At 43.0% G+C, this 56,186-nt stretch carries 59 protein-coding genes, 2 tRNA genes, 3 pseudogenes, 2 riboswitches and 1 other annotated feature (1 of these 67 only partly in view); of the genes and pseudogenes, 37 read left to right on the forward strand and 27 right to left on the reverse strand.

What is annotated here, in order from left to right; translation table 11 throughout:
- Together AC2JF7_RS06000 and cls are read left to right on the forward strand one after the other, a co-directional pair.
- On the forward strand, positions 1–637 hold the 3' portion of the coding sequence (locus tag AC2JF7_RS06000; RefSeq protein WP_500727844.1) for an alpha/beta hydrolase. 296 nt of this gene lie to the left of the window's left edge; only the last 637 of its 933 coding nucleotides appear in the window; its start codon lies off the left edge, out of view; the stop codon is at positions 635–637.
- A gap of 25 nt (positions 638–662) precedes the next feature.
- Complete coding sequence (gene cls / locus AC2JF7_RS06005) at positions 663–2,120, forward strand: cardiolipin synthase (protein ID WP_500727785.1); 1,458 nt, start codon at positions 663–665, stop codon at positions 2,118–2,120.
- A 47-nt stretch (positions 2,121–2,167) separates the two neighbouring features.
- Here the strand turns inward: cls and AC2JF7_RS06010 are convergent.
- Together AC2JF7_RS06010 and AC2JF7_RS06015 are read right to left on the reverse strand one after the other, a co-directional pair.
- A pseudogene (locus AC2JF7_RS06010) lies at positions 2,168–2,741 on the reverse strand (nitroreductase family protein).
- Positions 2,742–2,831: 90 nt separating this feature from the next.
- Positions 2,832–3,308, reverse strand: coding sequence for a hypothetical protein (locus AC2JF7_RS06015; protein ID WP_500727786.1), 477 nt, complete (start codon positions 3,306–3,308; stop codon positions 2,832–2,834).
- A gap of 121 nt (positions 3,309–3,429) precedes the next feature.
- Positions 3,430–3,670, forward strand: a binding site (T-box leader).
- Positions 3,671–3,721: 51 nt separating this feature from the next.
- Between AC2JF7_RS06015 and asnA the strand changes: the two genes are divergently transcribed.
- The 6 genes from asnA to AC2JF7_RS06045 all read left to right on the forward strand — a co-directional run bounded on the left by asnA (position 3,722) and on the right by AC2JF7_RS06045 (position 9,819).
- Positions 3,722–4,732 carry an aspartate--ammonia ligase gene (gene asnA / locus AC2JF7_RS06020; RefSeq protein ID WP_500727787.1) on the forward strand — a complete coding sequence of 337 codons (1,011 nt, stop codon included), beginning with the start codon at positions 3,722–3,724 and terminating at the stop codon, positions 4,730–4,732.
- A 125-nt stretch (positions 4,733–4,857) separates the two neighbouring features.
- Positions 4,858–5,562, forward strand: a complete 705-nt coding sequence (locus AC2JF7_RS06025) for an NAD-dependent protein deacylase (protein ID WP_500727788.1) — start codon at positions 4,858–4,860, stop codon at positions 5,560–5,562.
- A 41-nt stretch (positions 5,563–5,603) separates the two neighbouring features.
- Positions 5,604–6,374, forward strand: a complete 771-nt coding sequence (locus AC2JF7_RS06030) for a TerC family protein (protein WP_500727789.1) — start codon at positions 5,604–5,606, stop codon at positions 6,372–6,374.
- 36 nt (positions 6,375–6,410) lie between these two features.
- Positions 6,411–7,049: a DNA-3-methyladenine glycosylase gene (locus tag AC2JF7_RS06035; RefSeq protein ID WP_500727790.1), complete on the forward strand. Its 639-nt coding sequence runs from the start codon at positions 6,411–6,413 to the stop codon at positions 7,047–7,049.
- A 114-nt stretch (positions 7,050–7,163) separates the two neighbouring features.
- A riboswitch (Lysine riboswitch) is annotated at positions 7,164–7,341 on the forward strand.
- Between the two features lie 112 nt (positions 7,342–7,453).
- Positions 7,454–9,070: an ABC transporter substrate-binding protein/permease gene (locus AC2JF7_RS06040; protein WP_500727791.1), complete on the forward strand. Its 1,617-nt coding sequence runs from the start codon at positions 7,454–7,456 to the stop codon at positions 9,068–9,070.
- On the forward strand, positions 9,070–9,819 hold the full coding sequence (locus AC2JF7_RS06045; RefSeq protein WP_500727792.1) for an amino acid ABC transporter ATP-binding protein: 750 nt from the start codon (positions 9,070–9,072) through the stop codon (positions 9,817–9,819). The genes AC2JF7_RS06040 and AC2JF7_RS06045 overlap by 1 nt, the downstream gene beginning before the upstream one ends.
- Before the next feature lie 98 nt (positions 9,820–9,917).
- Here AC2JF7_RS06045 and AC2JF7_RS06050 read toward each other — a convergent pair whose 3' ends face one another.
- From AC2JF7_RS06050 to AC2JF7_RS06060, 3 genes are all read right to left on the reverse strand, one after another.
- Positions 9,918–10,310: a hypothetical protein gene (locus AC2JF7_RS06050; RefSeq protein ID WP_500727793.1), complete on the reverse strand. Its 393-nt coding sequence runs from the start codon at positions 10,308–10,310 to the stop codon at positions 9,918–9,920.
- A 127-nt stretch (positions 10,311–10,437) separates the two neighbouring features.
- Positions 10,438–11,760, reverse strand: a complete 1,323-nt coding sequence (locus AC2JF7_RS06055; RefSeq protein WP_500727845.1) for a replication-associated recombination protein A — start codon at positions 11,758–11,760, stop codon at positions 10,438–10,440.
- Between the two features lie 123 nt (positions 11,761–11,883).
- Positions 11,884–12,357, reverse strand: a complete 474-nt coding sequence (locus AC2JF7_RS06060; RefSeq protein WP_500727794.1) for a DUF6568 family protein — start codon at positions 12,355–12,357, stop codon at positions 11,884–11,886.
- Positions 12,358–12,455: 98 nt separating this feature from the next.
- Here AC2JF7_RS06060 and AC2JF7_RS06065 point away from each other — a divergent pair, with 98 nt between their 5' ends.
- From AC2JF7_RS06065 to AC2JF7_RS06075, 3 genes are all read left to right on the forward strand, one after another.
- Entirely contained in the window at positions 12,456–13,310 is an 855-nt protein-coding gene (locus AC2JF7_RS06065; protein ID WP_500727795.1) for an Rgg family transcriptional regulator, read from the forward strand.
- 212 nt (positions 13,311–13,522) lie between these two features.
- Complete coding sequence (locus AC2JF7_RS06070; protein WP_500727796.1) at positions 13,523–14,047, forward strand: hypothetical protein; 525 nt, start codon at positions 13,523–13,525, stop codon at positions 14,045–14,047.
- Between the two features lie 125 nt (positions 14,048–14,172).
- Positions 14,173–14,454: a hypothetical protein gene (locus tag AC2JF7_RS06075; RefSeq protein ID WP_500727797.1), complete on the forward strand. Its 282-nt coding sequence runs from the start codon at positions 14,173–14,175 to the stop codon at positions 14,452–14,454.
- A 137-nt stretch (positions 14,455–14,591) separates the two neighbouring features.
- Here the strand turns inward: AC2JF7_RS06075 and AC2JF7_RS06080 are convergent, their stop codons facing one another.
- Complete coding sequence (locus AC2JF7_RS06080; protein WP_500727798.1) at positions 14,592–14,825, reverse strand: hypothetical protein; 234 nt, start codon at positions 14,823–14,825, stop codon at positions 14,592–14,594.
- 260 nt (positions 14,826–15,085) lie between these two features.
- Positions 15,086–15,667 carry a BspA family leucine-rich repeat surface protein gene (locus tag AC2JF7_RS06085; RefSeq protein ID WP_500727799.1) on the reverse strand — a complete coding sequence of 194 codons (582 nt, stop codon included), beginning with the start codon at positions 15,665–15,667 and terminating at the stop codon, positions 15,086–15,088.
- A 267-nt stretch (positions 15,668–15,934) separates the two neighbouring features.
- Between AC2JF7_RS06085 and AC2JF7_RS06090 the strand changes: the two genes are divergently transcribed.
- From AC2JF7_RS06090 to AC2JF7_RS06105, 4 genes are all read left to right on the forward strand, one after another.
- Positions 15,935–16,240 carry a lactococcin 972 family bacteriocin gene (locus AC2JF7_RS06090; protein ID WP_500727800.1) on the forward strand — a complete coding sequence of 102 codons (306 nt, stop codon included), beginning with the start codon at positions 15,935–15,937 and terminating at the stop codon, positions 16,238–16,240.
- 79 nt (positions 16,241–16,319) lie between these two features.
- Positions 16,320–17,336 (forward strand): hypothetical protein, encoded by a 1,017-nt coding sequence (locus tag AC2JF7_RS06095; protein WP_500727801.1) that lies wholly within the window; start codon positions 16,320–16,322, stop codon positions 17,334–17,336.
- Positions 17,272–18,402: a bacteriocin-associated integral membrane family protein gene (locus tag AC2JF7_RS06100; RefSeq protein WP_500727802.1), complete on the forward strand. Its 1,131-nt coding sequence runs from the start codon at positions 17,272–17,274 to the stop codon at positions 18,400–18,402. Before AC2JF7_RS06095 ends, AC2JF7_RS06100 begins: the two co-directional genes overlap by 65 nt.
- The gene (locus AC2JF7_RS06105; protein WP_500727803.1) at positions 18,399–19,031 is read left to right on the forward strand and encodes an ABC transporter ATP-binding protein; all 633 of its coding nucleotides are present in this window, start codon (positions 18,399–18,401) and stop codon (positions 19,029–19,031) included. The genes AC2JF7_RS06100 and AC2JF7_RS06105 overlap by 4 nt, the downstream gene beginning before the upstream one ends.
- Here AC2JF7_RS06105 and AC2JF7_RS06110 read toward each other — a convergent pair.
- Positions 19,018–19,344 (reverse strand): BspA family leucine-rich repeat surface protein, encoded by a 327-nt coding sequence (locus tag AC2JF7_RS06110; protein ID WP_500727804.1) that lies wholly within the window; start codon positions 19,342–19,344, stop codon positions 19,018–19,020. The two genes, AC2JF7_RS06105 and AC2JF7_RS06110, sit on opposite strands and share 14 nt — an antisense overlap.
- A 487-nt stretch (positions 19,345–19,831) precedes the next feature.
- On the opposite strand from AC2JF7_RS06110, the gene AC2JF7_RS06115 reads away from it, so the two are divergent.
- Positions 19,832–20,116 carry a DUF3862 domain-containing protein gene (locus AC2JF7_RS06115; RefSeq protein ID WP_500727846.1) on the forward strand — a complete coding sequence of 95 codons (285 nt, stop codon included), beginning with the start codon at positions 19,832–19,834 and terminating at the stop codon, positions 20,114–20,116.
- 163 nt (positions 20,117–20,279) lie between these two features.
- Here AC2JF7_RS06115 and AC2JF7_RS06120 read toward each other — a convergent pair whose 3' ends face one another.
- The 3 genes from AC2JF7_RS06120 to AC2JF7_RS06130 all read right to left on the reverse strand — a co-directional run bounded on the left by AC2JF7_RS06120 (position 20,280) and on the right by AC2JF7_RS06130 (position 22,040).
- Positions 20,280–21,194 carry an HNH endonuclease gene (locus AC2JF7_RS06120; RefSeq protein ID WP_500727805.1) on the reverse strand — a complete coding sequence of 305 codons (915 nt, stop codon included), beginning with the start codon at positions 21,192–21,194 and terminating at the stop codon, positions 20,280–20,282.
- A 121-nt stretch (positions 21,195–21,315) separates the two neighbouring features.
- Positions 21,316–21,456 carry a hypothetical protein gene (locus AC2JF7_RS06125; RefSeq protein ID WP_500727806.1) on the reverse strand — a complete coding sequence of 47 codons (141 nt, stop codon included), beginning with the start codon at positions 21,454–21,456 and terminating at the stop codon, positions 21,316–21,318.
- 218 nt (positions 21,457–21,674) lie between these two features.
- Positions 21,675–22,040 carry an iron-sulfur cluster biosynthesis family protein gene (locus AC2JF7_RS06130; RefSeq protein WP_500727807.1) on the reverse strand — a complete coding sequence of 122 codons (366 nt, stop codon included), beginning with the start codon at positions 22,038–22,040 and terminating at the stop codon, positions 21,675–21,677.
- Positions 22,041–22,226: 186 nt separating this feature from the next.
- On the opposite strand from AC2JF7_RS06130, the gene AC2JF7_RS06135 reads away from it, so the two are divergent.
- From AC2JF7_RS06135 to htpX, 3 genes are all read left to right on the forward strand, one after another.
- Positions 22,227–23,327: an SLC13 family permease gene (locus tag AC2JF7_RS06135; protein ID WP_500727808.1), complete on the forward strand. Its 1,101-nt coding sequence runs from the start codon at positions 22,227–22,229 to the stop codon at positions 23,325–23,327.
- Positions 23,328–23,439: 112 nt separating this feature from the next.
- The gene (locus AC2JF7_RS06140) at positions 23,440–24,000 is read left to right on the forward strand and encodes a LemA family protein (RefSeq protein WP_500727809.1); all 561 of its coding nucleotides are present in this window, start codon (positions 23,440–23,442) and stop codon (positions 23,998–24,000) included.
- A gap of 13 nt (positions 24,001–24,013) precedes the next feature.
- Positions 24,014–24,910 (forward strand): zinc metalloprotease HtpX, encoded by an 897-nt coding sequence (gene htpX, locus AC2JF7_RS06145; RefSeq protein ID WP_500727810.1) that lies wholly within the window; start codon positions 24,014–24,016, stop codon positions 24,908–24,910.
- A gap of 73 nt (positions 24,911–24,983) precedes the next feature.
- On the opposite strand, the gene AC2JF7_RS06150 is transcribed toward htpX, so the two are convergent.
- Positions 24,984–25,916, reverse strand: coding sequence for an AraC family transcriptional regulator (locus AC2JF7_RS06150; RefSeq protein ID WP_500727811.1), 933 nt, complete (start codon positions 25,914–25,916; stop codon positions 24,984–24,986).
- A 133-nt stretch (positions 25,917–26,049) separates the two neighbouring features.
- A riboswitch (TPP riboswitch) is annotated at positions 26,050–26,139 on the forward strand.
- Positions 26,140–26,183: 44 nt separating this feature from the next.
- Here AC2JF7_RS06150 and AC2JF7_RS06155 point away from each other — a divergent pair.
- Entirely contained in the window at positions 26,184–27,542 is a 1,359-nt protein-coding gene (locus AC2JF7_RS06155) for an ATP-binding cassette domain-containing protein (protein ID WP_500727812.1), read from the forward strand.
- Positions 27,543–27,552: 10 nt separating this feature from the next.
- Entirely contained in the window at positions 27,553–28,206 is a 654-nt protein-coding gene (locus AC2JF7_RS06160; protein ID WP_500727813.1) for an energy-coupling factor transporter transmembrane component T family protein, read from the forward strand.
- 971 nt (positions 28,207–29,177) lie between these two features.
- On the opposite strand, the gene AC2JF7_RS06165 is transcribed toward AC2JF7_RS06160, so the two are convergent.
- The 12 genes and pseudogenes from AC2JF7_RS06165 to yycF form a co-directional block, all read right to left on the reverse strand.
- Entirely contained in the window at positions 29,178–30,593 is a 1,416-nt protein-coding gene (locus tag AC2JF7_RS06165) for a glycoside hydrolase family 32 protein (RefSeq protein WP_500727814.1), read from the reverse strand.
- 83 nt (positions 30,594–30,676) lie between these two features.
- Complete coding sequence (locus AC2JF7_RS06170; protein ID WP_500727847.1) at positions 30,677–31,144, reverse strand: PTS sugar transporter subunit IIA; 468 nt, start codon at positions 31,142–31,144, stop codon at positions 30,677–30,679.
- A 21-nt stretch (positions 31,145–31,165) separates the two neighbouring features.
- A pseudogene (locus AC2JF7_RS06175) lies at positions 31,166–32,584 on the reverse strand (PTS transporter subunit EIIC); the annotation flags it as partial.
- A gap of 19 nt (positions 32,585–32,603) precedes the next feature.
- Complete coding sequence (locus AC2JF7_RS06180) at positions 32,604–34,016, reverse strand: family 43 glycosylhydrolase (RefSeq protein ID WP_500727815.1); 1,413 nt, start codon at positions 34,014–34,016, stop codon at positions 32,604–32,606.
- A gap of 117 nt (positions 34,017–34,133) precedes the next feature.
- Entirely contained in the window at positions 34,134–35,114 is a 981-nt protein-coding gene (locus AC2JF7_RS06185; RefSeq protein ID WP_500727816.1) for a LacI family DNA-binding transcriptional regulator, read from the reverse strand.
- A gap of 131 nt (positions 35,115–35,245) precedes the next feature.
- Positions 35,246–35,725: a 23S rRNA (pseudouridine(1915)-N(3))-methyltransferase RlmH gene (gene rlmH / locus AC2JF7_RS06190; protein ID WP_500727817.1), complete on the reverse strand. Its 480-nt coding sequence runs from the start codon at positions 35,723–35,725 to the stop codon at positions 35,246–35,248.
- 490 nt (positions 35,726–36,215) lie between these two features.
- Positions 36,216–37,403 (reverse strand): S1C family serine protease, encoded by a 1,188-nt coding sequence (locus tag AC2JF7_RS06195; RefSeq protein ID WP_500727818.1) that lies wholly within the window; start codon positions 37,401–37,403, stop codon positions 36,216–36,218.
- A 55-nt stretch (positions 37,404–37,458) separates the two neighbouring features.
- Positions 37,459–38,256, reverse strand: coding sequence for an MBL fold metallo-hydrolase (locus AC2JF7_RS06200; RefSeq protein ID WP_500727819.1), 798 nt, complete (start codon positions 38,254–38,256; stop codon positions 37,459–37,461).
- A 14-nt stretch (positions 38,257–38,270) separates the two neighbouring features.
- A complete protein-coding gene (locus tag AC2JF7_RS06205; protein WP_500727820.1) occupies positions 38,271–39,092 on the reverse strand; it encodes a two-component system regulatory protein YycI in 822 nt (273 codons plus the stop codon).
- A 1-nt stretch (position 39,093) separates the two neighbouring features.
- Positions 39,094–40,428 carry a YycH family regulatory protein gene (locus tag AC2JF7_RS06210; RefSeq protein WP_500727821.1) on the reverse strand — a complete coding sequence of 445 codons (1,335 nt, stop codon included), beginning with the start codon at positions 40,426–40,428 and terminating at the stop codon, positions 39,094–39,096.
- Positions 40,409–42,265, reverse strand: coding sequence for a cell wall metabolism sensor histidine kinase WalK (walK, locus tag AC2JF7_RS06215; RefSeq protein ID WP_500727822.1), 1,857 nt, complete (start codon positions 42,263–42,265; stop codon positions 40,409–40,411). The genes AC2JF7_RS06210 and walK overlap by 20 nt, the downstream gene beginning before the upstream one ends.
- A gap of 59 nt (positions 42,266–42,324) precedes the next feature.
- A complete protein-coding gene (gene yycF, locus AC2JF7_RS06220; RefSeq protein WP_500727823.1) occupies positions 42,325–43,041 on the reverse strand; it encodes a response regulator YycF in 717 nt (238 codons plus the stop codon).
- Between the two features lie 140 nt (positions 43,042–43,181).
- Between yycF and AC2JF7_RS06225 the strand changes: the two genes are divergently transcribed.
- Positions 43,182–43,254, forward strand: a tRNA-Lys gene (locus AC2JF7_RS06225).
- A gap of 88 nt (positions 43,255–43,342) precedes the next feature.
- Here AC2JF7_RS06225 and AC2JF7_RS06230 read toward each other — a convergent pair.
- Positions 43,343–43,705, reverse strand: a complete 363-nt coding sequence (locus AC2JF7_RS06230) for a TIGR02328 family protein (RefSeq protein ID WP_500727824.1) — start codon at positions 43,703–43,705, stop codon at positions 43,343–43,345.
- Between the two features lie 396 nt (positions 43,706–44,101).
- On the opposite strand from AC2JF7_RS06230, the gene AC2JF7_RS06235 reads away from it, so the two are divergent.
- The 10 genes and pseudogenes from AC2JF7_RS06235 (at position 44,102) to AC2JF7_RS06280 (ending at position 50,414) form a co-directional block, all read left to right on the forward strand.
- Positions 44,102–44,174 (forward strand) — tRNA-Lys (locus AC2JF7_RS06235).
- Positions 44,175–44,436: 262 nt separating this feature from the next.
- Positions 44,437–44,760: a PadR family transcriptional regulator gene (locus tag AC2JF7_RS06240; protein WP_500727825.1), complete on the forward strand. Its 324-nt coding sequence runs from the start codon at positions 44,437–44,439 to the stop codon at positions 44,758–44,760.
- A complete protein-coding gene (locus tag AC2JF7_RS06245; RefSeq protein WP_500727826.1) occupies positions 44,744–45,388 on the forward strand; it encodes a DUF1700 domain-containing protein in 645 nt (214 codons plus the stop codon). The genes AC2JF7_RS06240 and AC2JF7_RS06245 overlap by 17 nt, the downstream gene beginning before the upstream one ends.
- Positions 45,385–46,260, forward strand: a complete 876-nt coding sequence (locus AC2JF7_RS06250) for a DUF4097 family beta strand repeat-containing protein (protein ID WP_500727827.1) — start codon at positions 45,385–45,387, stop codon at positions 46,258–46,260. The genes AC2JF7_RS06245 and AC2JF7_RS06250 overlap by 4 nt, the downstream gene beginning before the upstream one ends.
- A gap of 17 nt (positions 46,261–46,277) precedes the next feature.
- The gene (locus AC2JF7_RS06255) at positions 46,278–46,673 is read left to right on the forward strand and encodes a hypothetical protein (RefSeq protein WP_500727828.1); all 396 of its coding nucleotides are present in this window, start codon (positions 46,278–46,280) and stop codon (positions 46,671–46,673) included.
- Positions 46,610–47,056: a DUF4097 family beta strand repeat-containing protein gene (locus AC2JF7_RS06260; protein ID WP_500727829.1), complete on the forward strand. Its 447-nt coding sequence runs from the start codon at positions 46,610–46,612 to the stop codon at positions 47,054–47,056. Before AC2JF7_RS06255 ends, AC2JF7_RS06260 begins: the two co-directional genes overlap by 64 nt.
- A 156-nt stretch (positions 47,057–47,212) precedes the next feature.
- A pseudogene (locus tag AC2JF7_RS06265) lies at positions 47,213–47,983 on the forward strand (ATP-binding cassette domain-containing protein); the annotation flags it as partial.
- A 2-nt stretch (positions 47,984–47,985) separates the two neighbouring features.
- On the forward strand, positions 47,986–48,915 hold the full coding sequence (locus AC2JF7_RS06270; RefSeq protein ID WP_500727830.1) for a hypothetical protein: 930 nt from the start codon (positions 47,986–47,988) through the stop codon (positions 48,913–48,915).
- Entirely contained in the window at positions 48,915–49,469 is a 555-nt protein-coding gene (locus AC2JF7_RS06275) for a hypothetical protein (RefSeq protein ID WP_500727831.1), read from the forward strand. The genes AC2JF7_RS06270 and AC2JF7_RS06275 overlap by 1 nt, the downstream gene beginning before the upstream one ends.
- A gap of 189 nt (positions 49,470–49,658) precedes the next feature.
- Positions 49,659–50,414: a DUF4097 family beta strand repeat-containing protein gene (locus AC2JF7_RS06280; protein ID WP_500727832.1), complete on the forward strand. Its 756-nt coding sequence runs from the start codon at positions 49,659–49,661 to the stop codon at positions 50,412–50,414.
- A 99-nt stretch (positions 50,415–50,513) separates the two neighbouring features.
- On the opposite strand, the gene AC2JF7_RS06285 is transcribed toward AC2JF7_RS06280, so the two are convergent.
- On the reverse strand, positions 50,514–51,233 hold the full coding sequence (locus AC2JF7_RS06285; protein ID WP_500727833.1) for a GntR family transcriptional regulator: 720 nt from the start codon (positions 51,231–51,233) through the stop codon (positions 50,514–50,516).
- 24 nt (positions 51,234–51,257) lie between these two features.
- Entirely contained in the window at positions 51,258–51,965 is a 708-nt protein-coding gene (deoC, locus tag AC2JF7_RS06290) for a deoxyribose-phosphate aldolase (protein WP_500727834.1), read from the reverse strand.
- A gap of 255 nt (positions 51,966–52,220) precedes the next feature.
- On the opposite strand from deoC, the gene AC2JF7_RS06295 reads away from it, so the two are divergent.
- The 5 genes from AC2JF7_RS06295 (at position 52,221) to AC2JF7_RS06315 (ending at position 55,998) form a co-directional block, all read left to right on the forward strand.
- On the forward strand, positions 52,221–52,985 hold the full coding sequence (locus AC2JF7_RS06295) for a lysophospholipid acyltransferase family protein (protein WP_500727835.1): 765 nt from the start codon (positions 52,221–52,223) through the stop codon (positions 52,983–52,985).
- Between the two features lie 10 nt (positions 52,986–52,995).
- Entirely contained in the window at positions 52,996–53,835 is an 840-nt protein-coding gene (locus AC2JF7_RS06300) for a glycosyltransferase (protein ID WP_500727836.1), read from the forward strand.
- A 21-nt stretch (positions 53,836–53,856) separates the two neighbouring features.
- On the forward strand, positions 53,857–54,804 hold the full coding sequence (locus AC2JF7_RS06305; RefSeq protein ID WP_500727837.1) for a glycosyltransferase family 8 protein: 948 nt from the start codon (positions 53,857–53,859) through the stop codon (positions 54,802–54,804).
- On the forward strand, positions 54,801–55,667 hold the full coding sequence (locus AC2JF7_RS06310; RefSeq protein WP_500727838.1) for a lysophospholipid acyltransferase family protein: 867 nt from the start codon (positions 54,801–54,803) through the stop codon (positions 55,665–55,667). Before AC2JF7_RS06305 ends, AC2JF7_RS06310 begins: the two co-directional genes overlap by 4 nt.
- Positions 55,668–55,764: 97 nt before the next feature.
- Positions 55,765–55,998, forward strand: coding sequence for a cytochrome b5 domain-containing protein (locus AC2JF7_RS06315; protein ID WP_500727839.1), 234 nt, complete (start codon positions 55,765–55,767; stop codon positions 55,996–55,998).
- The last annotated feature ends 188 nt before the right edge of the window (positions 55,999–56,186 follow it).

Below are 56,186 nucleotides of genomic sequence, written 5' to 3' on the forward strand. Positions count from 1 at the left end.
TCTCAAGGTTACCGTGGACTTGCTGGGCAACTTTAAGCTCGAAGGCACTTGGACTGGCGACCAAAAGCCAGTCGTGCAAGTCATTTTTCGCCAGCGTTTGGTAGGAGTGTATGCAATTGACTACTATCTGCGCTTAGTCTTGCCTTTTTTAAGCCAGCGATACCATTTTAAGCGTTACACAGCAGTCGCCCACTCGCTAGCATGCCCCTGTATTGTACGAACAGAAATGCGCACTGCGCACAAGAAGAACTTTCCCCGCCTGACCAGGTGCGTCTTTATTGCCGGACCCTTTGATGGCGTTACCTATATGGGAGACATCCCCAACGTTAATGGTTTTAACTACAAGGGCCGACCTAACGTGATCAACTTGCACTACCTGTACTTGCTCTTTCACCGCAAACGGTTCAATCCCAATATTTCCGTTTTGAATATTTATGGCAATGTCTTGGACAACACCAACAGTGACAAGTTCATTTCTGTTATTTCTGCTAAAAGCATTCGCTATATTCTAGCACCCAATGCCAAATCCTACCACGAAGTCGAGATCCGCGGCCGCAAGTACGCTGAACACAGCTGGATGCATGACAATCCATTCGTGATTGACATTATTGATAAATTTATTAGGCTTAAAAAGTAACTTATTTTAATTATGGAGGAACTACGTGATTTTAGTTCGCGACATTATTCGCATCATTATCATTACCAACGCTATCTTAGCCTTTTATATCGTCTTTCATAGGCGGCGGTCTGTCTCAACAACATGGGCGTGGCTAATCATATTACTGGTGCTGCCCGTGCTCGGCCTTGTGCTTTATGGCTTTTTTGGGCGGGGAATTTCCCAAGAAAATATCTTTGCAATTAATAAACAGCACCACATCGGTCTGCGTAATGTGCAAAAGTCAATTACCAAGGCACCCAAGAAAGTCAGCCCTTCTGACACCTCGAACAAGGCCCAAATGGTGGTCCACTTTTTTGACCATAATGGCGAATCACCCTTAAGCAAAAACAACCACGTCAAACTTTATACTGATGGTGGCCCCATGTTTAAGGATATGATGCGTGACATCAAGCAAGCCCGCCAAACAGTCAACGTTGAATTCTATACCTTCTATAACGACCAAATTGGCAATGACTTGCTCGACTTACTAATCAAAAAGGCCAAGGAAGGCGTGCAGGTGCGCTTGCTCTACGACGCTTGGGGTTCAATGGGGGCCACTAAAGCCTGGTTCGACCAGCTAAGTGCGGTTGGCGGGCAGGTTCTGCCCTTTGTCACTTCACGCAACATGATTACCAGGTACCGGATTAACTACCACCTGCACCGCAAAATTGTTGTGGTAGATGGCAAGATTTCATGGACTGGGGGATTTAATGTAGGTGACCAATACCTTAGCCGCAAGAAAAAGTTTGGCTACTGGCGCGACAGTCATGTTCGGATTGTCGGATCAGCCTCTCTTCTATTGCAAGAACGCTTTGTCATGGACTGGAACGCTTCAATCCAAAAAGAAGAACAAGTTATCACCTTCAATACCCTGCTCTTCCCAGACTTAGACGAAAATGAAATCCGCCCTGGCGATGTTGCTACCCAGATCGTGTCCGATGGCCCAGACCAATATAACGCCAACATGCGTAATGGCGTAATGCGCTTGATGTCCCTGGCCAAGAAGCGCGTCTGGATCCAAACGCCCTACTTGATTCCTGATGACGCCATGTTTGCCACTCTGTTGACGATTGCTATGTCTGGCGTCGATCTCAGAATCATGATTCCCTGCAAGCCAGACCACCCCTTCATCTACCGGGCAACCCAGTGGTATGCAAATGAACTCTCGCGCTACGGCGTCAAGATTTACATGTATGAGAACGGCTTTATTCATGCCAAAACGATTGTCATCGACAACAGCTTTTCCACGGTTGGCTCAATGAACCAGGATTATCGCTCCTACGACTTGAATTTTGAAGACATTGCGGTCTTTTATGATAAGAACTTTACCCAAGAAGTAGCGCAATCTTTTGAAAAAGATATGGAAAAGTCAACTTTGCTAACGCCGCAAATGATTGCCAAGCAGAGCCGCTGGCTCCGAACCTTGCAAAGTTTTTCACGCATGCTGTCACCAATCTTATAAAAAAGACTTCCGTCAGGAAGCCTTTTTATTTTTAGTTGGACTTGACCTTAATCTGCAAAATGGCAGACCTGGTCAACAGGATAGCGCACCGTCTTAACAGCACTAGCAGCTTTCTTGCTCTTGCCAATTGCAATTGCCATGACTGGAACATAAAGTTTAGGATCTAGGTCAAAAGCTTCAGGCACCTGCTTGGCATCATAACCAGCAATTGGGTTGGTATCATAGCCATGGTTGCGTGCAACCAACATAAATTGCATGGCAGCAAGAGAACTATCAATAATTGCATCAGTTGTTCGCATCTGCATTGAACCATTTTCATAAAGTGGCAAAAAGGTGCTTAAAACCTCATCTAACTTCTCCTTAGTAATATTGCCTTCTTCATATGTCTTAGTCCACATCTTGCGGTAAGACTTATATGCATCGCTATAGCCAAAGATCTGCAACTTCAAAGTGCCACGCTTGCAAGTTGCAAGCCGATGGTGCGGTGATTGTTTCTTCAAGCATCTGCTTGAATTCAGACCGCGAAATTTTAACTTCCGGATCAAACTCACGAACAGAATGACGATTTTGTACAATATCAGTAAAGTCATTGTTAGACATAACTTTCACACTTTCTTTAATTAAATTTTTCTTTCTGCCTTCATTTTACTATGCTTTGATAATTATTTCACATATAGCTAAAAAAAAGAGCTCGCACACCGGCGACCCCTTTTACAAAATATTTTGTATTTCAATCCTGATATCATGGTGCACATGCTTTTTAATTGCTTCAACAATTTGGGCAATTCCGCGAGAAAAACGCAGGTAATACTGGTGGTTGTTCTTGGTTGTAAGAATGCAAATGACCATTTCTTTCTTAGGATTAGGTACCTTGATTAAAGTTGCCAGCACGATGTCAGTATAAGGCACAGTGCGGCGGAAGTATCCTGATACTACTGCCCGCTTAGGTGCAAAGCCAGTGAAGCCATCAAGAAGGCCAACCATTAAAACGATTGCCAAAAAAATACCAAGCCCAGGATCGCCCTTTTCAATTAATTGCCAGGCAAAAGTGATCCAAATAAAAATCACTGACCAGACAAACGAAGAAGTACGATACTGCCCCTTCAAGTCAATATTCGCCTGCCAGTACCAACTGTAACACGTATAACCAACCAGCAAAGCATCCACAATAAGATAAAAACCTGCCATATTATTCTCCTTACATTTGTTCTTACTCATTATAACAGACTGGCCTCTTTTAGTCGGGTAAAGTAGTTAAGTGTAATTTATGCTTGTGTTTTTGCTAAAAATATTGTTAAATTAAGATTAAACAAATGCGATGAAAAAGACGAGTAGGTAATTTAATTCTCAAAGTGAACCAGCGCTAGTGGGAAGCTGGTAGTTCCTAAATTACTGAAAAACCCTTTTTAGCAGCACACTGAACTGATGATTAAAGTAGGTGGTGCCGTCCCCAGTACGTTATCAAACTGGTAAAGCATGTTTGTGCTTTATAGAGTTGGCCCTTAGGGGCAATCTAGGTGGTACCGCGGAAAAAGCCTTTCGTCCTAATTTTATTAGGAGCGAAGGGCTTTTTCTTTGACTCAAAATTGGAGGAGGATATTATGACCTTAATCTTACCTAAAAGTTACCAACCAACCCTAACTATCCGCGACACGGAAGCCGCTATTGTCTTTATCCGCGAACGCTTCCACGCAATTCTAGCAGAAAAGCTTAACTTGCAGCGGATGTCTGCACCCCTCTTTGTCGAGCGCAGCACCGGCTTAAATGACAACTTAAATGGTACCGAGCGTCCCGTTGCTTTTGATGCCAAAGACATTCCTGCTGATGACTTGGAAATTGTTCACTCTCTTGCCAAGTGGAAACGGCTTGCCCTAAAGAAATATGGCTTTGGCCTGCACGAGGGGCTTTACACCAACATGAACGCTATTCGCCGTGATGAAGACCTAGACAACTTCCACTCAATTTACGTGGACCAATGGGACTGGGAAAAGGTCATTGCCCAAGAAGAACGCACAGAAGAAACCCTTAAGCACACAGTCAGACTGATTTTTGCTGCCATCAAGCAGATTGAAAAAGAATGTGCCGAGCGCTACCCTGCTTCCACCTACCGCCTGCCCGATGAGTTGTACTTTATCAATACCCAGGAGCTAGAAGACCGCTGGCCAAGCCTTAGTCCAGAAGAGCGGGAAAACAAAATTGCCCAAGAACAAAAAGCGGTTTTCATTATGAAAATTGGTGACCGACTCGCTAAAAGCGGCCAGGCTCATGATGGGCGTGCCCCTGACTATGACGACTGGCAACTAAATGGCGACCTCTTGTTTTGGTATGAACCGCTCAAGCAGAAGATGGAAATATCTTCCATGGGCATCCGGGTTAGTCCCCAAAGCCTGCAGGACCAACTCAAAAAGGCAGGCTGCCTAGAGCGCGAAGAGTTACCTTTCCACCGCATGCTCTTAAACGAACAACTACCCTATTCAATTGGCGGAGGCATTGGTCAATCTCGCCTTTGCATGCTTTTGCTAGGCAAGGCCCATATCGGCGAAGTGCAAGCCAGCACTTGGCCAGACGACATGATCAAGCAGTGCCAAGACCACCATATGCAAATCTTATAAAATAAAAAAGTTCACACGGAAAAAGGCCGGGTGGCTTTTTTTATTAGTGGCAAATTTAGGTTAGGCTAGAATCTTGTAGTAAACTATCAAATAGAAATATTTAGTTTTCAGAAAGGTCCTAAATTATGATTGATTCTAAACAATTAGATGAATTAAAGACGGATATCGATCAGGCCCGCCACGTTACATTTTTGACTGGAGCTGGCGTATCAACCCACTCCGGCATTCCTGACTACCGCTCCAAAAACGGCATCTATGATGGCGTATCTGAAAGTCCCGAAACTATTTTGAGTGCTGAGACGCTCCTTAATCGACCGGACTTTTTCTACCAGTTTGTCATGGACAATATGTACTTCCCTGATGCCCAACCCAATGAGATCCATTCCAAAATTGCCCAAATTTGCAACGCTAAGGGTGACCTAATTACCCAAAACGTTGATAGTCTGGACAAAAAAGCAGGCAACCAGCACGTGACCGAATTTCACGGCAGCCTCTATGATATCTATTGCAGCAAGTGTCACAAGTCTGTTGACTATAGTGACTATACCCAATCATACCAGCATACAGAATGTGGCGGCATCATTCGGCCAGGTATTGTCCTGTATGGCGAAGCTATTAATGCAGACAAGCTATCTAAATCCATCAATGCAATGCAGAATTCCGACTTGGTCATCATCTCAGGGACCAGTTTCGTCGTATACCCCTTTGCCCAACTTTTGTCTTACCGGCAAAATGATGCCAAGGTCTGGGCCATCAACAAGACGGCCATTCCGGCTGCCGGAGTGTCTGCCATCATCGGCGACGCCCTGGATGTTTTTCAACAATTATAAGGCTGGTAACCTTTATTTAATAAGCTAGAAAAGAGTTTTTAATGTCAATTATTAAGTTGTACGCACCCTTCTTTGATCTTAACAACTGGGTCCACGTCTTGACCAGCGGCAATGATTGGTTGATCATCCTGACTTTGATTCTCATGGAGTGCCTCTTGTCCGTTGATAATGCGGTTGTGCTAGCGGCCCAGACCAGGGTGCTGCCTGACAAAAGCCAGCAAGAAAAGTCCCTATTCTACGGGCTCTGGGGTGCATATATTTTTCGCTTCATTGTAATTGGAATCGGTACCTACTTAATTAACTTTTGGGAAATTAAGCTGGCTGGGGGCCTTTACCTCCTCTATCTTGCCTTTAAATTTTTCTATGACCAGCGCCACCCACAAAGTGCAGCCCAAGTCAAAAAGCAAAAAGCTCATCAGCAAGACCACCAGAAGTCCAAACATGTCCTGTCCCTCTTTTGGCGCACTGTCATTTCCATTGAAGCCATGGACATTGTGTTTTCAATTGATTCTGTCTTGGCCGCACTTGCCGTTTCCAGCAATCCAGTGGTTGTGCTAATTGGCGGCATGATTGGCATCTTGTGCATGCGGGGCGTGGCCGAGGTGATTATCCGATTGATGGACATCATTCCTGAACTGCAGCCAATGGCCTACCTCTTGATTGGTCTTATTGCCTTAAAGCTGCTAGCTTCGCTACCTCCGCTATACTTTGAATTGCCCAATACGGTCTTTGCTCTTATCGTTTTCGCTATTTTGCTACTCACGATTGCCTTCCACTTTTGGCGGATTAAAAGGCACGGCCGTAAACTATAACCATTTATTACCGTGCTTTTGAGAATTGGAAGAAAAATGGATTATGCAAACTACTTTACTAATAGATCTACTACTGCGATTGCTTATGACTTAATTGGGCGGCCCCTGACCTTTAACGATGGCAGCCAAACAATGGGCGGCTACATTGTTGAAACTGAGGCCTATTTGGGAGTAAAGGACCGCGCAGCCCACTCTTATGGTGGGAATCGCAGTCCCGCAAACGAAGGCCTGTACCGCAGCGGCGGCACTATCTACATCTTTGCCCAACGGCAGTATTTCTTTTTTAACGTGGCTACGCAAGAAGCTGGCCAGCCCCAGGGGATCCTAATTCGGGCCATTGAACCCAGTTGGGGAATTGATCAAATGCAGGCTAACCGCAACGGCAGGGATGGCATCTTATTGACCAACGGTCCTGCCAAATTGATGCAGGCTTTCGGCATCCACAATAAAGATTGGAACCTGCATTTTTTGCCAGATTCGCCCTTTGTCATTGACCTAAACGACCACCACCAAAAATGTGCCCGCCGCATTGCTCGCAGTCCCCGCATTGGGGTCAACCAATCTGAATTGGAATGGGCCAATAAGCCCCTGCGCTTTTACGTTGCCGGCAATCCTTATGTGTCCCGCATGAAGAAGCGCGACTGGCGCAACGACCATGGCTGGCTGACAGATTAAGTGAGCCTTCACAAATAATGATAAGCACTTGATGAAATAATTCTAAAAATATTTTAATAAATTGTTGACAAGGAACAAGTTTTAGCCTATCATTTGCTTCAATTAAATAATTTCCAATGCAATAGAGGTTGCGGTGATTACGAACATAGCCTGAGTGAACGAACACTTGGAAGGCTACGCGGAAGAATTACCGCCGAAATCAGAGTATTATTCGTTTTAATATCCTGGTTGGGCTGCAAGAGAAGATCTTGCAGACTGTCCTAGTTACCAACTAGGGAGCGCTATCTGTTTGTCTAACTAAATTAGATTTTCACACCTCGTTGTCTTGAAGAACAACGAGGTTTTTATTTACGCTTTTTATTGTATTGGCTTTATTTGAAAAATATTTTTCGGAGGTTTTCAAAATGAAGTCAAGATACAGGTGGATGGCGGCTCTTACCGCCTTCCTAGTCAGCTTAGTCCTCGGGGCCAGCTTTAACTATAATCCGGTTGCTGCTAAAACGGACGATGGTACTCTCAAGGTGGCCATGGAGGCCAACTACCAGCCCTACAATTGGACCCAGACCAATAACGCAAACGGAGCCGTACCAATTGAAGGCTCACACGCCTTTGCCAACGGTTACGACGTGGCAATTGCTAAGCTGATTGGCAAAAAGCTGCACAAAAAAGTAGTGGTCGTTAAGACTGAATGGGATGGCCTCTTGCCCGCCTTGACTAGTGGCAAGGCTGACCTCATTATCGCTGGTATGAGCCCAACGCCTGAGCGGGAAAAGGCCATCAACTTTTCTAAACCATACCGGCACGGCACCTTCGTTGTTATTACCAAGATTAACAGCAAGTATGCCAATGCCAAAAGCTTACGTGACTTCAAAGGCGCGCGGTTAACTGCCCAGCAGGGAACTTCCCACTACGCCATGATCAAGCAGCTGCCAGGAGCCAAGCGGCAAACCGCCATGCGTGACTTTGCGGCCATGCGCCAAAGTCTAATTTCAGGTACGATTGATGGCTACTTGGCTGAAGACACCGAATCAACCTCCTTCAAGATGGTTGACCCTGACATCAAGGCCATTCCTATCAGCAAAATGCCCGGTTTCCATGTCACTAAGGAAGAATCTGTGACCTCAATCGGAATTGCTAAGCCTAACAAGGACCTGCTCAAGAAGGTCAACAATGCCCTGGCAAGCATCCCAGAATCTGAGCGCGCTAAGCTCATGACCAATGCTATTAAGGTTCAGCCTAAGACTGATAATAACAAGAAGGGCAAACAAGAGAACTGGCTGGTGTCAATGTGGAAAGAATATGGCAACATGATTATGAGTGGGATCGGCATGACCCTGCTGCTCGCCTTTGTCGGCACCATTGCCGGCTTCTTCATTGGCCTAGTGGTTGGGATTGTACGGACTATTCCTACACCCACAACTACGGGCAAGAAGTGGCTGCTAAAGATCATCAACTGGCTCTTGTCAGTCTATATTGAAGTCTTCCGGGGTACCCCAATGATGGTACAAGCAGCTGTAATCTACTACGGGATTGCACAGTTCTGGCACATTAACATCGACCGAACGGCGGCAGCTTTAATTATCGTTTCCATCAACACGGGCGCTTACCTAGCTGAAATTATCCGCGGCGGAATCTTGTCAACACCAGAAGGACAGTTTGAAGCAGCCAGTGCCTTGGGCATGACTCACAACCAACGGATGTGGCATATCATCCTGCCCCAAGCAATTAAAAACTGCCTACCGTCAATTACCAACGAATTCATCGTCAACATCAAGGATACTTCTGTTTTAAGCATCATTTCTGTATCTGAATTGTTCTTTGTCGGGACTACGGTTGCCAGCCAAACCTTCAAATTCTTCCCAACTTACTTGACTATTTCGGCGATTTACCTGATCTTGACCTTTACTACTACGAGAATTTTCAACCTAATTGAAAAGCGTCTCGAAGGCAGCAAGAATTACAATCTGATGGCCAATCAAGTACAAGTCGGCACATCTACAAAACAAGGAGGAAACAAGTAATGACCACCGCAAATGAAGCTATTTTAAGCTTAAAGCATGTGCAAAAATCCTTTGGCAACCACCAAGTGCTGCGTGATATTTCCCTAGACATCAACAAGGGCGAGATTGCCACGATTATCGGTCCTTCCGGTGGCGGCAAGTCAACGACATTGCGCTGCATCAACCTTTTAGAAGAGCCTACTGCTGGCGAAGTGGACTTCCACGGTCAGAATGTGCTAGATCCTAGCTACAACCGCAATATCTACCGGGCCAAGGTCGGCATGGTCTTCCAGCAATTTGACCTGTTTGAAAACAAGAATGTCCTAGCCAACTGCATGGTGGGACAAGAATTGGTCTTAAAGCGGTCTAAGGAAGAAGCACGCCAAGTAGCCTTGGCCAACTTGGAAAAAGTTGGCATGGCCGAATACGTCAACGCCCGGCCCCGGCAATTGTCTGGTGGTCAACAACAGCGAGTGGCCATTGCCCGCGCAATCTGTATGGATCCCGAGATCCTACTCTTTGACGAACCGACCAGTGCACTTGACCCTGAAATGGTTGGTGAAGTTTTGGGCGTTATGCAAAACTTGGCCACAACTGGTCTGACCATGATCATTGTGACCCACGAGATGGCCTTCGCCCGTGACATTTCTGACCAGATTTTCTTCATTAGTGGCGGTATTATCGCTGAACAGGGCTCTCCCGACCAGCTCTTCAACCACCCGCAAAATGAACTAACGGAGAAGTTCCTCAGCAACTTCCAAAACAATTAAGTACACTAACAGGTGCCCTGAGAGCAAGGGGCGCCTGTTTTTATGCACAAAAATACCCTGATGCTAAGCGTGCCAGGGTATTTGAATAGAAAGCCGTGCTAGTCGCCGCCGTACTTCTTGCGCATCTTGAGGTCGTGGCGGTATACCAGCAGCAGGATCGCCGTCCAGACCACGCACAGGACAATCAAGAACCAGACGTCCACCACGCGCTTGACGTAGACCGCGGGGCTGGCCGCAAGCGGAAAGATAAAGTACCAGAACAGGCCGGCCCACGGAAGAAGGATGATGAAGGCCATCAACGCACGTTCATAAAACTTGGAATACAGCCGCGGCTGGCCGTAGACCTCGACCTTGTGCCTCTGCGTGTAGACCAACAGCACCACGCACAAAAGCAGAATCAAAATTGTCGCAATATCCTTAATGCGGTTTATCAATTGCGGATTCGCGTCCGCAGCCAGCGCCAGGTATGAACCTATTTTCACTGTCAGCATTTTTCTCAACCTCCTGCGGTTACATAACTATTTGTACTGTAATTATACGCCTATTTTCATTCAATTTAAGCAAACGCTTACTTTTTTTGTGACGAAGATAATGATTAATCACTGCAATTTCAGCCTGTTATTCCGGGTGGTTTTCGTGCCACTGCTTGATCTGTTCTAGTCTCTTCTTAAAGCGATCCTCGTGCCCCTGGGTCGTGGGCAAATAGTATTCGTGCCCCTCAAGGCTAGGCGGCATAGTCTTCATCGTTGTTAATTTGTCTTTAGCAGCGTGCGCCAGCTGATAGTCATTGCCATAACCCAGGTTCTCCATTAATTTAGTTGGTGCGTTGCGAATCTTGAGCGGCACCTGTTCGTCAATCGTTTCTTTCACATCCTTAGCAGCAGCCAGGCGTGCCTTATAAATGGCGTTTGACTTAGGCGCAAGGGCCAAATAGGTCACGGCCTCAACCAGGTGGACGTCGCACTCAGGCATCCCCAAAAACTGGCAGGCCTGAAAAACATTAACAGCTATGTTCAAAGCGTTCGTGTCAGCCAAGCCTATGTCCTCGCTGGCAAAGCGTACTAGGCGGCGGGAGATGTAGAGTGGATCTTCCCCACCTTCGAGCATCCGCGCAAGCCAGTAGATCGCAGCATTGACATCACTGTTGCGCATCGATTTATGGAGCGCCGAGATGATGTTGTAGTGCTCCTCGCCGTTTTTGTCGTACAAAACAGACTTTTGCGTAATTAATTGACTTAAACTGGCCATAGTAACCGCGACTTGGTCACCCTTTTTATCCCCATTTAAGACGGCCATCTCTAACGTGTTGAGGGCGGTGCGGGCGTCGCCGTTGGCAAACTTGGCAATCGCCTTAACTTCCTGGTCGCTGATCGCAACGTGCAGCTGGCCAAAGCCCTGGGGATTTTCAAGCGCGTTTTGGAGCAGCTGGACGATATCGGCAACCTCGAGCGGCTTTAAAACGAAGACCTTGCAGCGCGAAAGCAAGGCCGAGTTGACCTCAAAGGACGGGTTCTCCGTGGTTGCACCAATCAGGGTAATCGTGCCGCGTTCAACGTAGGGCAAAAAGGCATCTTGTTGGGCCTTGTTGAAGCGGTGAATCTCATCGATAAAGACTAATGTCTTCTGCCCCAGGTCGTGCGCCGCTTCTGCCTCCTTCATAACCTTGCGAATCTTGGTAATGCTGCTGTCAACCGCGCTAAAGCGATAAAAGACCGACTGTGACTGGCGCGCAATGAGTTCTGCTAGTGTGGTCTTGCCTACGCCTGGTGGTCCCCAGAAGATCATCGAACTCACCTGGTCGTGGTCAATCATGTCCCGTAAAATTTTCCCTTGACCTAGCAGGTGACTTTGGCCAACAAATTCAGCTAGTGTGCGTGGCCGCACACGGCTAGCCAGTGGCGTATTTTGACTATTTCCTGCAAACAATGATTCTTGCTTCATCATGATATCTTCTTTGCTAGTCCATAAACTGTTTTTCCTTTATTATACAGGCACAGAAGAATAAAGCATATGAAAATTGCTGGCGGCCGTAATTGGGCTGTCACCTATAACCATTCCAGACAACTAAAATTTTTTTGTTAAAAACTGGGAAATATCCGGCTTAGTAGAATCCATTACTTTAAATAATTTATAGCTTTTTATTTTTGTCAAGCTAGGTACGCCTATTATTTTAAAATGCTTACGGGCTTTTTTAAGAGCTAGATTACTATCTGTTTTTGTAGTATCGACGTAATAAATTTTGATATGTCGCTGTTGACTGACCTTGGCAAGGCTGGGAACAAATGCACGACAGTAGGGGCATGTTTTCCTTCCCCAAAAAACATATATCATTTTGCTACCAATCAGCTTGTGCAACTTTTTGATTGAAATTTTCTTAAAACCCTTAACCGCATCAGCATATATGTTCTCCTGATATCTTATCAATTCAGTAGTTATTTGGTCTTCATTTGCAGCAGCACTTACTGTAATTGGCTGATTAAAAACTGATATCGAACATAATTGGACTAATATGACTAGTAATATTAATTTACGTTTCATTTCTATTCTCTCCTGATAATCTACTTGACGATTATTATAAATTGGATAGACAATAATCTTGTAAAAGTGGCAGATATATTTCTAGGTAGGATTGAAACATGGAGATTAGAGAATTGCTGAAGAGCTACCGGCTCAAGCAGAAAAAAACTAAAAAAGCATGGGCGGGCCCAATAATTAGTTCTTCCTTCTATGCTCGAGTTGAAAAGGGTATTTCGCGAATTTCAGCCGAAGACCTGCTTAACTTGCTTGATTATAACCAAATTTCCGCACTGGAATTTTTTGGTAAACTCAAAAATGAAAAGCCGCTGGTAAAAGATGGTGACCATAAATTCACCAAATTAATAATTCATGCCTATTACAATGATTCCAAGGAAGATTTGCAAAAAATACGGCAGCAGATCCTGAAAAGCAGTTTGTCGAATAAAAATAAAGAAGATAGTTTACTATTAGCAGATATATCAATTGCATTAGTAAACAATGAATTGGCTAGTTTAGATCCTAAAAAGATCCAACTTTTAAAAAATAGATTTTTTGATATTGAAAATATTAATGAAGAAAGCATTTATTTATATGGAAATTGCATGGTGTGGTTTGACTTTACAAGCAATCTGATGATTTCAAAAAAAGTCATTAAGCGCTTTATCAACACCGATAATATCCAGACACAAATTCATGTATTAGGGATAATTATCAATATGCTAGTTTTATGTATCAAAGAAAGTCATTACGACGATTCTACTTTTTTCATTAGCAACGCTTCGAAAATAATAATAATTCCAGAAAATTATTATTACCATAATGTTCTTAATTTTTTCACTAGCCTAATTGAGGACCATTACGACCACCACGAAGAGCATCTGTCTGTGTGCCACACCATAATTGCGAACTTTAAGATAAACGGGTTGACCAAGTATAGTCAGGAGCTGGCAGGATTCTTGGCCGCAAACAAATAATAAAAATATTTCCCTTAAAAATGGCAAATACGTCATTTCATACTTATACAGATTTCAGCGTAATATACTAAATTTGTAAACAATACTAAGTTAATGAAGGAGGTATTTCAAATGAATAGTCTTTTAAGAGGAATATTTATAATACTCAATAATCTTTTAAAATAATGATATATTAGTAAGTTGATTTTTTGTTTTATTTAGAGGTATACATCATGAAAAAAATAGTTACATTAGCATCAGCAGCTGTTCTAGGTTTAACAATGTTTGCAGCACCAGCTACTCAAGTATCTGCAGCAACAACTACCCCTGCTCAATCAACAACGACTAATCAATTGTCACAAGCTGAAATGGAGACTATTAATGCTGCTATTAAAGGTTCTCTGATTACTTATCCAGATTCATCAGGTGTTGCTCAGGTTAAAATCGTAGATAAAAATTATTTAGCACAATCCTTAAAGCAAACCAATCTTAAAGTGACTGTAGAAGATGTACAATCTGCATTAGATAAGGTCAATTCATTTGCTAAGAATCATCCAAGCGAATTTACTTATGAAAATCCTCTTTTGAGAAAGAAAAAGAAAAATACTGCATTGTGTAAGAATGTCATGCACACAACAGGATCTGCTCTTCAAACTGCTTGGACAGCTGGTTCAATGGTTGTTGGTGCAGGAGTACCTGGATATTTAATTGGGGCAGGATTTAATGCAATTTTTAACGTTGCTTCATGGGCTTGCTAAGGTTGAATAAGATTAAAGAAGAAAGCTTTATGATATTATAAAGCTTTCTTAGTAGTTATAAGAAATCAATTGATTGAAAAACTCCTTTCTTAATATTGATAGATATAGGATTAGAGAATGAAAAAATGAACAACTTCTATAACAAATATGAATCAACGTGTAATTCTACACTGATCATCATCTCTGCATTACTCAACACAATTTTCACCTATTCACGTTTTGGCCTCATTTTAATCATAATATGGAGCCTGATTAGTCTTTTAGCCAATCTTCTGGTCGACAATTATGCTAATCGCGCTGAAACGCCTGCAATGACCAGAAAAAGAAGAGTCTGGGGCTATATTTTGGTTGCCCTCCTCATGCTGACCAGCTTGGGAATAATTTGGTGGTACTTATCTCAGAGGTAAATAAGAATGAGTTTTCGGTTTTTCAATTGCTGGTGTAGTTTTTGGATGGGGATATAGGACAATTATGCATACGGCAGGCAATGCAGTTTGTTAATGCTAGTTAAACATTTATAAGGCTTTATAATATTAAAGGGGAATTATATGGAACTATGGCACCTCTTGTACTCGCCGCCGGACAGCTGACACCAACAGTCACTAACGCCTGCACGCGGCCAGGTCAGGACCTCTGCACCATCGACAAAAAGCTGCACAGCAACTACCACAACGCGCTGGTCAACGCCTCCTTCGTGCTCAGGTAAAACACAAGGGGCTGGGTGGCTAATTAGAGAAATAAGCAAAAAGCGTCCCGTTGCGAGCTTTGATACAGCCATTAGGAACGCTTTTTGAGTTTTCAATTATTTTAATATAATCGGATTATCCGAACTCTTTTTAACAATTTACCATTTTATTAAATTAAATAAATACGGTGATGACTCATAAAATTTACCAAAGTGTACCATCCATGATTTAAAGCATTCCATAACAGGTAAATATTAATCGACCAGCAGAACGATTAGAAGCTTAAACAAAAAGCAGGACTAGCTCTACTAAGTGCTAATCCTACTTTTAACTTGCTATTATGTTGGCAATTCTATCCAAGGTCAAAGCCCTTCGGGAAATGCTGCTTCTTCCCGTTGTACATCACGTAGGTCTCTAGTGAGCTCCTCTTGGCCGAATGATCGTACAGCCTAAAAAGTTGCTTGGTTGTATACTTTTTACCCCGTGGGTGCCTAATCGTTACCCGACCCACAGCCTGGATATGCTTGAAGCCCACACTAACACCTGAATGCTTCCGCAGTTTGTAGTGTCCCAGTTTCACGACTAGCCCTTGGGGATTGCCCGCCTCGGCCAGAATCTCCTTGTTATGAATATTGAAGTGGCTCAAATCGACACCGGCAAGATTATGGTCATGATAGAACATCCTGGTTGAATCCTTCAGTTTAGGCACTTTCCAGCCGCACAGGTTCACGTAGACAAGGCTAGGACCGTCCATAAACATGTCCGGGGTCTCCTGCATCTTGCGCGTATCCCAATTGTGTAGGTCCACGGTGCGCAATTGGGAATCATTTTGGAACATGCCGCGCGTTCCGACTAGGCTCCTCGTGTTAAAGTGGCTCAGGTCCACGTCAACCAAATTCTTGTCATTCCTAAACATGTAGCCCATCTTGGTCACCTTGCTCGATTACATTCCGCCAATTTAACTCAAATTAACACTAAATTAATTTTTAACAAGATTGACAGTCAGCTAATAGTGGCTTTTAATTATTATTAACAGCAATAAAGTAATAGTTAATAATCAATATGAAAAATTAACCACCATTATTATCAGTATTTTCAGTGCACTTGTTTTTACCACAGCCATTTTTGTAATCGCTTGCAAAAATACTCATATATCTATATAATATAAGTATAACAAAGTCCCATAAGTCAACCAAAAATCGTGAGCTTCAATGAATTTTTATTGATGGAAACGCTCTCTGCTGTAATTATTTCTGCCTCGTTACTAACAGTTGGTCCGGTTTCTACTGTATTAGCAGGAAAAAATGTTGGTGGTGGCGATTGGGATTACGGTTTTAGCTGGAATTATGGCTGGTCTCAATATTATCATGGCACCAAAAAGCATAGTGCATCGGTTGCTTATAATGGTGATGAACATCGTAATACCGTGAAAAAAGGCAAAACTGCATATGCAGAATATCATAAGATACCACCAACAGGATTGACTTATTGGTGGAACGTATACTAGTTTAGTTGCGTAACATAATTTTGGGGTGTAGTTAGTGAATATTGACTACACCCTTTTTATTAATAATGGAGGCTTAATCATGAAGAAGGCGGTCACGGCCTGCTTGGCCATTATTACCTGCTTAGCCTATTTGCTGACTGTCAATTTTTACCAATCAAAGGACTATGATCAGGTAGCGCAAATGGGACAAACCGATAATTCGTTCCAAGTATACCTGCAAAACAGTGGGGTTGCCCCCAGCAGCCAGCTAGCCTTTTTTCGGCACTTGGCACGCCAGGATGGCTTGTCGATTATCCTGACAAGCAAGGGTGAAGATAATACCGTAGAAAAGTCTGTGGTCGCCGGAAGTGCAACTTTTCCTGCCCGCTCCTTTCGTCTCAAGCACCTGAATTTTGCTAACCGGTTAGAATTCTATGCCAGCTACGATGCCCATGATGCACATCAAAGAGGACGTATTCCGGTATTTGCAAAAAATAATCGAGTAATCGTACAGGACATGGAGCGCTACTTCAAGGGCAAGCAAGTTGTTGATGGAGTTTATACGATTATCCCGGGAAGGTCGTCTAAGGCCGCGATAATCAAGAAGCTGGCCCGCTTTTATGGGGTGGCGCGCTCCAAGCTGCTCACGCCGACAGCAGGAATGAAGATTGAGTATTTGACCAGAGGACTCATGCTCATGGGCATACTCCTTATCCTGGCTGTGCTAATTTTCATTTTGGTCAATTCCCATTACCCGGTGGCCCAGGCAGGTACAATCAGCATTAAAAAACTGAACGGATGGAAAAATGGCGATATTTTGGCAGATTTGGTTAGACCAGGGTTAGTTACGATTGGGGTTACTGCTATCCTCTTAGACCTTGCCAGCATGATGATCTTTTCCTACTGGCCGCGAGGCTTCTTAGCCAGCTGTATTGTTTCGCAGGCTATTATTGCGGTTTTATATTTAGCCATCAATATTTTTACATATGTCATAATTAAACGCATGTCAATCACAGACCTCTTGAAAGGCAGGCTGCACTTGGGCGCTGGGGTTGAAGGTGCTGCTAACCGGGGTCTCGGTAATGCTGCTGGTCAATATATCGGGTGCTCTAACTAGTGCCGCGGCTAACTATCAATTGCAGCAAGATTGGTCCAAGGAGGGCAATTTGCTAACGGTTGACTCTGTTAGCACGCAATTTTCAAGCAATGGTCGGCAGGCTACCAAGAATCTAACCAGATGGTTTCGCAAAATGGCGCAGAATAAGGACGTTTATTACGTTAACAGTGACGTTTATTCTGCCAAAGACATACTGCCGGCACATGCGTCAACCCAATTAAGCAAGCAGGAATACGCACTAATGGCGGTCAACCGCAACTTTATTAACGCTAAGCTGCCCCAAGTGAAAAAACATCTGGGCACAACGCCACCGGATTTTTTGGTACCGGTTAGGTACCATAAGCAGGCTGCTCAAATCAAGTACTTGTTGCAGAATTACCGGTACAATGACCTGTCTAGCAAGCTGCAAAAAGGGCTTAGTCCTCGGCAGGTAAAAATCAAAATCGAGTATTATAGCGAATACCTGCAGCAAATTACGTATAATGTCCGCCAGCAAAAGCGGTTTGTTAATCCCATTATCGAGCTTGTGCAAGAAGAGCACCTGAATGAGGGTCAGGCGTTGGCACTTGGCAATACCGACAAGTCGAGCCCAATCAAAATAGAAAACAATAAGCAATCTAGGACCCAACTGCGTCGCCTGGCCCGTAACCCTGAAGTGAAAAGACTGCGGTTAAAGTTTGTTAACATGAACAAGATTTTAGCAACAAGCCTGGATGCAGCCTATCGGGGGCTGCGCACAATCGTCCTTATCTTGCTGTCAGTCTTCGTGATTAATCTATTTGCCGCAACTTTTCTCACCCTTTACGTTATCGCCAGCCGGCAGAAGAAACTGGCGGTAGAACGCTTATTGGGCTACCGCAAGGTTGACCGCTACCAAACAGAGATGTTGCTGTTTATTTTGTTGGGCGCTGGTGAATTAGTTGGACTGGTGGTAGCCCGCGTTTCCTGGCCAATTCTGCTGCTGGCGCTGGCGCTAATTTTGACTGAGCTGGTGGTTCTTAATATTATCATCCGGCGAGCCGAGAGCCATGATTTGCCGTTTTTGCTTAAGGGAGGACTATCATGATTGAATTGAAGAATGTGACCAAGAGATTTTGTGCCAAGGTAATTTTTGAGCATTTTAACATGACCGTCAAAAAGGGCGAGATGATTGCCGTAGTGGGACCCAGCGGGGCAGGCAAGAGCACGCTGCTCAACGTTCTAGGGCTAATTGATGCGGTTGACAGTGGCGAATTCTATTTTGAAGACAAGCTCAATGTTAAACCCAACAGTGCGTTAGCCCAGAAAATTATTCGGGCGAAAATTAGCTACCTCTTTCAAAATTTTGCTTTAATTGAGGAGGACACCGTTGCGGAAAACCTGTTGCTTGCACTTAAATACGTCCACCAAACCAAGGCAGCTAAAAAGGCCCTGGTTGCCGCGGCGCTGCAAAAAGTGGGTCTCGGTGACAGTATGAATAGCAAGATTTATGAGCTATCGGGCGGTCAGCAGCAGCGTGTGGCTATTGCCCGCGCCGTGGTAAAGCCTAGCGAACTGGTTTTAGCCGACGAGCCTACAGGATCCTTGGATGATCAAAACCGGGACGAAATTATCAAACTGCTAGGCGAACTCAATGATGCGGGCAAGACCGTGGTGATTGTCACGCATGACGAGCACGTGGCGCAGAAATGCCAGCGCATAATCAGCCTGGATTAGATAAGCATAAAGGTACACGAAGCGGGATATTAGACCGCTTTCTTTTATATTTAATAATAGTTGTTTGAGATAATTTTTTCTTTGATTGGCATCTTTTTCTTTCAGAGCGGGTCTCAAATCCTTCTGGCATCAAATCAAGCTTTAAACTATCAGTCACGCTGCTTGTGTTCAAGGCCTCTAGGTTCAAATTTGCCAAACTAGTCGCATTGGCAAACATCGACGACATGTCGGTTACTTTACTGGTATCCCAACCCGTTAGGTTTATTCCAGCAAGGACCGGGCTGTCCGCAAACATGTAGCCCATCTTGGTCACCTTGCTTGATTACATTCCGCCAATTCAACTCAAATTAACACTAAATTAGTTTTTAACAAGATTGACAGTCAGCTAATAGTAGCTTTTAATTATTAATAGCAATAAAGTAATAGCGAGGAATTAACATAAAAATTAACCACCATTCTTATCAGCATTTTCAGTGCACTTGTTTTTACCGCGTGTTCAAACAATAATGGTTCACAGCACAACGAAGACAAAAAGGCCCAAACGATTGTTAAGGGGCATGAACCGCTCGGCGGGACAAAATCAGGTATCACCTTTAAAGAGTATGAGGCCGTCAAAATTAGCCTCAAAAATCCAACTAAGCTGTCTACTATGAAGGCAAAATGGGGGCAAACCCAATCCCAAAATAGGCGGCACTTATGGCGGTTATACAACAAGCGCCTGGACTAAGGTAAAAAATACCGATGGTGGCCGTATTTATCTGGTTTCTGATAAAAATGGCAATATCGAGACTAAAGGTTTTATTAATCTGGCCGTCAAGCGAGCCAGCAAATTAACCATGGCGGACTACCAGAAAGTCAAAAAAGGACAAAGCAAGGCCACCGTTTATCGCATTCTAGGTCGCCCGGATGGATACACCACCAACTTGCCATACGTGGGTGCAGGGCAACATTCAGCAGAAGCAATTTCTTACTCCATTGGCGTCGCCCAAAAAGACCCAAAATCATATAAATTATCAACGATTAGGATTAGTCTCGCCAATGGTAAAGTTTATAGTAAACGTCAAAGCAATCTAGGAACTAAATAAGTAAACAGCAAGAAACCACCAATTCCATTTATCTTTAGCGCTAGTATCACAAAGATTAACTAAAACTCCCGCTTAGCAACGTCAACCAGTCTACTAATAGTCATCACTGCCTATCAATATAAAAGCCATAATATTATTAGACTATACTAAGTTGGGGCCCACATCAAATGATATCTGCTTCTTTATTGATCTGAGTCAGCTTCCACCCTGTCGCAAAATGCTGCTCACGCAGCTGCCTTAACTCACTATAGTCACTCTCTAGACTGTCAATGGCGTCCTGCAATCTTTTGTTTTGCTTGCGCATTTGGTCTAGTTCAGGATCATTGACTACGCCCTTCAAGTGCATCTTGGCAGCGAGGCTCCGCCTGCGCAGGTCAAACTCGCCCTTGAGCGTTGCCAGTGCATCTTCATACCTAACCAACTTTTCGTTGACTTGCGGAATCTCATTGTTGAGTTTAACGAATAATTCGTAGGGCATGTTGGACTTAATCCGGTTGCACTCAGAGCAAGACAGAATCAGGTTATTCAAATCGTTATTGTGCGAGAGCGAGACCGGGTCTTTGTGGTCGACGCTGCGCCCGCGCCGGCCACAATACTGGCAGCGGTAGTGGTACTTGGCCCGGATACGCTCGCGGTCGATGTAGTCAACTTCGTTCAGCTTAAAGTCAACGGACAAGCCCATTTTTTGCAAGTTTTCCGCAAAAGTTAAGTCAAGCCAAGGGACAAAATCCATTTGTCCGGTCTCACTATCAATTATAGCCTGGTTAAAGTCGCGGCGCGGTAGCTGCTGGCGAGCCAGCTCATTGCCGTCATAATCCTGAATAAAGGCTTCATAGCGCTTGCGCTCATCCTTAGAAGCGACTAAGAAGGCAGAGTTATCATCTCCGCTGCGTCCAACAAAGGTATAGAGCAGGCATTGGGCAAAGACGTTGACAGCACTATTGACAAAGTTCTCCGGGTCTTCGCCGCTCTGGATGCACAAGTCGCAAATACTGGTTAAGCGGGGGTTGACCAGTCCGGCCTGTTTGAAATGATTTGAGTTGATGCGCAGCCCGCAGCTGCTACACTGAAATTTCACTATTAAATTCTCCTTTAGGGCCAAAACAGCTGGTCTTTAACCACATTTTACCTAAATTAAGGCAAGAAAAAAAGGCAGACTACATTGGTAATCTACCCTTTGCTTTTAATTAAATAACAAACTACTTGTTTTCGTCTGCCTTAGCCTTGTTCAAGAAGGCAACAACTGCTGCTACGTGAGCAACGCGCTTTTTGCCGTTCTTCTTGTTCTTAGGTCTTTGGCCTGGTTCACAACCGGTGTTGTAATTTTCACCTTTACGCATAGTACTATACTTCCTTTCAGACTTTCGAAAATCTTTTATAGTTTAACACGTTAAGCCTGTTCAAGCAAGACGAGTTGATGATGAACAAAATTTCTAAAGTCCCAACAAGACAGCCTATTCTACTTGGACATCTTCATTCTTAATTGCCAAGTCCACGAAAGCAAGGTTAACCTTGCCCGTGAAATGACATCAATATGGGCAGTGATTAGCCAAAATAGCTACTTGCCCGCATATTCGCTAATTGTCACAGCACCATCGACTATGCCGCTGTCATCGGATAAATTAAGTGCCGTATTCTTCTCATCAACGACCAGGTTGTTTTCAAGGAATTGCAATTCAGCAGGACTGGTGTATAGGTCAAGCCCGGCGTTGTTGTCCACCCTAACCGTAAAATCAGGATCCTGCTGCCTCAGGATGACGAACTGGAAGTTAGCGCCAATTGTGCAAGTGCCACCCGCATTTGAATACTTGTTAGACCCATCGTTGAGCGCTAGCAGGACTACTTGCACGTTAGCTGCCTTATCCTTCAACTTTTTAACCGCACCCGGCTTGATGGTCATTTTGACTGTTTCTGAATTATTCATATTAAAAGCCCCCTAATCTTTGACTCTTTTTCTAACTATAAGATATATTACTTATTGCAGTCAAAAATTATGTTTAGCACAGGGGCATTTTGTACCTTGAAAATTTATTATTGCGAACAATGAAAAAAAAGCTCAAAATGTAACATAGTGATTATGGTGATTGTATCCTGTGAAGGGGGACATTTTATGACCGTCTTGAAAAAGATCTTCAGTGATAGAATTCTGCAAATTACCGTTGTAGTAACGGTTATCAGTCTTTTTTTTGCCAGGCCGCGGCTTGGGGATATTAACCTCCATACAATATTTTCAGTTGCTGCGATGCTAATCATCATCCAAATCTATGCCTACCTGCACGTTCTTGACGTCTTAGCCTACAAGTTAACCAGCATTGCTGATAACATGCGCAAGTTAAATATGTTGTTCACTCTGCTGGCAATTATTTCAGGAATGTTTCTGGGCAACGACATAACGGCGCTAACCTTAATCCCCTTGTACCTTAACATTGCCAAAAAGTGTGACCTGCCCCAAATCCTGCCTGTCACCTTGATTGGGATGGGTGCCAATATTGGTGCCGCCTTCACGCCTTGGGGCAACCCCCACAACATTTTTCTAGTCAGTAAGTATTCGGTAGGCGTGCTTGAGTTTTTCTCCTGGTCCTTGCCCTACTTACTGTCCGCATTGGTCATTACCTTCATTATTTTTCACTTTATTCCCCGCACTAAAATTCCTATGCAGGATATCAAGCAAATCAACATCAGCATCCGGCCCACGATTATTACTACCGTTGTGTTCGCCCTCTTCTTTTTGGGTGTGTTCAAAATTATCGATATTGCTATTCCCATGGTTGTAGCCCTGATTTTGGCCCTGGTAATTAATCCGCAAATTTTGCTTAAAATTGACTATGCCTTGCTTTTAACCTTTACTTGCTTCTTCATCTTTATCAGTGATATCCAACAAATTCCCCTGATTGTCACAATCATTGATGCGATGATCAACTCGGAAAACTCAACTTACTTTACGTCAATTATTTCAAGTCAAATTATCAGCAATGTGCCTGCAACCATCTTGGTCGGCAAGTTCACCCCTTATGCTCAAGCGCTTTTCTTAGGTACCAATATAGGTGGCTTTGGGTCACCAATCGGCTCAATGGCTAATATGTTGGTTCTCAAGACCTTTACCCAGAATGCCACCGTTTCTAGGAGCGAATTCTTTAAGAAATGGTCACTTATGCAATTTGCCGGCCTAATTATTTTAACCATTGTAGGTTGGCTGCTGCTGCTTATCTAAAATCACTAAATTTACTAAGCTTTGCTAGCAATCGATGCGCAAAGCTTCTTTTTTATATTCAAAAGGACCATAATCAGTTATACTTAATTAATATATATTAGGAGGAAAAACCATGAGTTTAACTTGGATAATTATTATTGTGATCGTTGTCTTATTACTTGCGATTTACATCACCATCTATAATGGCTTGCAGAAGGCTAAGGTTTATACTGATGAATCATGGAGCCAGATTGACGTGCAGTTAAAGCGGCGTAACGATCTGATTCCTAACTTAGTAGAGACTACCAAGGGCTATGCCAAGCATGAACGGGAAACTTTAGAAAACGTTGTGCAATTGCGTAACCAATTGACCAATATTCCAAGCGGTGAGCGGGCTGAGACCTTGAAGGTTTCCAACCAGATTTCTGACGCTTTGAAGTCAATTTTTGCCTTGTCAGAAAACTACCCTGACTTAAAGGCCAACCAAAATTTCCTGAAATTGCAAGAAGAACTGACCAATACTGAAAACAAGATTGCATACTCAAGACAGCTTTACAACTCATCTGCTGCCCTGTACGACCAAAAACTCTTGACCTTCCCGTCAAACCTTGTTGCTGGCATCCATGGCTTCAAGAAGGTTGACTACCTGCAGACCAGTGAAACGGAAAAAGAAGTCCCAACGGTTAAGTTTTAAGCTAGGTTAACCCATGTTATTTCAGCAAATTGCCCATAACAAACGCAAGACGGTCTTTATCTTGGCCCTCTTTACCATTATCTTGGCCCTCGTGGGTGCAGGCCTAGGCTACATCTTTAGTGACCGGCCTGGGTTGGGCCTAATTATCGCGCTAGCCGCTAGCATCATTTACATGCTCATTGTCCTGCCCAATCCAGCCAACATGGTTATGAGTTTAAACCATGCCCGCGAAACCAGCGAGCAAGACGATCCTGAACTTTGGCACGTCGTCCAGGACATGGCACTAGTTGGCCGGGTACCCATGCCGCGCGTCTTCATCATTGATGACCCAAGTCCCAATGCCTTTGCCACGGGACGTGACCCCGAACATTCGGCGGTTGCCGTTACGCAAGGCCTGCTTGAGATGATGAACCGTGAAGAGCTTGAGGGCGTCTTGGGGCATGAAATATCCCACATCAGAAATTACGACATTCTGGTCTCAACCATTGCAGCTGTCCTAGTAGGCGTCATTTCCTTCTTATCGGGCATTGCCAGTCGTTTCGTCTGGTGGGGCGATGGTGACCGCGATCGCGATAAAAACAGTGACAACAACTTTGTAATGATTTTCAAGGTGGTCGCAATTGTCTTTGTCCTCATTCTTGGCCCCATCTGTGCCAGCCTGGCGCAGATGGCCTTATCCCGCAACCGGGAATACTTGGCTGATGCAGCTTCTGTTGAACTCACTCGTAATCCTCAAGGGCTGATTTCTGCCCTTGAAAAGATTGCTGGCTCTGACCCTATGAAACACGTTGATGCCAGCAGTGCCGGGATGTACATCGAAGATCCCTTGCGCAAAAAGCATAGTTTCAGTCACTTGTTCGACAGTCACCCGCCAACCGAAGATCGCATTAAACGTTTAGAAAAAATGTAACTTCATTACTAAAAGGGCCCCCTTTACTGGGAGCCCTTTTTACTTGCCACTAGTCTCATTTTCAGCAGCGTGCTTATTTCAAGTTGATATTGGCCTGGCGAAATAATTCAGCCCGCATTTGCACGGGGGTTTCATGGTAGTATTCGCTAAATTTTTTATAAAAGAAAGACTTGCCCGTATAACCTACCCGACTGATAATTTCTTTGACCGAAATATCAGGTCGTGCTAGCAGCTGGCGCGCCTCTTCCATCCGCCGTTCATCGACGTGTTCGACAAAGCTCTTGCCTGTTTTTTGTTTTACTAGACTGGAAAAGTAGTTGGGATTAAAGCCAAAGTGCTTAGCCGTCTTATCCAAGGTAATATTGGCAAAATTATCATCAATATACTGCTCAAGTGCTGAACTGGCAAACTGCTTGCTAGTGGCTTGCACCAGGTTTTGACTCCTAATGGCGGTCACCAGCAAAATATTCAATTCCGCACTAATAATGCTGCGGGTAAACAAGTTTTGACTTAGATATTCATCAATAATCTTCTTGACCAGTTGAGCCGAAATAGACATGGGCGTGCCCTTTATGTAAAGCAAACGAGCAGAATTCAATATTTCTACCACTGCTTGAACCGCCTTTTTTTCTTGCTGATCAAGTTTGGCTGTGCTGCCGAGCAGGTGCGGCAAGCTTAGCTGGCTACCAAATTCAATTTTTACTAATAAGTCGCCCTTATCCTGACTCTGCACCTCATAGTTGCACTTGCTTTGCAGCAGGATAATGTTGCCAGCCTTAATCAAATAGTCCTGTCCGTTAATCTTAACGTTGACGCTACCTGCTGCTGCGTACAAGATCACTGCAGTGGAAGTCTGGTAGCGGTGAACACCCATATTGTGATTTTCAAGGGCAATCGCCAACAGATCAAAATCATGGTTGCCAGAACGCAGGGGCACCTCGTTGGTATCAGCTTGACTTGCATCTAAGATACTGGTCAAATACTGCTCTAATTTTACTGCTGCCATAACTTCACCCTCTTGTTAATAATTTGGTTTCATAATTTAATTATAGCGTAAAAGCCAGCAATAATATCAAATTTTTGCCATTAGCCTATTGAACCTGACCTGGACAAGGCTCCTAGCTTTAGGTATAATTGTCCTGAAAATACCGGGGTGCCATTAGGCTGAGAATATACCCGTTGAACCTGCCATGGATAATGCCAGCGAAGGGAAAATTAACCATTTTACGTCGTCAGGCTTTTGCCATGATGACTTTTTTATTTGGTAAACAAAATGATTACATGCAAAAATCTTAACTTTTCATATGATGAGGATAATACGGTCCTCAACAATATCACGCTCAACTTCCCTACGGGGAAATTTTCACTACTGGTTGGGCCAACAGGATGCGGCAAGTCCACCTTGCTGAAAATACTAGCTGGTCTCTACCCCAAATATGCAGGCAATCTTACTGGCACCATCAATTGGGACGGGTTAAGGGCAGCCATGATGTTCCAAAATGCGGGTGAACAGTTCACCATGGCCACGCCGCGTGAAGAAATCATCTTTGCCCTTGAGAACCTGCAAGTTAGCCGTGAGGATTACCAGGACCGGCTAAACAAGGCTGTCCAGTTTGCCCAGATCCATCAATTGCTCGACCAGAAAATCAATACCATGTCGGGCGGTGAGCAGCAGCGCGTCGCCCTGGCTGTTTTGGTAGCAATGGACGTTAGCCTATTTTTGCTGGACGAACCCTTTGCCAGTTGCGACCCCAAGGCGCGGACCTTTCTTATCGCTAAGCTGGCACAATTGCGTGACCAAGGTAAGACTATTATCCTCAGCGACCATGTTTTAAGTGATTATAAGGGCGTCTGCGACTGCTTGTTTCACTTTACTGGCAAGACCCTGGTCCAACTGGTTCCAGAAGACATGAACCTTTTGCTAGAAAAAAGCGACCAGCAGCCAGACTTTGCTTTTGCCCTGCCCCAGTCAGATTTGGATGCTTGTTTCACCCTCAGGGAAACAAAAATTACTCAAAATCGACTGCTGCTTGACCAGGACCGGCTGGACATTGTGCGGGGCAAAACTACGCTAATCACCGGTGCCAACGGGGTCGGCAAGTCTTCCCTCTTTAGCGCCCTGACCAAGATGATTCCCTATTCTGGCAGCATGACCTACCGCGGCAAGGAAATTAGGCGGCAGGCTAGTCGCACCTACCTGCGCCGCGTTGGGCAGATTTTTCAAACGGCCAGCGACCAGTTCATCAACATTACCGTGCAAGACGAAATCAATTTGAGCAAGAAGCAGCGTACTAGCAGCTTCTTCACTGACCACAAAATCAAAGAGGCTCTGAACTACTTGGAGCTGGACCACCTGCTCGACCGTGTGGTTTATTCACTTTCCGGCGGCCAGCAAAAAAAATTACAGATTCTCTTGATGCTGATTGCAGACCTGGACGTGCTATTAATCGACGAGCCATTAAGCGGACTCGACCATGAATCCGCCCGCAAGATCATGACTTTGCTTCAAAGCAGGCAACAAGAGCGAGGACAAACCCTGGTGATTATCAGCCATGAGCTGGTTGGCCTGGCTGATTGGTGCGACTACCACCTGGTCTTTAAAAACCACCGTTTAACCTATGTAGACAAGTGAGGTAGAATCATTGAATCCTAGTTTTAAATTCATCTTAGCCTTGATCATTTCAGTGGAAATATCGCTCAAATCCAGCTTGGCCACTAACCTTTTAATTATTATTTTTGCTCTTTTCTACCTAATTTATAAGCGGATTGCACCGTTCAAATTAGTCCTGACACTAGCAATCCCGCTAATTGCAGCCCTTACTGTCTTTGCGACGCTCTATTGGTTTGCACCGCAGCCCGACCTCTATAACGCATTCAGCTTGTCCAGCCGGATTTACGTCTACACGTTAACCATTTACTGCGTAGCAATCGATACCAGCGCTGAAGACCTGGCTCGCTCCTTTGAGCAAAACTTCCACCTGGCCAGCAAGTTTGCCTATGGCGTGTTGGCCGCACTCAACATCATTCCTCGAATGCAGCAGGCAGTCAAGCAAATTAGGACCGCAGGCATGATGCGCGGCGTCTACCTCAGCTTTTGGTCACCCGTGCTCTACTTCAAGGCCATTCTAATTGCACTCAATTCAGCCGAAAACCTGGCCCAGGGCATGGAGTCCCACGGCTTTTGCGAAGGTGCCAAGCGTTCTGTCATAGTACGCGTCCCGGTCACAATGCGCGACTGGCTGGTAGCCATAGTCATTCTACTGGCACCCAATATTGCGCTATTCACGCTGCGCTGAATGCCTTTTAGCTGCAAGGCTAGAGAATTATAACGCACCCCCGCCTTAAAAGGCAGCTAGCACTTGGCTTGTTGGGCACACGGCTGCAGCACACCTTTGTTGTTTGTAGGTGCAGACGTAGCTTAAAAACAAATGAATAAGACTCGCAAACAGACTATTTGTGGGTCTTATTTTGATTAATTGAGCTTGCGCTTATTAACATTATGCAAAATATACCATCAATTATAAAAGCATACTATCTTGTTGATAATTAGCTTAGGGCAAAAGTTGATAAACACTACTAAACTGAGGGTAACGAACAAGATTAGAAACAAAATTGGGATTGTGCTAGCCATGTTTTCAATAAAATTACTTGAGAACATGGTCATTAAATACTTGTTGAAAACCAAGGTTATAGAATTTTTCATAAAAATAGTAACCCAAGAAGTTAGCAGAATCGGTAACTTCTTTTTAATTTCAACTCTTTTCTAATCAGTAAAAATCGAAAAATATCGTATTGCACGAAGCAGCTATATGCGTTGACAAAAGTAGTAAGTGAAACACCGAACAGCATTAGGTAGGACATGACGGTAAATAGCATTAAAATAAAGTGTAAACGCCCTTCAACATAATTAATGCGGGATAAGGATTCTTCCCGCGTTTTTAAGTGGTCTTAGATGATCTTATCATCCTTGAGCAATTTGTCGGTTGAAATATTAAAAGCAGTGCAACGCTTTACGAGCACCTTTTGTGCCAATCGTTTCTATGTTAAGTTTCGTTTTATTCGGTAATACTTTATTTTTTCGCCAAACTGCACAGGGCTACCTCCTTCAAGCCAGTATACTATCTATATTTATTAAAAGAAGAAAAAATTAAATACAACAAAACTGCCAAGAGCATTTTTGCTTTGGCAGTTATATCACAGGATTTAACTATCTACAAGGAAATTTTGCTTTTAAGCGTACCTACTGCAGAAAGATTGAACAGTCACACTAATTTCCCAGTGTATAAGCTAATATTTTAACGTCAGCTTTTTGATCCGCCTCGAACGAAAGTTTGAGTCTTTCTTCTGTATAATAACGTTCGGAAAACACCAATTCACCATCATTTAGGAAAAATTCAACTGCACTAGTATCAATTATGGCGTGAATCTTCAGAAAAGTATTTTTCTTTAACTTACCGAAACGTTTAGCATCGTTTGAAGGCCGATCAAATCTCTGCACAACCACTTCATTGGTTTCCTTATTCCAAGATAAACAGAGCAAAGTTTGTTGGTTAGTTTTTAAATATAAACTTATTGTCTGACCTTTCCAATTATCAATTGCTATCTTCAAAAGAAGTTCAACATGCTGCGTATCTGGAACGATAATTTTTTCGTCCCTTGTTGTCCTATTTTTATTAATCACCAATTCTTTACGTAACTTTTTTAATTCTCTGACTGGTTGCATAAATACTTGATTGTTTTTCCAAGTTAATTCACGTGGCAGAGTTAACGTACCAGCCCAGCCATCTGCTTGTTCACAAAACTGGGCATTCCACATGTCAAGCCAGCCAATTAAAATACGACGATTATCGGGTGTATGCATCGTTTGGGCGGCATAAAAATCATGACCATGATCAAGCTCTTTAAATGCACCATGCCTAAATTTATTTTCCCTATAGTCCATTTTTCCGTTAAAATAGCCTGTTTGATACAAATTTAAGTATTTCTTTCCCGATGCTTTAATTCCCTGAGGAGAACATAACAGTATATCCTGGTTATTTAAAGGGAACAAGTCTGGGCATTCCCACATGTATCCCTCCTCTTCAATGTTGCGCGAATTAGCGATTGGGCCTAGGTATTTCCACTTTAATAGATCATGCGATTTATATGTAAGCACTCTGCCTAATTTTTCTTTGTTTTGACTTCCCAAAATCAAATAATAATCCTGATCATGTTGCCACACTTTTGGATCGCGAAAATGCTGTGTATTGTCGGCAGGTGGAATAGCTATAACGGGGTTGCCTTCATATTTTTTAAAGTTAATTCCATCGGCACTATAAGCAACATTTTGCGTTTGATAAAAATGACTGTGGTCGCTTTCCTTATAATAATGGTGACCCGTATAAAGTAAATACAGTAGCCCATCTTTTACAATTGCACTGCCAGAGAAGCAGCCATCTTTATCTTCTTTATCTCCTGGTGTAAGAGCAATAGGTAATTTTTCCCAATGAATCAGATCTTTACTACGATAATGCCCCCAGTGCATTGGTCCTCTTTCAGCAGAGTAAGGATAATATTGGTAAAAGATATGATAATATCCCTTAAAGTATGAAAAACCATTAGGATCATTTATCCAACCTGCAGGGGCAGAAATATGGAAATTAAGTCGATAGCGGTCTTTTGTGACCACAGCAGTCTTTTGCATTCAATTTTCTCCTCTTATTTTTGTATCATACAATCAATGAAAAAATTCTAAGTGCTACATATCGTATCCTTTTTAATCAAGTTTCAATTGGTCAGTTGCAATATTACGTTACCATGATTGACCTCGGAATCTTTGTTTTTCATTGTAAATTTATTTTTATATTCTGGAAATAGAACCATCACTGTTGTTTGCTTACCTGCAGCTTTAATTGTTTCTAAGTTCATTTTCGCCAGAGGATCTCCAGCAGCGACTTCTTGGCCGTCTCTAACTAAGATTGTAAAACCTTTACCGCCTAAATCAACCGTATCTATTCCCATATGAAGTAGAATTTGAACCCCATTTTCACTCTCTAAAGTAATTGCATGTTTTGTTGGGAAGATAGAAATTACTTTACCATTAACTGGCGAAAAGACATCTCCAACATCTGGTTCAATAGCAAAGCCATGTCCCACCAATTTTTTAGAAAAGGTTTGATCATTAACCTGTTCAAGCGGTAAATATTCACCGTCAACTGGTGCCAAAACTGAATTATCATCTGTTGCAACAAGCACTTTACTTTCACGATGATCAAGACGTCGTTTATTAGCTGGCAATATAGGCTTAAATTTATTCCAGACCAATATAAAAATAATTGGTAGCACAAAAGCAATTAAATTACCTATTATATATGGAACTATTGGTCGGGCAACGGTTAATCCAGGTAGAACAGTAAGGCCTTGAGCTAAGCCTTTAACATTGAACAACTTCATATATAAGCCACCAAACCCTGCGCCAATAAATGAGCAAACAAAAGGAACAATACTATACTTTAGATTAACTGCAAAGATTGCTGGTTCAGTTATACCTACTAAAGTAGGTATAAAACTAGAAATAGCGATATCTCTATCTTTTGATTTTTGCCTTAAAATCATATACATTCCAATACAGCCGCCACCTTGCGCAATAATAGAAACTGACCAAATTGGTTGAATATAATCGAAGCCTGTTTGAACAATCAAATTAGCTTCAATGCCCTGAATTGCATGTTGAGTACCTGTGACCACAAGAGGTTGTAAGCCAGCAGCGAAGACAAAGGCACCAAAAGCACTCATTTTCATATAAAGAAAGTTGATAATCCCACCTAATACATTACCAATCCAGAGACCCAAAGGACCAAAGAAAAGGAATAGTGATAAGTTAGCAGCTAATAAAGTAATTGTTGGAACCAAAATATATGATACGACTTGAGGCACGTATTTAGTTGCTAATTTTTCTACTTTGGACTGAAACCAAGCAGTCAAGATTGCTGCAAAGACACCGCCCTGAAATCCAACAGCAGCAATTTTTAAACCAAACAGATTCCAGTATGCCGGATGTACTTGACCCAAGACAAAGGCATTGCGGTCAGCAAGATCCGGTGAAATCATAACAAAGCCGACTAAGATACCCAAAATAGGGTTACCACCAAAACGTTTAGTAGCAGAGTACATTACTAACACTGGTAAAATTTTAAAAGTTGTAGCAATTACATTTAAAAACTTGCAGAAATCACCAATATAAATGCTTTGATCAGTGAAAGACTTAGTCATGCCAAACATACCGGGTGTAGTTAAAAGCGATCTTAAGCCTAAAATCATAGCTGCACCGATAAAAGCAGGAATTATTGGAATAAAAATATCACCAAAAACTTTAAAAGCTTGCTGGAATTTATTCTTACCTTTTGCTCCTTCATCTTTTATTTGATCGACCGATACTTCATTTGCACCCGATACTTTAATAAAAGCATCATAAGCACGTTCTACAGCTCCTGGTCCAAAAATAATTTGTAATTGTCCACTGTTGTAAATTACTCCTTGAGTCCCATTAATATCGTTTAAAGCATCTTGATTCGCTTTATTAAAATCTTTTAAAACCAATCTTAGCCTAGTTACACAATGTGTGGCACTAACAATATTTTCTGGTCCGCCGACATTATCCAAAACTGCTTGAGCGATTTTTTTATAGTCTGCCATTAATTTTCATCCTTTCCTCTCATTTTTGAAACTCATTAGAAAATTCAACATTATTAAGACAAAGAGCCCCGTTAGTAACGGTTATTGTTAAAGCTGAGCCAAATTTATGGTAAGTTCTTGCATTAAGTGCAATACCATCGAGATAGATTGTCATAATATTATCATCGACTATTATTTTTAGGTCATAATCTGTGTCAGACCTTAAGAATAACGGACGGCTAAGCCCTTTATTCATCATCTGATACCAGCGATAACATGGATGTTTGTCTAATGTTAACTGTTGCTCGTCTATGTTAAACCTAAATTCATAAGATTCATCCGTATCAATATTTTTATAAATACGTATAGAAAAATCACTAGTTGACTTACTGAAATTGATAGTAGAATGGAAATAAAAATGTGTTCCTGTATTTTTTACAAGTGTTTTTTCTAACAGCGTATCAACTGTTTTTAGTTTTAGTGGAGAGATTTTTTTCTTATTAGTAAAAGATTCACAAATTTCATTGATTGGCCGAACTCCTAAAGTACCGTCAGCACGTTGATAGATTTCTTGTGGAACAAACGTACCACCCCATTCGTAATTACTCATGTCATCTTCATTTGCTTTCGTTGGTACCCAGCCAAAAAGGACCCGTCTTTTGCCGTCAAAAGCAGTCCTAGCAGCGTAATATGCTCTTCCATCAAAAGCCTCATCTTTTGGTTTAATCCAAGGACCATCAAGCGTCTTACTCATGCGGTAGAAAACTTTATTTTTTACACTATATTCTGAATAAACCAAATACCACCAATCACCCATTCTAAATAGTTGTGGCATTTCAAACATGGAATACAAACCGGGGGCCCAAAAATCACCCTTAAATTGCCAATTTTCAAGATCTTTAGACGTGTACTTCACTAATCTGCCAGTTAGACGGTGTTTATCTTGCCCTTTACGTGCACCTAGAATTAAAAGATATTCACATTTTTGCTCATCCCAAACAATCGAAGGATCGCGCCAATTACGATCATCGTAGCCTGGCTGAGGTTCAAGTTTTAAAGCGTTGGCCGACTTAGTCCAATGAACAAAGTCTGAACTTGTTGCATGCAATAAAATTTGTGAAGGCTTACCTTCCTTCAAAAACTCTTTATTATATCCTGTATAAAAGGCGTGAATTGTTCCATTAGCTTCAAAAACTGAGCCTGCATAAATAAACTGATCCCGATCTACATCACTGCCTCGTTTAAGTACTTCACCATAGTCTTGATAATGTACAAAGTCTTCAGTAGTGGCCAGCGACCAGCCAAAAGGATCTGTAATTGGACCATGTATCCTTTTATCGCGTTGATGATAAATATAAAATTTGCCATTTTTGGCATAAGGCATGATATCACCTACCCAAACATCTTTAGGCTGATAATATATCTTATGATTATTATTTTTTTTGCTTTCCATTTATTTATCTCCTTGTTAGCACTTTCATTCACTAATAAAATATAGTGCAACCCGTTACATATGTCAACCGGTTACATATTTAAAAATAAAAAAGACGGAATTATCTCCGTCATCTACTTAAACAGTATGTCCTAAAACAAGACTCACTGGTAATTTTAATTGGTCATATTCTTTTTTACCATTTATTTTATTAATTAGCTTTTCAGTTGCTGTTTTCGCTATTTGCTCAATAGGTTGCCTAATTGTCGTTAATCGTGGATTGTACAACAACGTTTGCTTAGCACCATCAAACCCAATAACCTTAACATCTTCAGGAACTATCTTTTGATGGGTTTCTAAATAAAAAATTGCTAGCGATGCTAATAAATCATCTCCTGCAAAAATACCATCGATTTTTGAGTTATCATGTAAATATTTTTCAATTATTGTGCGTTTATGCTCGGCAGACCAGACAAAGGGGACTTCTAAAATATACGGTTTTAAATGATACTTTTTAATTAGATTTTGGTAAGCTATCGTTCGATCATTAGCTGGCAATTTAATTGAACTATCACCCCGAATATCAAGAATATGTTTACAACCATGATCTATTAAAAGTTGGACCGCCATTTTGCCACCAGAATAGTTATCACATGCAACCGTCGTTGTATTCTCACCTAGATCACGATCAATAGCAATAATGGGCAAATTTGAATTATTATAATCTTCGATATTCTTATTGTGCGTTCCAACAATTATCCCATCTACCTGGTTTTTGTGTAACATATTCAAATAAGCAATTTCTTTTCGGGGATTATTAAGACTATTACACAAAAATACTTTATATCCTTCTTGTGACAATAGGTACTCAATGTCCTGAATAAGTTCAGCCTGAAATGGATGAACGTTTGAAGGAAAGATCAAGCCTACTGTATATGTTCTTTTTTTATAAAGAGCTCGCGCTAAGTCGTTTGGGTAATAATTCAACCTACTCATGGCGGATTGAACCTTATTACGTGTTTCTTGACTAATATAGCCTCTATTATTTAAAACTCGCGATACTGTTGCAGTAGAAACTTGCGCCTCTTCTGCAACTTCACGGATACCAACTTTCTTCATACAAAAACCTATCTTATAATTAATTTTCAATTTATCTATTTATCCATTACTTTACCACAAAGCAATTTCATTGAGATAAAAATTTGAAAATATTGCTTTTGTACAAGCTAAATGCTAATAACAATTAAATTTTACTTATGGTAGGGACTGCCACTATTAATCATGAAGCCGCGGTAAATCTGCTCAATTAACACCACACGCATTAACTGGTGGGGCATCGTTAACTTGCCAAAACTAATCAGATCATCTGCGCGTTTATTAACAGCCGGGCTGGTGCCGAGGCTGCCACCAATCACAAAGGTGAGGTCTGAGTGGCCATAAGTGGCCAGATTATTTAGCTCGCGAGCAAACTCCTCGCTGCTGCGCTCCTTGCCCTTAATCGCAGTGACATAGACGTATTCCTTGTCCTTGATTTTAGCTAGAATACGCTGGCCTTCGACCTCTTTGACTCGATCTTGTTCTGCTGCACTAAACTTTTCAGGAGCCTTTTCATCCGGCACCTGCACAAGCTCAACTTTAGCAAAACGGCTAAGGCGTTTTTGATATTCAGCAATGGCATCCTTAAAGTATTTTTCCTTTAACTTGCCGACACATACAATTTTGATCTTCATAGTCCTTATTTTATCCCCTAAGTCCCAATCTTTCCACTCCCTTTTTCCACAAGTGTGGATAAGCAATTTCAATATTTTGTGGTTGCTACTACGAATAGGCATACACCTTGTGTCAAGCAATTTATTTTATTTTTATGGCCTGCATTTACCCACACACGCGCCTTGAACACTTGTTTTTCACAAACTTTTTGCCCTCAAACGTGGTATCAAGCCTTGAACAACTGTTTGAATTATATCTACTGCACTATTATTTACACACAAATCACAGTTTGTCCACAACTTTTGAAGAGCTTCCTCACCCTCTTTATGCACAATCCACAAAGTTTTCCACAGTTATCAACAAAAAGGCTGTTTTATTTTTTACCTTGACAAATAACAAAACCGAACTATTTAGTGTTTCTCATAATTTTAGTTAATAAAAAGGCTATACCTCCGATTAAAATCGCTTGGCATAGCCTTTTTTATGTTCTATTAAGGAATATTAGCTTGCTTAGTTTGCTTGCAATTTTACGTGTAAATTAAGCTCTTTTCCACTACGATTAACGGTCAAAGTTACGTTATCTCCGACTTTGTGATTATACAAAATACTGTGTAACGAAGCTACATCTGAGACAGACTTGTTGTCAACTTTGGTAATGACGTCTCCGACTTTGATACCAGCACTAGCAGCTGCACTATTTTTAGTGACTTCTGCAATGTAGATGCCATTTTCAAGGTTTGACTTAATATTCAGGTTCTTGCGGTAGCTTGCTGGAATGCCTTGCAAGGCAATTACCTTAACCCCTAATTGAGGTCGTGTAATTTTACCCTTCTTAACCAGTTGATTAACTATGGTGACAACTTCATTGGATGGAATAGCAAAGCCCATTCCTTCAACGGAAGTGCCGTCGCTTGACTGGGACAGTTTCATGGAATTGATCCCAATCACTTGCCCTGCTGAATTGACCAATGCCCCACCCGAATTGCCTGGGTTGATAGCCGCATCGGTTTGGATGACAGTCTGCTGGTTGCCAGATGAAGAAGTAATGCTGCGGGCTGGTGCAGAAATTATCCCCTGAGTGACCGTTGACGCGTATTCACTGCCCAAAGGCGAACCTACAGCGATAACTGTTTGTCCCGCCTGCAAGCTCTTAGAATCACCAAACTGAGCCGTCTGGGTAACATAGCCGGCATCAATTGAAAGTACAGCCAGGTCTGTCGTGGCATCAGTCCCAACAATGCGGGCATTAACAGTTTTACCATTCGAAAGCATGACCTGGATCTTATCGCTGCCAGAGACCACGTGATTGTTGGTCACGATATAGCCCTTGTTGCCTGATTTCATGTAGATGACGCCAGAACCTTCACTATAAGTCTGCAGCTTGCCCTTGCCCTTATCCTTGCTTTCATCTCCAAAAATATCAAAGATCGAATTGCTGGAATTAGATTGACGCTTCATATTAATGACTGAAACGACCGCACCTTTGACATCATTATAGGCGGGAGTCATTGCACCACTAGTTTTTGCACTATTTTTTGAAGTCTTCGCGCTACCAGAGGTAATACTGGTTTGGGCGTTGTTATTTGAATTTACGTTATTGATTTGGTCAATAGCTACATAAGAGGCGCCGCCTCCGATTAGACCAGCAACAACGCCAACAATAGCTATTTTGACAATACCGTTCTGCTTTTCCATCATATAATCTCCCTTACACGTTTGTGTTTACTATACTATAAAGTGTTACTTCATATTATTAAATTTGTACTAAGTTCGTGGGTTGGGCGGCATTGGCCATGATGATTTTAACATCACCCGGCAAGTTTGCATCACCATTAATGAGTTGTTGTTTGGCCGTGTCATATGCCAACTTTGCTGTGTTATTATGCTGGCTGCGATGCGCCAAAAAGATGTGCTTAGTCTTGTTTGTCACCACATCCAGCAGAGCCTGGGATGCATCATCATTGGACAAGTGACCCACATCCGACAAGATTCGCTGCTTGAGCCCCCATGAATAGGGGCCATTGCGCAACATCATGTCATCGTAGTTGAACTCCATCATGTAGGCATCGGCATCGGCAATTACGTCCTTGACTTTTTGTGACACGTAACCCGTATCAGTTAAAAAAGCCATCCGCTTGCCGCCGCTGGTAAAAACATAGTATTGCGGCTGTGCCGCATCATGGCTGGTTGCAAACGCTGTTACATCAAGATCGCCAAACGTTTTCGTTTTTCCTGGTTCAATCACGTTAATCTGTTCAACTGGTATTTTACCAATTTTCTGCGTCTCACTTAAATATTCCCAGGTGCCGCCATTGGCAAAAGCCGCAATCTTCGGATAGCGCCGCATCAAGACCCCCAACCCCTTACTGTGGTCAGAGTGGTCGTGACTCAAAAAGGCCATGTCAATATCTGCAATATCAACGCCCACATCAGCCAGTAAGAGCTTGATCTTTTTGCCAGAAAGCCCTGCATCCATCAGAATTTTATGCTGGCCAGTCTCAATTAGACTGGTGTTGCCAGTCGAGCCGCTAGCTAAAATAGAAACCTGCACACGCACTTTCCTTCCTAATTTTTTTGTACATTATACGAATTGCCCTGCAAAATTTGCGCTGTAAAAGCATTGACCCGCTTCATCATGATATTTTTAGTTGCCTTGTTTTCAACCAAGATTAACCAGGTAGGCAACATGATCGTATTGCCGCGGACTTCAGTTAACTTTGAATAACCCAGAGTAACTTTTATTACGCGTGAATTATTGGTAATCTCACGGTCAGTATACATCGCCTTGACTGCATGCCATGCACTGATGATCAGCTGCGGTTCACGTACAGCCCTAATTGGACCTATATAAGCTATCTTATAGTTGACGATTTGATTATTGTGTACATTAATCGTCAACTGGGCATCATTGTCAAAAACCTGCCCGTAGTCTGACTTTTGAACGTAACAAAAGGTATTATCATCGGACAAGCTGGGCTCATAACTGAATCGCTTGCCATAAGGCACGCTTGCAGGGTCATTTTTAAAATCTTCTAGCTGCTTTAAAATTTTTTTACGGTTGCCATTAAGCAAGACCATTGACTTGGGTGTTCCTGTTAGAGAATTATCACTTTTTGAATAATGCGTACTTACCTTAGTCAAGCTGCTGCTTTTACCAGACAAATAGTCGCCATTTTTAGCAGCTAGATAGTAGCCAGATTGTTGCTTATTAGAGATATGGGCTGGAATGTCAATCCCATCGGCGCGCATCTCGGCACGGATACTGATTGCCGTGGTCCCCGTTGTATTGCTTAAACTAATCGGCGAACGCCATATTTCAATTCCTAAGTAGAGGTCAATTAACAAGAAAATAATGAAGAATAGCCATTCAATTCTCCTTCTGTCCATCTTAATTTCCCCCCTTCAAAGCAGGATGGGTGGTCTTATTTAAAGCGGCAAAATCTTGCCGCTCCCATTCTGCCATGCTCTTCCATTGGTTGTAGGCTTTTACGTAATATACCGGAACTAAGTTGATCAAGCTGTCATGCGTGGTATCTTTTTCCATCCGAAAAGCAACAATCAGTCGTTGAATTTCTGTTTTCTTCATACCTGCATTAACCAGCCTTTGCATGACGGCCGCGCTGGTTGGCAGGGTGCGCGTATGACCATCGAACGGAATTGGAATCTGCAAGTCAATATTGTTAAAGGCGACTTCTACTGCATCCGGCTTAAATGTGGTAGTTACCTGTGGGTTATGCTCGCCCAAAAACACTGGAATACCTTCAATGTAGTTGATATAGCTGACCGAGTCTCCTACTGTATCAAAATACCGCAGGTCTTGTTCGCTCAGTCCTAGCTTATGAACGTATTCAACACTGTCAAGCAAACGATCATGGGTCGTTGCATCCTTTTGCTTTTCGTAACTCGTATAGAGAAAGTCGTGGCGCTTAGTCTTAACATCGGGCACGCGCAATTTAGTATAGTAGTTGAGCGAATAAGTGGTCCATCCCTTTTTATTTGAGCGCGCAGTCACATTACTGGTCCCAAACAAACGTGATACAAAGTAAGAGTCGCTTTGACTGTTAGTCAAATAGCTAAACACGCGCCAGCGCTGCTGCTTAGTGTAAAAGACCTCATAACTGTCCTTCAACCGGACAAATTCAACTGGTAGTGTCCCCTGTACATTGCGCGCATAGCTGCGCAAGCGGCTAAAGTTAGCCTTGGCCAACCTAACCCGGTAAATAGTAAAAGTCTTATCATTGCCTAAATACAGGTAGTGGTTGCTAGCAGAAACAAAGACCCGGCGAAATTTTTCATTACCCTTTTGCAATTTTTTCTTAGCAAATAGGCTCACGCTAATCTCATTGGGAAAGGTCATTTGCAGATAATTTGGGCTATTAAGCATCTGCTCATACTTTTTAGGACCGGTACTAACTTCATCAATCTCTTGATACTTTACATTTTTAAGTTCACGAATAAATTCCAAGGGAAGATTCTTTTTGGCATCATAAAGCCGATACAATTGGCCATCCCTAAAGCCATATGAACTAGTTGGTATATACAAGTTATAGACAATCCGATTACGTGAATGCTCGGTCACATTACTTGTTTGGTCAATATGACTAAAATATTGGTCGTTAGTCATGATAAAAATCCACAAGAAGATGGATAGAAGAAAGACAAACAAAGTTCCAAACAATAATAAAAAGTCGCCCAACTTTAATTTAGACTTCATCCCAATCATCCTCCTCACTCATTGGCTCATACGGCAAAGCAATGCTAAAGATTGATCCCTTGCCCTCGCTACTGTCAGCCCAAATCTGGCCGTGGTGTTCTTCCACAATTTCCTTGGCAATGGCAAGGCCTAGACCTGTGCCACCTTGGGCCCGCGAGCGTGCCTTGTCCACCCGGTAAAAGCGATCAAAGATCTTACTTAAGTCTTCACGCGGGATGCCTAGACCTTGGTCGGCAATGCTCAGGATAACTCGCTGTTGGTCATGACGCAGTCTGATTGTGATTTCACCGCCATTAGGCGAATACTTAATTGCATTGTTCATAATATTATCGATTACTTGCGCAATTTTATCAGTGTCAATTTCAACCCACAGTGCTTGTGTTCCCAAGTCGCGGCGGATAGTATACTTCTTCTTGCCTTCTTTTTTGTCGGTTTTGACGATCATGTCAAAACGATCCAAAATATGGGCGACAAAGTCATTAAAATTAACCCATTCAAAATCAACATTGGAAACGCCCCGGTCCATCCGCGACAAACTTAAAAGCTCGCTAATCATCCGAATCATGCGTTCTGTTTCTTCCTGGGTAACCTGCAAAAACTTGGGCGCAACCTCCGGATCCTTCCATGCCCCCTCATTCAGGGTTTCAATATAGGCATGCATGCTGGTCAAGGGCGTGCGTAACTCATGGGAAACGTTGGAAACAAACTGCTTTTGCGAGTTTTCATTCTTTTGTTGCTCGGTAATATCATGCAAAACGCAGACACTCCCTGAGACAAAGCCAGTCACCCTCTTGATTAAAGAAAAGCTGGCATGCAGAATCACTTCATCTCGCGTATCCTGGTTTACAGTCAAAACGATGCCCTTTTGACTTGAGATTAGATCTTGAGATGATTCATTAAGGCCCAAAACTGCAGCAATTGGCTTATTGATAATTTTTTCCTCGGTCGTGTTCAAAAAATTGAGCGCCATCTGGTTAACAACATTAACATTGCCGTGCCGGTCTGTTGCCAGCACGCCGTCACTCATATGGGACAAAACACTGTCCAGGCGGCGTTGCTCACTTTCAGATTCTTCTTGTGACCGTTCAATTCTAATAGACAGGGTATTAAAGGCTTGACCCAGCTGACCTAATTCGTCATTAGAGTATATCTTTACCTGGCTGGAATAGTCACCATCAGCAATATTTAGGGCCTGACTCTGCATTTCTTCAATTGGCTTGGTAATCGCGTGCGATACCACCAGAGACAAGATTGCACCCAGTATGGCTGCAATTAGCGATGCAACCAAGAACATAAGCGAAATATTGCGCAGGTCGCTAAAAACGCCCTGCATCGAGGCTCGTACGTAAATTGCTCCAACAGTGTTGGCCGAACCATTGCCTGCAGTCAGCGGCGTTACCTGGACCATGTAGTCGCCATGATCATTAACCACCTTGGTGGCTTGGCGCCCGGTTGACGTTACCTGCTTGACCAGACTATTATTGACCCGCTGGCCAATGCGATTTTTATCATTGAGATTAGATACCGCTCGAATAATGTCCTTATTATCAACAACAATAATTTCGCTGATCGTCCCCACGCCATTGCTGTAGTCATTAACAATCTGGTTTAAATTATTGTCAGCATGCTTGCTATCCTTCAGCAACTGCGTTGACAGTTGGTTCGTAACAATTGGCAGAACCTGAATAGAGGACTGGAAGTTTTCAATACTATTTTGTTCCAACTGCCTAGTAAAATAAGCCCCGATAACTTCAATCGTGGCAATAATCATCGCCATAAAAACGATGGCTAGCGTTGTGTTAATAGAAATAGTTAAATGCTTAAACTTGTTTTTGATTTTTTTCATAATACACAATGTTCAATATAAAAAGAAAGCCCCACAAAGATCCATGCGGGCTTTCTTTATTAGTCTTCAGTAGGCTGTTTGACGTAATAGCCGACACCGCGCCGGGTCACCAAAATTTGCGGCAAAATTGGGTTGTCCTCAATTTTTTCGCGCAGACGGTGAACCGTCACGTCAACGGTCCGAACATCACCAAAGTAATCATAACCCCAAACTGTTTGGAGCAGATGTTCTCTAGTCATTACCTGGTCCATATGCTGGGCCAAATAATAAAGCAATTCAAACTCACGGTGAGTCAGCTCAATCTTTTTGCCTTCTTTTTCAACAATATAAGCGTTGGGCATGATTACCAAGTTGCCAATCTTAATATTTTTAGTTGCAGCATCTTCATTGGTGCTTTCAACCTTTTTGGTAATGCTGCGGCGACGTAAATTAGCCTTAACGCGGGCAACCAATTCACGGTTGGAAAAGGGCTTGGTAACATAGTCATCTGCACCCATTTCCAAACCCAGCACCTTGTCAATTTCAGTATCCTTAGCGGTCACCATAATGATCGGCATGTCGTGCGTCTGCCTTACTTCACGCGCAACTTCTAGGCCGTCTTTTTTGGGCAACATTAGGTCTAAAATCATCAAGTCTGGGTTATAATCATCGACTTTCTTGATTGCTTCGTCTCCATCGTAGGCAGTGTCGACGTCGAAGCCTTCCTTAGTCAGATTAAATTTAATGATATCCGAAATTGGTTTTTCGTCATCGACAACAAGAATTTTCTTTGACATCGAAAGCTCACCCCTTCGGTTTCCATTATACTGGTTTTTGGCTTTTTAGCCAAAAAAGTCACGAAAACTTAATAAAAAAGCTTGCAATTCAGCCGAAATAATAGCATAATAGTCTTCGTTGGTTATACAGCGATACATATGGGTGGCTAGCTCAGCTGGCAGAGCAACGGACTCTTAATCCGTGGGTCCAGGGTTCGAACCCCTGGCCACCCATCATAGCTTGAAACAGCAGTCTACAAGGCTGCTGTTTTTTGTATATGTTGCGAAAGCGTTCATACTATCGCTTTACATCACTATACTTTCACAAATAAATTCCTTTTTGCGCCAAGTTATATAGACAGTCTTTTAAGTAGGCTTCATTATGTTCAAGATAAATTGGGTTAGTTAGCAAGCAAGATGGTAATTTTTTATACGCTGTACACTTTGACCCACGGTAAAGAGGGTCAAACCACTTATTATCTGGGCGATAACCACGAGCCTGCATTTCCTTCAATACGAGCAAGTGAAACTGGTAAAGCTTGTAGGGTGAATGAGTAAACACGTAATTAACTGTAGAATGCGGCCGTCCCCACCCATTTCCACGCAAAGCTGCAACTTCGCGGTGTTGTCCTAATAATTGCTGCCGTGGTAATTTCATAATTAATGCCTGGTGCCAAAGTCTCATTAATTGGATCTCCTTTCTAATCGAATTGCTTTTATTCTCTTAATTGATTATTGGGCAAAATATTATAACATCTTTTTATAATTTACCAATTCATTATATTTGCTTTTGATTTACTTTTTAAAGATTAAAGATACGTTTATGGCCCACTTTGATTTTACTAATTTGGTGCAATTCGAACAGACCGAGTAAATTTTGGCAATAAGTACGTTTTCAAAGAAGAATTTATCTATGGCTATAACCTAATCGACGGAAGAGAAAATCAGAAGACTTCGTTAACTACCAAGAAAACTACCAAGAAAAATAATTTTAAAGTCTTGGACATACCAATTTTTGGGCTAAAAGGTCTTGCCAAATGGCAAAATAATTGCTATCATATTTAACTGTCAATAGGAACACGGGTGGCTAGCTCAGCTGGCAGAGCAACGGACTCTTAATCCGTGGGTCCAGGGTTCGAACCCCTGGCCACCCACTATACATAAAAAAGCACTGCAAGAAGGCGGTGCTTTTTTGTTGTTTTTTTATTCATCACCTGGTGTAAGAGCTAGAATCGTTTCAGACCGTTTGAACAATGTCAGCAAGTATCTGCGCTACTAATTCATTTAAGTCATTATTCTTGAGCGGGCACTTACAATTTTCAACTCCTTTTTTGCTTTAAGCAGAATTCCTGCTTGCAAATTATACTCTACCTAGCTACAATACTATATAACATATAATATTAAAGGAGCTGAAGTATGGCAATACAAATTCCAACGCGTTTGCTAGACGGTGCAGTCTTAGCCTTCCTCAAGAAGGACGACTTGTATGGCTATGCGCTGACCCAGAGTGTCCAGTCAATTTTCGATATTTCGGAATCGACTATCTACCCGGTTTTGCGTCGCTTAAAAAAGCAAGGTTATTTAGTTACTTATGACGAGCCTTACCAGGGGCGTAACCGGCGCTACTACCACATAACTGATGACGGCATTGCACTATTAAGGACAATTCGGGACGAGTGGCAGCAATTTAGTAAGAATATAGACCAGATACTAGGAGAGAACAATGAACAAAACAATTGATGACTATATCTTTGAACTAAAAAGAAACTTGGCTGACCTGCCTGCGGCAGACCGTCAAGACGTTGTCGAATTTTACCAGGAGTTTCTGCTAGACGGCAATTTTGTCAGGCGGTCTACGATTGAGCAAGAATTGGGTAGTCCCAAGCAATTGGCCCACAAAATTCTTGCCGATTATTCAAGTACGGAAGACCCTCAGCAAGCTCCTAGTCGCAAGGCGTCAAAATCAAATCTTAAGTCCATCTGGTATATCCTACTGGGTATCTGTGCAGCACCAATTGGCATTCCCGTAATAATTGCAATATTAGCCGGTGTCATTGCCCTCTTAGCCGTTTGCCTAGGCTTATTCATTAGCCTCACAGGCTTGGTCTTGGGCCTGTTTGTCGGCGGTGGCTTTACTCTGATCAAGTCGATTTCCTTCCTATTTACCAGTAATTGGGCTATTGGCTGCTTCTATATTGGTGCAGCCCTAATCGCACTCAGTGCCGCCCTCTTTTTGGCACCCTTCATTGTCAAATTTGTACGCTGGTTAATTGTTGAGTGTACATGCTTTATTCAGTACCTGGGCAAGAAAATATTTAAAAATAACTACTACAAAACTAGTTATAGAAAACACACGGAGAATAAATGATGAAAAAAGCAAGTAAAGTCAGTGGAGTAATTTTAATTATTGGTATTGTTTTATTGGCAGTTGGACTTTTAAACAATGGAAACCAGCCTGTTGGCGCAGACAACGGCTATAGCCCATGGCACACGCTTAAGCACAAGTCAGTAACTCGTAGCTACAAAGTAAACAAGTTCAAACAGATCAACCTAGACCTATTTATGCCAAATATTCATATTCATTCTGGTAGCCGCTACCAGGTCGTGGTCAGTGGTCCCAATGCCAAAACAATCAAAGTTTCATCGACAGATCAGCAATTAACCATTACCGATACTAACCAGCACTCCTTTTCTGGCATCAATTGGCATTATCTCAATTCTCGCATCAATGTCACCGTACCTGACAAAAATGCACTAAAGAAAATTACAGGGAGTTGCGCAGAAGGCGACCTGGAATTAAAGGATCTAAAAATTGATCAGATCGACTTACAGTTAAGCGACGGTGATGCCAATTTAAGCGGCATTGTCGCTAAAGAAGCTAGGTTGGACTTAAATGATGGTGACATCAAAATTAGTGATTCTACCTTATCTACTGGGACACTAACGGTAGAGGACGGTGATGTTGCAATCAGGAACAGCAAATTTAAGTTAGCAGCTAATCTAGCAGACGGCGATACTACTATCAGCAATTCTCGACTCTTGGGAAATAGTTCATTTAAACTGGATGATGGCGATTTTGCCATGGATAATTCGCAAAAGCTCAGTTATGACTTAGCCGCTAACTCTGACAATAAATTAACTGTTCAAGGTCATGATTATGATAAAAGCTACAGCAAAAAGACCAGAGGCACTCTGCAACTGAAGGTCACTTGCGATGACGGCAACATTTCTATTAGCTAGCAAAAAGGAGCTTAACCATGAAAAAACCAGTCAAAATTGGCTTAATCACTCTATCTGTTGGTCTTGTGCTTTTGGGGCTAGGTACTGTTGCAATGCACTTCTGGACTAGCGAAACTGATCCTAATGCCCGGCAGGTAAAATTAACTCCGTTTACCCAGATTGACTCAGATACCGCCGCCTATGGTGTCAATGTGCGCACCGGCGCTAATTATCATGCTTCTGTTGCCGGCAAATACAAGGAAGAAATTACAGTTAAAGTCAAAAACCATGAACTCGTAATCCGTGAAGTGAAGCTAAGCACCATTCTGGGCACTTCTTCTTCAACTACGATCCCGTCGTCACGGTCACTGTGCCACGAAGTGCAAGCCTTAAGCAGGCAACGATTAAAGCCACAGCTGGTAGCGCGGCACTAAACCACGTTTGCCTAAAGAGGCTGCATCTAGACTTGGAAGCCGGATCAGCCGACCTAAACGACGTGACTATAACCAATAAAGCTAAAGCAACACTAGGAGCAGGCAGCTTAAAAATTATTGACAGTGGCTTGCAGCTCGTAGCTGTTGTCAAGGCCGGTTCCACCAAGATTACTCATAGCCGGCTACACGGTGCAAGTAGCATCAACTTGGCAGCAGGTTCTCTAAGTATGACCAATACCCTGCTAAACGGCTACAACCTAGCAACCACAGTGGGCACGATTTCCTACCACGGACGAAATCGCGGACGCCAATTCAGCTACAGGCCAAAAGCTCAAAACACGCTGACCGCCAAGGCAGCAGTCGGATCTATCAAGGTTAACTAAAGGATTTCTAAACAATCCTTTTAATTGCATTACTCATATTAGCTTAATTAAGGAAAAAATTATGGAAATAAAATTGGAAGACGTGTCTTTGTGCTATGGCAATAAATGTGTTTTAAATAACATCAGTTTGGACTTAACCCCCGGAGGAATAATCGGATTAATCGGTCCAAACGGCGCGGGCAAATCAACCCTGTTACGGATAATCTCAACGCTTTTAACGCCGCAGAAAGGAAAAATATACCTAAATGGGGGGGAAATATTCTCGAACATCCCCAGGCAATGCGCTCTTCGTTGGGTTATCTACCGCAGCACGTTCCATATTATGCCCACCTGTCTGCTGTTGAATATCTCCAGTACATTGCCGCAATAAAGGGTATATCTAGCAAAAAAAGCCAAAAGCAGATTGTTAGTTTGTTGACAAAATTTCACCTTACAAATATTGGTAAAAAAAGATTAGCAGACTTTTCTGGTGGCATGCGGCAAAGGGTGGGAATAGCAGCCACCTTGCTTGGTGATCCCCAAGTGATTATTGTCGATGAACCTACAGCCGGACTAGATCCGCTAGAGCGGGCGACAATTCGCAACGTCTTATCCGAATTAGCCGTCGACCACATCGTTATCTTATCTACGCATATCATTTCAGATATTGAGGCCGTGGCTACGAGGTTGATCGTCTTGAAGTCGGGACAATTATTATACAAGGGCACGCCCGCCACTTTGCTTCAGACGGTCAAAAATTCTGTTTGGGAATATGTTTTGCCACCTGAACAGCTGCCACAGAACCTGGAGGGAGTCAGTTCAATAACGCAAGCAATCGATGGATTGCATGTTCGGGTTGTCTCCACAGTCGCACCGAATCCCCACGCCGTGAGCGTCACGCCCCGTTTAGAAGATGCTAGTCTAGCCATTTTGGAAAGCGGTGAGTAAAGATGGGCAGAATCGTTAAGGCCACTTTCCTAGAAAACAGTCGCCGCTTTTCCTACTGGAGCCTAACTATTTTGGTTTTAATAGCGGCAGTGCTGAGCTATCCGCGAACCACTGGACCGCTTAAGGTTTTTGTTCTTGATCCGAGCACGTATTTGCAAGCAAGCAATCCCACGTGGGTTCCCGTGAGTGTGGCGCTGGTTTTAGGATTATGTTTACCGATAATAAGCTACTTGTTTCTGCGGAGTGCAGATAGCATTGAACAGCAGAGTGACGTCGCGGTCTTGATGGATTCGGTTGAATTTTCCAAGATCAAATATATTATGGGCAAATTCCTCTCCAATTGCTTGTTACTGCTGCTATGGAGCGTCGTCGTCTTGGGCGCCTGCTCTATAACGATTTTCCAGTTTCCGGGCTATCACATAAACTGGAACCAATTCATCCCGCCCTTTTTGACCTTATTGCCCTGTGTGCTGCTTGTTTCGGCTTTATCGCTGTTTATGGGCGCTGTGCCTGGATTAAACGGCAACCTGGGCATCATAGTCTTCAGCTTCTTTTCATTATTATGTTATGGCATCAGTGCAACAAACTATGACTCATTGCTTCTCAAGCTAATTAACCCGTCCGGCAGTAGCCATATTGAAGATTCCAGTATTCGGGCCACGGGACACCCCTTGCGCCAAACAATGCTGTTAAGCGGCGGCGCCGTTAAGCAAACCGGCAGCAAGGAACTAATCTTTCACGCCATTAGTTTCACCCGGCAAGACGCGTTGGTGCTGGTCCTTCAACTGCTGCTGAGCCTGTTGCTGCTGGCCCTAGCCGGCCTGCTTTTTGCACCGCACAAACTCTGGAGCAGCTTGGCACCTGTTCCCAGAAACAAAAATAAGCGGTTGACTACCTTGAACCCAGGAAAAAGACAAATAACGAGAAGCTAATGGTCAGTGACAAAGCGTCCGGTATTTCCTTGCTATTAGCGCCCTTCTTGCAATTATGGCGCCCGCTGCCCAAATACAACAAGGCCCTGCTGGTGCTTTTGTGGCTGACGGCCTGGTTTAGCTCTACTTCCCTAGTTCAGCAAATCGTTATGCCCCTACTCATCTTGGCCGAAATGCCCCTGCTCGGTAACTTGGGCTCCCAGTCTGCGAAATCTGGTTTTTTAAGCTGGCTAAAGACGATCCCAACTGGGCCACGTAAGCAACAGCGCTTTGAATACCTTAGCGGCTTGCTGTTTACGTTACTATTGCTGCTTCCTGTAATGACTACATCCAGCAGCAATGCGTTAATGCTAGTCCCCCTTCAGCTTCTTTATATGCGCGCTGGCTCAACTTTTAGGATTGCTGAGCAAGAGCAGCCGCCCCTTCATTTTCTTTGTATTAATATTTTGCTTTGTTTATTTAAATGGGCTGACCAACCTATTGCCATTAACCGACAACAATTCAGTAGCAGGCTGGTTTTATTGCGGAATGGCACTGATTTTACTAGTCCTTAAAAGAATTTACTTAAAAGATTAAACCCCGCTTTCGCTTAAGGGTGCGCTGACAAATTCAACTGCTGTAACAGATGTGCAGGTGAATCGACCGCTTAGCCACCTAAATCAACCGCTTACGACAATGAGCTAGTATTTATAAAAAAATTAAGGTTTAATAAGAGCAACTAATTGAAAGGCGGTAAATCAATCATGAGAAACATTTTCAAAGCACTTTTAAATTCCAGCAAAGAGGGTGCAAATGTTGTTAATAACGACAGTGCCCATTTGACAGATCCACACCCTTACCAGATCAACCTAGCACCATTTACTGATATTGACCTGGACACGGCAACTTTCAGCGTTCAACTGCACGCGGGTGCTGACTACCACGTCACGGTCACCGGTAAGTACAAGGACTACGTTACAGTTAAAGTTGAGGGCTCAACGCTGGTGGTTCAGGAAAAAGGGCACCATTTAATCGCTACTTCACTGGGTCAGTTCCCCCGCATTATCATTACGGTACCTGCAGATACCAAACTTGGCCGTGTTGACGCCACCAATGCAGCCGGCAGCATCAATATAAGTCAGCTCAACATGGATGAATTAGCCCTGAAGCTGTCTGCAGGCTCGGCCGTTTTAACGAACATTGAGGTTAGTCAGCAAGCCCGCCTCATCCTTGAAGCCGGCAGCCTGAAGATTAACCGATGCACCCTGAGCTTTGATGCGCAAATCAAGGCCGGATCCGCTAAGATCGACACCAGCAAGCTGCGCAAGAATAGTCACATTATCCTGGAGAGCGGTTCGCTGTCTGTAACCAGTTCACCAGATATCGGCTACGACCTGGCCGCTACGATTGGCACAATCTCTTACCATGGTAAACGGGTTGGACACCACTTCAGCAAGAACTTTGAAAAAGCAAGCAGATTAACCGCCAAGGCAGAAGTTGGTTCCATCAAAATCAAGTAATAATTCAGAAAAAAAGCCCTGCTTATGACATGCGAGCATCCCAATTAGGGTGGATGCCTGATCAAAAACAGGGTTTTCATCTTTAAGGGGCGGAGTAATCTACCGCCGGACGTCAATCACAAAGGAGTTGAGGTCGCCGCGGTATTGGGCAATGGAATATTCAATTGGCTGGTCGTCTGTGGTCAACCCTTGAGTGTGGAAATAAAAAATAGGCTTATGCACTACAATATTGAGCAGGTCGGCTGCCGTTTCACTAGCCTCCGTTACTTCCAGTTTCCTAATTACATGGGTAACTCTTAGTTGGTATTTTTCCAGTATGGCGTAAAGCGATTCTTGCGCAAAATCATAATTGGTCAGTTCTGGCACCCGGTCCTTGGGCACATAAGTCGTAACTAAAACGATGGGCTGGTCATTAGCATAGCGCAGCCGAACCAGCTTAAAAACAATAGCACCCTCTTCCAAGCCCAAATTTTGGCTGACCTCATCGCTAGCTTTTTCTTCGCCAAAATACAGCAAGTTAGTCTTGGGATAGATACCCTTGGCGCTCATTTCCTTGCTATAGCTTTCAATTAAGTGGGTGAATTCCTGCTCGATCTTGGTCTTTTTCACACGCGTGCCGCGCTTACGCCGGCGCTCTAAATAACCCTGGTTGACCAAGATAGAAATAGCTTGGCGGACAGTCGGCCTGCTTACCTGATAATGACTGGCTAGCTCTAGTTCAGGCGGAATAAGCGCGTCCTGCGGATAGGTTCCAGTTTGAATTTTATGCAAAAGATCATTAGCAATTATTTGGTACTTGGGTGCATCTTTTTCTGTCACATTAATTCTCCAGCTTCTATTAATCTAAACTTCAAGTGCTGTTATCTTATCTTCTGCAATGCGCTTTTCAAGTGACTTAATAATTTTAACGCCTGCACTGGTACCAATACGCTCAGCACCAGCAGCAATCATTGCCAAAAAATCGTCCGTATTTCTGATACCGCCAGCAGCCTTCACCTTCACGTTAGCCCCAACTGTTTCCTTCATTAATTTAACGTCTTCTATTTTAGCCCCTGAGGTGCCAAAACCAGTTGATGTCTTAATAAAGTCTGGCTTGACCTTTTTGGCTACTAGTGCCAACTGCCTAATTTCATCCTTAGTCAGATAGCAGTTTTCAAAGATCACTTTGCAAGGCACCTGGTGTGCGTGACAAAGTTCAACCATTTGCCTCATTTCTGCCTCAACATAGTCCCAATTGTGTGCCCGTACCTGGGTAAGATTGACCACATAGTCTATTTCATTTGCGCCATTTTGAAGCGCGTCCTTGGTTTCAGCAAGTTTAGCGGCAATCGATGTTTGTCCCAGTGGAAAGCTGATAGCAGCTCCCGTATCGATATCCGTGCCCATTAACTGGTCAGCACAAAATGAAGCTTGTACTTGGTTAATTGCCACCATTTTAAAGTGGTATTTCTTCGCTTCCGCGCACAATTTTTCCATATCTGCTTGGATGGCATCTGCATGCAGGTTGGTATGATCAATTAAGCGGGCAAAATCATCAATGGTATATTTCATCTCTCTGTTTCTCCTTTTGTTAATACATAATTAATTTTAGCTATTTTAAAATTAGCCGTCAATTAGTATTTTTGGGCTAACGCAGTAAAGAAACGTCCTCACCATTAGATAAAAGTAAAGACAAATATATTAAGCACTCACCCATCTTAGTAAGAATCTTTACGGCTTAACTGCAATTTGCGCAAGGAATACTTTTTTAATCCTATGCGATTCATGATAAAATTACCGAATAACGTTTTTGGAAAGAAGGGTTTCATGCATAAACGTACACTACATTATCGCCGCTTGACTGATGACTTAGTGACAAGCCCCGGCCAAAATTACCACTTGCCAGATGACTACCGGATCTTCCCCGTCACCAGTATAAGCAAGATCTGGTCTAGATTCATCCGATCAAGCAGCCGCTTAGTCAGCTTAGTTTATGTCCATTGGCTTAAACACATTAGGATAGTAGGAAAAGCAAAATTACAGGCGCTAAGCGGGCAGGGTTACTTTATCTACGGCAACCACACGCAAACCTTTGGCGACGTGGTTCTGCCGCTTAGCCTTGTTCGCGCCCAAGACTACTATGCAATCGGCAATCAGTCCAACTGGGGCATCCCAATTTTGGGTAAGCTGATACTGCCCAGTTTTGGCCTGCCAGTGGGCTACAACCACAAGCAAGCTGGTCAATTAATCAGGGCCGTGACGCACGTGATTAAGGCCCAAAAGGTCGTCGTCATCTATCCAGAAGCCCATGTCTGGCCCTATTACACCAAGATCAGACCCTTTCCTGAAACCAGTATGCACTTCCCCGTGGCGCTTCATGCCCCTAGCTTTGCCATGACTACGACTTATTCTAAGCCAACGTGGGGCCACCGCCCGCGGATAACGGTTTACTTGGATGGGCCCTTTTACCCCGATGCTCACTTGGGCAAAAAGCAGGCTCAATCCAAGCTGCATAACCAAATTTACGCGGCAATGCAAGAGCGGGCGCTCTTGAGCACTTACCAATACTATAATTATCAAAAACTGCTTTAAGGAGTTCTACATGAATATTCTATTTTGTGGGGATCATAATGCTGAAAATGGCATCATGATCGCCCTTCTTTCGTTGTTGAAAAATAGTGACGCCGAAGTGCTTCATATTTATATCCTGACAATGTATACGCAAAGCGAACGTAAAAAGTTCAACCCCTTTTCTAAACATGCAGCCGACTACCTCAGAAAGCTCTTGCAGGAGCAGAATCCGCAAAGCACATTAAAGCTGTTAGATTGCACCGGCCTATTTGTCAGACAACCTCTTTTGGCCAATATGAGCACCCACTTTACGCCTTATGCCATGCTCAGACTCTTTACCGATGAGATCCCACAGCTTCCCGACCGAATCCTTTACCTCGACGCTGACGTCATTGTTCGCCGCAGCCTCACGCAGTTTTTCCAGCAAGACTTGACAGACACAGAATTCGTTGGCGTTTTAGACTACTGGGGGCGTTTCTTTTTCCATAATATGCACGAGCACAAGGTATTCGATTATGTTAATTCTGGCGTTTTATTGCTTAACCTGCCCGAAATTCGCAATACTGCCCTGTTTGCCCGCATTCGTCGCTTGCTTCAAACCAAAACGGTCTTTATGCCTGACCAATCCGCACTTAACCACTTTGCCAGGAAGAAAAAGATTGCCCCGCGGCGCTATAACGAACAGTATAAACTGCAGCCCGACACTGTCATCCAGCACTTTACTACTAGTTTTCGCTTTTGGCCAATTTTCCATACCCAAACAGTCAAGCCTTGGGAAGTTAAGCGGGTACATGAGGTGCTTAACTTGCACGAGTACGATGAACTGCTATCCTGCTACCTTGACTTAAAAGACAATTTGGCTCAAAATTAATTTTTATTTGGAGAAATATTTATGACTATTCCTATTTTTTATGCTATCAGTGACGACTTTACTAAATACGCAGCCGTTTCGCTCAATTCTTTAGTAAAACACGCAAATCCTAGTAGAGACTATACCGTTTACTTTTTAAGTCAAGATCTATCGGTCAAGCACCAGCAGGACTTACACAAACTTGGTGCAGACAATGTCCATGTTGAATTTTTTACTATCAACGATGAAATTGTTGCACCCATTCAAAACCGCCAGGAAAACTACCTCCGCGGTGATTTTTTTACCATGTCAATCTTTTACCGCCTATTCATCCCCGACTTGTTTCCCCAGTATGACAAGGCCATTTATATTGACAGCGACACCATTGTCAACGATGACCTTGGTAAACTTTATGACACTACACTAGGCGAGCACCTTTTCGCGGCCTGCACTGATTCATCAATTCAATATGTGGCCAAGATGATTGCATATATCAAAGACGTCCTTGCGCTTGACCCAAGCAAGTACATTAACTCAGGCATGTTAGTCTTAAACTGCAAGGCTTTTCGGGAAGAGGGTTTTATTGATCATTTTATGGACCTTCTTAACCACTACCACTTTGATTGTATTGCTCCCGACCAGGACTACCTGAACGAAATTTGTGCTGGTCGTATCTTGTACTTGGATCCTAAGTGGGATGCTATGCCCAACGACCATACCCAGCCACTAGCTTCGCCCAGCTTGATCCACTACAACCTTTTCTTTAAGCCCTGGCATTTTGCTGGTATCCAGTATGAGCAATATTTCTGGTCCAGTGCCAAGGAAACAAGCTTTTATCGTGAATTACAGGCAGAATTAGCCAGCTATACTGACAAAGAGCGTGCAGAAGATCGGACCAAACTTGACCGAATGCTAGCCAAGGCTGATAAGACGGTCAATGATCCTAATAATTGGGTCCAAGTAAAAAGGCAAGGATCTGTTAGTTTATGATTATTGGCGCTAACCGTAAGCAAGTAATTAAAAATATCAAGGAAGCTGTCGCTTGTGGCAGTTGGAATGCCAAGGTGGAAATTGGTGACCCTAGCTTGTCTTTAAGCGAGCGCAAAAAATTGGTCGATGACTTTTGGCATGCCCAAAGCACCGCGCTGGGCTGGCTAAACAACCATATCGGGCACCTCCTATTCAACTTGCTCGCCTACTTTTTCACAAGAGGATGTAAATTTGAAGGACTTGAAAACTTGCGCGCTCTGCCGCATGAGGGGGCCATCATCACGGCCAACCACTTCAACCAGTTTGATTCACTACCCATCAAGCGCCTAGCACGCAAGACGCACCGCCGACTATCAATCACGATTGAAGATACCAATTTAAAACTTCCGGGTATTTTACGCTACATAATGAATTATGTCGGCACTATTCCCCTTGTGCAAAGCCCCAGCTACATTGGCCATGAATTTCCACAACACTTGCACGATGCACTGGACGGGAACAATTGGGTGCTTATCTTTCCCGAAGAAGAGATGTGGTGGAACTATCGCAAACCACGCAAGCCGCAGCGGGGAGCTTATTACTTTGCAGCCAAACAGAATGTGCCAATTATTTCTACGTTCATTGAAATTCAACCAACCAATAAGCTTGAACATGGTCACCCAGACTTCTATCAAACGCGCTATGTGGTGCATGTTTTGCCCCTGATTTGGCCGGATCCTCAGCTTAGTGTCAAGGAAAATTCTAAGCGCATGATGGTGCAAGATTACCAACAAAAAGCTGCCTCATATGAGCAAGCTTATCGGCGCAAACTAGACTACGATTTTACTGCTTGGGACATTGCTGGCTGGCGAATTGACTACTAAAATAGGAAAACAAATATGTTGACTTGACTTTTCTTTTCGACTATTCTGGATGTTGGATTATGATTTTTAATCTATTGTAAGAAGGGAATGTATTCTAATGGAAAAATTCACAAAAGAATCTTTAGCAAAATATGATGGTAAAGATGGTAGACCTGCTTATGTCGCAATTGACGGCGATGTTTATGATGTAAGCGGCAACTCATACTGGAACAACGGCCAACACTTTGGTGGCGCTGTTGCTGGTAGCGACATGACTGCTTTAATTAACCAATCACCTCACGGCAAGAGCGTTTTGGACAGACTTGACAAGGTCGGTACTTACGAAGGCTAATTACCATTTTTACCATAAAAAAAGGCATACGTTTGTATGTCTTTTTTTGTTATTTTAAAACCGAAAATTGCAATTTTAAGTTGAACACCCTACTTGATCTGATAGATGCAATCTAATCTTCTTTCATATAATTCATCGGGTGTGTGGTAGGCTAAGATCTTGCGGGGCAGGTTATTGCACCATTCCTC

Source organism: Lactobacillus sp. XV31L (assembly GCF_059900865.1).

Coding starts and splice junctions, on each gene's coding strand:
- AC2JF7_RS06295 (WP_500727835.1), top strand. CDS start 52,221: ATGCATAAACGTACACTACATTATCGCCGCTTGACTGATGACTTAGTG.
- AC2JF7_RS06060 (WP_500727794.1), bottom strand. CDS start 12,357: ATGAAACGTAAATTAATATTACTAGTCATATTAGTCCAATTATGTTCG.
- deoC (WP_500727834.1), bottom strand. CDS start 51,965: ATGAAATATACCATTGATGATTTTGCCCGCTTAATTGATCATACCAAC.
- AC2JF7_RS06055 (WP_500727845.1), bottom strand. CDS start 11,760: ATGAAGCAAGAATCATTGTTTGCAGGAAATAGTCAAAATACGCCACTG.
- asnA (WP_500727787.1), top strand. CDS start 3,722: ATGACCTTAATCTTACCTAAAAGTTACCAACCAACCCTAACTATCCGC.
- AC2JF7_RS06150 (WP_500727811.1), bottom strand. CDS start 25,916: ATGGCAGCAGTAAAATTAGAGCAGTATTTGACCAGTATCTTAGATGCA.
- AC2JF7_RS06255 (WP_500727828.1), top strand. CDS start 46,278: ATGAAAAAACCAGTCAAAATTGGCTTAATCACTCTATCTGTTGGTCTT.
- AC2JF7_RS06095 (WP_500727801.1), top strand. CDS start 16,320: ATGAAGAAGGCGGTCACGGCCTGCTTGGCCATTATTACCTGCTTAGCC.
- AC2JF7_RS06075 (WP_500727797.1), top strand. CDS start 14,173: ATGAACAACTTCTATAACAAATATGAATCAACGTGTAATTCTACACTG.
- AC2JF7_RS06135 (WP_500727808.1), top strand. CDS start 22,227: ATGACCGTCTTGAAAAAGATCTTCAGTGATAGAATTCTGCAAATTACC.
- AC2JF7_RS06230 (WP_500727824.1), bottom strand. CDS start 43,705: ATGAGACTTTGGCACCAGGCATTAATTATGAAATTACCACGGCAGCAA.
- AC2JF7_RS06270 (WP_500727830.1), top strand. CDS start 47,986: ATGGGCAGAATCGTTAAGGCCACTTTCCTAGAAAACAGTCGCCGCTTT.
- AC2JF7_RS06130 (WP_500727807.1), bottom strand. CDS start 22,040: ATGAATAATTCAGAAACAGTCAAAATGACCATCAAGCCGGGTGCGGTT.
- AC2JF7_RS06195 (WP_500727818.1), bottom strand. CDS start 37,403: ATGATGGAAAAGCAGAACGGTATTGTCAAAATAGCTATTGTTGGCGTT.
- AC2JF7_RS06070 (WP_500727796.1), top strand. CDS start 13,523: ATGAAAAAAATAGTTACATTAGCATCAGCAGCTGTTCTAGGTTTAACA.
- AC2JF7_RS06275 (WP_500727831.1), top strand. CDS start 48,915: ATGGTCAGTGACAAAGCGTCCGGTATTTCCTTGCTATTAGCGCCCTTC.
- AC2JF7_RS06105 (WP_500727803.1), top strand. CDS start 18,399: ATGATTGAATTGAAGAATGTGACCAAGAGATTTTGTGCCAAGGTAATT.
- AC2JF7_RS06030 (WP_500727789.1), top strand. CDS start 5,604: ATGTCAATTATTAAGTTGTACGCACCCTTCTTTGATCTTAACAACTGG.
- AC2JF7_RS06050 (WP_500727793.1), bottom strand. CDS start 10,310: ATGCTGACAGTGAAAATAGGTTCATACCTGGCGCTGGCTGCGGACGCG.
- walK (WP_500727822.1), bottom strand. CDS start 42,265: ATGAAAAAAATCAAAAACAAGTTTAAGCATTTAACTATTTCTATTAAC.
- AC2JF7_RS06035 (WP_500727790.1), top strand. CDS start 6,411: ATGGATTATGCAAACTACTTTACTAATAGATCTACTACTGCGATTGCT.
- AC2JF7_RS06065 (WP_500727795.1), top strand. CDS start 12,456: ATGGAGATTAGAGAATTGCTGAAGAGCTACCGGCTCAAGCAGAAAAAA.
- AC2JF7_RS06305 (WP_500727837.1), top strand. CDS start 53,857: ATGACTATTCCTATTTTTTATGCTATCAGTGACGACTTTACTAAATAC.
- AC2JF7_RS06140 (WP_500727809.1), top strand. CDS start 23,440: ATGAGTTTAACTTGGATAATTATTATTGTGATCGTTGTCTTATTACTT.
- AC2JF7_RS06240 (WP_500727825.1), top strand. CDS start 44,437: ATGGCAATACAAATTCCAACGCGTTTGCTAGACGGTGCAGTCTTAGCC.
- htpX (WP_500727810.1), top strand. CDS start 24,014: ATGTTATTTCAGCAAATTGCCCATAACAAACGCAAGACGGTCTTTATC.
- AC2JF7_RS06210 (WP_500727821.1), bottom strand. CDS start 40,428: ATGATTGGGATGAAGTCTAAATTAAAGTTGGGCGACTTTTTATTATTG.
- yycF (WP_500727823.1), bottom strand. CDS start 43,041: ATGTCAAAGAAAATTCTTGTTGTCGATGACGAAAAACCAATTTCGGAT.
- AC2JF7_RS06125 (WP_500727806.1), bottom strand. CDS start 21,456: ATGCGTAAAGGTGAAAATTACAACACCGGTTGTGAACCAGGCCAAAGA.
- AC2JF7_RS06300 (WP_500727836.1), top strand. CDS start 52,996: ATGAATATTCTATTTTGTGGGGATCATAATGCTGAAAATGGCATCATG.
- AC2JF7_RS06025 (WP_500727788.1), top strand. CDS start 4,858: ATGATTGATTCTAAACAATTAGATGAATTAAAGACGGATATCGATCAG.
- AC2JF7_RS06250 (WP_500727827.1), top strand. CDS start 45,385: ATGATGAAAAAAGCAAGTAAAGTCAGTGGAGTAATTTTAATTATTGGT.
- AC2JF7_RS06205 (WP_500727820.1), bottom strand. CDS start 39,092: ATGGACAGAAGGAGAATTGAATGGCTATTCTTCATTATTTTCTTGTTA.
- AC2JF7_RS06180 (WP_500727815.1), bottom strand. CDS start 34,016: ATGGAAAGCAAAAAAAATAATAATCATAAGATATATTATCAGCCTAAA.
- AC2JF7_RS06280 (WP_500727832.1), top strand. CDS start 49,659: ATGAGAAACATTTTCAAAGCACTTTTAAATTCCAGCAAAGAGGGTGCA.
- AC2JF7_RS06315 (WP_500727839.1), top strand. CDS start 55,765: ATGGAAAAATTCACAAAAGAATCTTTAGCAAAATATGATGGTAAAGAT.
- AC2JF7_RS06310 (WP_500727838.1), top strand. CDS start 54,801: ATGATTATTGGCGCTAACCGTAAGCAAGTAATTAAAAATATCAAGGAA.
- AC2JF7_RS06245 (WP_500727826.1), top strand. CDS start 44,744: ATGAACAAAACAATTGATGACTATATCTTTGAACTAAAAAGAAACTTG.
- AC2JF7_RS06185 (WP_500727816.1), bottom strand. CDS start 35,114: ATGAAGAAAGTTGGTATCCGTGAAGTTGCAGAAGAGGCGCAAGTTTCT.
- rlmH (WP_500727817.1), bottom strand. CDS start 35,725: ATGAAGATCAAAATTGTATGTGTCGGCAAGTTAAAGGAAAAATACTTT.
- AC2JF7_RS06040 (WP_500727791.1), top strand. CDS start 7,454: ATGAAGTCAAGATACAGGTGGATGGCGGCTCTTACCGCCTTCCTAGTC.
- AC2JF7_RS06165 (WP_500727814.1), bottom strand. CDS start 30,593: ATGCAAAAGACTGCTGTGGTCACAAAAGACCGCTATCGACTTAATTTC.
- AC2JF7_RS06155 (WP_500727812.1), top strand. CDS start 26,184: ATGATTACATGCAAAAATCTTAACTTTTCATATGATGAGGATAATACG.
- AC2JF7_RS06080 (WP_500727798.1), bottom strand. CDS start 14,825: ATGGCTGTATCAAAGCTCGCAACGGGACGCTTTTTGCTTATTTCTCTA.
- AC2JF7_RS06015 (WP_500727786.1), bottom strand. CDS start 3,308: ATGGCAGGTTTTTATCTTATTGTGGATGCTTTGCTGGTTGGTTATACG.
- AC2JF7_RS06045 (WP_500727792.1), top strand. CDS start 9,070: ATGACCACCGCAAATGAAGCTATTTTAAGCTTAAAGCATGTGCAAAAA.